Below are 47,515 nucleotides of genomic sequence, written 5' to 3'. Positions count from 1 at the left end.
CGGTCTCGGTGACCGTGACGGCCGCCCGGTTCGGCGTGCGCACGCATCGTGGCCGAGCCGTGACACAGAGCCCGCCGCGCCCTCTCAGCCCTGGAGCGCCCCCTCCACCGGCCAGGCCCGCAGCGTCTCGTCGAGCCTGTCGTACGCCTCGTCGAACCACTCGTCCGTGAGCAGGACGGTCACCGTCACCGTCGTCAGGGACATCGTGTGGTCCGCGACCGTTACGTGGGCGCGCTCGCCGTCCGGGTCCAGTTCCACCGAGAGTTCGGGGGTGCGGCGGCCCTCGCGCCAGGTGGTGTCGTCGCCGCCGTCGAGGGTGTCGAGGGTCGCGCGCCACTCGGTGAGGTCCTCCGGGGACACCGACGTGGCGAGCGTGCCCCGTACGAAAGCGGTGTCGACGAGGATCTCGCCGACCAGCTCGTCGGCCCCCGAGCGCCCCGGCGCGGGGCGCTTCCCGGTGATCCGGACGATCACGCTGTTGTCCTCGCCCTCCAGGCGGATCAGGTCGATCGGCTCCTCGGACGCCATGGCCCCTCCAGTTCCCCGTGTGCCGCACCGCCCGGTCGAACAGCCCCCGCGCACCGTCACGTTCCTCACGCCCCCGTGCGCGCGGCCCGCCCCGGCGGCACCGCTTGCGATCGTGTCCCCCGGACCCTAGTCGAGACCACTGACAGTGCCGAGGCCCCCAGCGCCCCCACCACCCCGGGCACCCCGCCACACCCCCCGGCCGCGTGAGCCCGGTCACACAACCTTCACACCGCTGAACATCACCCCCGCCGCTCCCGTACCTTCCGGTACCACCAAGTGGCTCGGCCCACGGCCGGGTTACGGCTCGGGAGGCACTTTGCGCATCAGGCACATGGGGCGTGTGAACGGCACCGCCCTGATCATCGCGGCCCTCGTCGTCACCGTCGGCGCGCTCGCCTTCCCGGTGTGGTCCTACGCCGACCGCTCCGGCACCGGCGAGGCGAACCTCAACGCCGGGAGTGTGGCCACGCGTTGGGGGCCCCTCTCGGCAACCGACCGGGACTTCCTCGTACGGGTGCGGCTCGCGGGACTGTGGGAGATACCCGCGGGGCAGCAGGCCGTGGAGCGCGCGCCGAGCAAGGCCATCAAGGACGCGGGCGACCACCTCATCGTCGGCCACGCCGACCTCGACGAGCGGGTGCGCGGCGTCGCCTCCCAGCTCGGCGTCGAGCTGCCGAACCAGCCGAACGCCCAACAGCAGGGCTGGCTGCGGGAGTTGACGGAGGCCGACGGCGAGACGTACCAGCGCAAGTTCGCGAATCTGCTCCGCGTCGCGCACGGCAAGGTCTTCGCCCTCGTCGCCCAGGTGCGCGACACCACCCGCAACACGCTCGTGCGGCAACTGGCGACCGACGCCAACCAGACCGTCCTCGACCACATCACCATGCTCGAGAACACCGGCTTCGTCGACTACGACTCCATCGCCAACGGCGCCGCCGGGAACTCCACCGCCAGCCCGACAGGCCCCCCGCCGCCCGGCGGCGACGCGCCCCCGCAGCCCGACCCCGCGGGCCCCACGGGCGACGTCTCGGGCACGTCACGGCCCTCCCCGGCCCCGCCCGGTACCGTCAACACGGACCGGCCCGAACCTCAAATGTAGCTCTGAACCCGCTGATCAGGGGGTTCGTCCCGGTCTTGCGCGGTCATGACTCCCGGTACGTCGAAACGCACGGTGGAAGCGGACGGGAGGGCCGGCGACAAGGGCGTCACACACGGCCGGAACGGCACCAACAGCGATCAGGGGGACGGGAACATGACCGCACGGGGGACTGAAACACGTACAAGGCCGCAGGGCACCGCCGCGGCACAGCTCGGCACGACTGCGGAGCGGCTCGGCGCGACCGCCGCACAGCTCGGCACGGGGATCGGATGGCGGCCGGAGATCGCGGACGCCGTGGAGCGCATGCCCGGCATCGACTGGGTCGAGGCCGTCGCGGAGAACGTGTGCCCGGGGCACCTCCCGGACTCGCTGGTACGGCTGCGCGAACGCGGCGTGACGGTCGTGCCGCACGGCGTCTCGCTGGGGCTCGGCGGCGCCGAGCGCCCGGACCAGGCCCGCCTCACCGCGCTTGCCGAGCGGGCCGAGGCGCTCGGCTCGCCGCTGGTCACCGAGCACATCGCGTTCGTACGGGCCGGGGGCGCGCTCACCGCGTCGCAGCACCTCGAAGCGGGGCACCTGCTGCCCGTGCCGCGCACCCGCGACGCCCTGGCCGTACTGTGCGAGAACGTCCGCATCGCCCAGGACGCGCTGCCGGTGCCGCTGGCCGTCGAGAACATCGCCGCCCTCATCTCCTGGCCCGGCGAGGAGATGACGGAGGGGCAGTTCCTGTACGAGCTGGTGGAGCGGACCGGCGTACGGCTGCTCATCGACGTCGCCAACCTGCACACCAACCACGTCAACCGCGGCGAGGACCCGGCCCGCGCCCTGGACGAGCTGCCCGTCGAGGCGATCGCGTACGTCCACGTGGCGGGCGGCTTCGAGCGGGACGGCGTCTGGCACGACAGCCACGCCCACCCGGTGCCCCGGCCCGTCCTCGACATCCTCGCCGGCCTCGCCGCGCGCACCCGCCCGCCGGGCGTGCTCCTGGAGCGGGACGAGAACTTCCCCGAAGAGGGCGAGCTGGAACGGGAGTTGGACGCGATCAGGGAGACGGTGGCGTCGGCCTCACCGAAGGCTTTCACCACCTCCCAGGCCTCCACGGCACCCCCGAAGACGGCCGCCGCCCCTGATGCCCCCGAGACCCGCCAGCGCGTGGCCCTCTCGCAGGCCGCACTCCTCTCCGCCCTCGTCGCCGGAACCCCCGCACCCGAGGGCTTCGACGGGGCGCGGCTGCGGGTGCAGAGCCGGGCGCTGACCGCCAAGCGGGCGGACGTCGTGGCGAAGGTCGCCCCGGAGCTGCCGACGATCCTCGGCGACGGCTACCGCCTCGCGTTCTTCGCGTACGCACGCACCCGCCCCATGACGGGCGGCTACCGCAGGGACGCCCTGGACTTCGCCGAACACCTGCTGCTCGCCGGGCGGCCCGAGGACCCCGAGGCGCGCGGCACGCTCACGGCCTGGTGGCTGGAGCGCTCGGGCCCGGCACCGCTCGAAGGCCGACCCTTCACGCGCTGGCTGCGCACGCGCACGGCACGCCTCGCGCTGCGCCGGGCACGGCGGCGGACACCCGGCCACCCCGGGCCGGGCCTGCCCGCGCACCCCGCCCACCACGACCACGGCGTCGTGGACGCCGACCCCGCACCGGCGACGTAACGCGACCCTCCGGTTCCGTAGATACGCCGACGCACTCTGTCGTACTCCGCCCGATAAGCCCGCCGTCCCGTCCGTGCCGCGCACTAGCGTGCGGTGGCGCGACAGGAGGCGTGATGCGATCCCGAATCATCAGCGGCAGCGGCCTCGTCCTGGTGGGGCTCCTCGCCACGCTCGCCGCGCTGATCTATCCGGTCTGGTCGTACGAGGACCGGTCCGGCACCCAGCTCGACGCGCTGACCTCGCAGAGCGTGTCGACCCGGTTCGGGCCGCTGTCCGCGCTCGACCGGGACTTCATCACCAAGGTGCGCCTCGCCGGCCTGTGGGAGCTGCCCGCGGGCCAGCAGGCCGGGGAGCGCGGCACCACGCGGGCCGTGCACACGGCGGGCAAGCACCTGGTGGAGGGGCACACCTTCCTGGACGCGCGGGTGCGCGAGGTCGCCGCCGCGCTGCGCCTGGAGCTGCCGAGCCAGCCGAGCGCCCAGCAGCGCCGCTGGCTGGACGAGCTGAGCGCGGCGCGCGGCGCGGCGTACGACGAGAGGTTCGCGAACATCCTGCGGCGCGCCCACGGCAAGGTCTTCTCGCTGGTCGCCGAGGTCCGCGCCACCACCCGCAACTCGCTGGTGCGCGCCCTCGCCGACGACGCGAACACCACGGTCCTCGACCACATCCAGGTCCTGGAGGCCACGGGCCTGGTCGACTTCGACGGTCTGGCACGCGACGCCGCCTCCGCCGATCCGCGCCCGCCGACCCGCTCCCCCGCCCCGCCGGGCCCGCAGGACTCCCCGCCGACCGCTCCCCCGGCGTCCGCAACCGCCACCCCCTCGTTCACGTTCCCCCTGCCGCCGCCCGTCTCACGGCCGAACCCGCGTCCGTCCACATCGTGAAATCCCTGTGGCGCGGTCACACCGCCTTCACATAGAAATCCGGCATGTTCTGGGTACCGCTGCTGCTCCTCGCCTGTGCTCTCGCCGCGCTGTCCTGCGGACGGCTGTGTCTGGCCGCGATGCAGGCCGCCGCCGTCGAGGCGAGGGAGCGCAAGCAGAAGACGGCGCGGCAACTCACGCTCTACGAGGCGGCGTTCCTGTCCGGTGGTCCCGGGCGGGTCGCGGACGTGGCGCTGCTCTCGATGGCGCGGGGGCGGCGGCTGCTGCTCGCGCACACGGGGTGGGCGACCGTGGTGGACCCGGTGGCCGGGGACGACATGGAGCGAACGGTGCTCGGTGCGATCGGGCCCGCGGGGCAGTCGCGGATAGCGCCGGTGCGCCGGGCCGCGGCGGCCGCGGACTCCGTGCGGGCGCTGGCGGACCGGCTTGTCGCGGCGGGCCTCGCCGTGCCGGACGGGGCCTGGTCGGGGATCGCGGGCGCGGCCCGGCAGGTGCGGGCGGCGGCGGTCGCCGTGGCGGCGCTCGGGGTGTGCGCGACGTTGCTCCCGGGGCAGGGCGGTGAAGGGGAGACGCCGGTCGCGGTGTGGTTCGCGCTGCCGTTCTTCCTCACCCTGAGCTGCCTCGCCATCGCCCGGTTCGAGGTGCCCGCGACGCGCTGGGCCTCCCCGGCGGGGCAGCGGCTGCTCGGCGCGCTGCCCTCGCGCGACGACCTGACCTCGGTGGCGGTACGCGGCCTGCGCGCCCTGGACGACCCGGCCCTGCGCGCCGCGCTCTCGCACCGGGACCCGAACGTCGACGGCTACCGGGAGTCGCGCGGCGGCAGCGACTGAGCGCCGCCGCAACCCGCGAGCGCCATGGGGGTCATTGATCCGACACCGGCGGCCCGGTCCTTTACTTTGCCGATCTTCGAACTGAACATCCCTTTCACTGCGATTTGTGTGATTTACGCACTTCGCTTGAACCGCTTGGCCTGAGCCGTGCGCATGCGAAAGGGACCCAGAACAGCGATGAGAGCCAGAGCCTCAGCAGCAGCAGCCCGGTACAGGACCGTCGGAACCGTCGGATCCCTCGTCCTGACCTCCCTGACCGCCCTGGCCGTCGCGCCCGCGGGCGCCGCCGCCCCCACCGCGCCCACCGCCCCCACCCCTGAGGCCCTCGGCACCGCACTCGCCGCCCAGCGCGCCCAGACCGCCGGCATCCGCTTCGCCCCCTGCCCCGAGGCGGAGAACCTGCCGCCGTCCGTGAGGTGCGGCACGGTCACGGTCCCCCTCGACTACGCGCGGCCCGACGGCAAGCAGATCCAGCTCACCGTCAGCCGCGTCGAGGCCACGCGCGAGGTGGACGGCAAGAAGGTCGCGCGGCAGGGCGCGCTTGTCTTCAACCCTGGCGGGCCCGGCGCGTCCGGGATGTACTTCCCGATGGTCGGCCCGATGCCGGAGTGGCGGCGCGTCGCGGCGGCGTACGACCTCGTCGGCTACGCCCCGCGCGGGGTGGGCCGCTCCGCGCCGCTCACCTGCCAGGACCCCAAGCAGTTCACCAAGGCGCCCACCAACTCCCCGAGCAGGCCCGACGCCGCGTACAAGGCGGAACGCATCGCGCGGGCGCAGGCCTACGCGCGCGGCTGCGCCCGGCACGCGGGCCCTGACCTGCGCCACTACACCACCCTCAACAACGCCCGTGACCTGGACGTGCTGCGCGCCGCCCTCGGCGAGCGGAAGCTGACGTTCATGGGCGCCTCGTACGGCACGTACTTCGGCGCCGTGTACGCGACGCTGTTCCCCTCCCACGTACGCCGCATGGTCTTCGACTCGGCGGTCAATCCGGCGCCGAAGCAGGTCTGGTACGCCAACAACCTCGACCAGTCCTTCGCGTTCGAGCGGCGCTGGGCGGACTTCCGCGCCTGGGTCGCCAAGCACGACAGGACGTACGGCCTGGGCGCGACGCCCGAGGAGGTCGCGCGGTCGTACGAGACGGTCCGCGCGGAGCTCACGCACAAGCCCGCGGGCGGCAAGGTCGGCACGGCGCAGCTGCAGTCGGCGTTCCTGAAGGCGGCGTACTACGACGACTACTGGCCGATGCGGGCCACAGCCCTGTCGCAGTATCTGAAGGGCAACCCGAAGCCGCTGGTCGAGCAGGCCGCGCCGCAGCCGATGGCGGCCGCCGAGGAGGAGAACGGCAACGCCGTCTACACCGCGGTCCAGTGCAACGACGCCGCCTGGCCCACGGACTTCCGTACCTGGGACCGCGACAACTCCCGGCTCGCGCGCGTCGCGCCGTTCGAGACCTGGGACAACGCCTGGATGAACCTTCCCTGCGCGTACTGGCCCGCGCCGCGGCAGCGCCCCGTAGACGTGCGCGCCGTGCGCACCGCCAAGGGCGCGCTGCCGCCGACCTTGATCCTGGCCGCCGAGAGGGACGCGGCGACGCCGTACAAGGGCGCCCTGGAGCTGCAGGGCAGGCTCGCCGGATCAGTCCTGGTGACGGAGGAGGCCGCGGGCACCCACGGCATCGGCGGCGGGTCCAACGCGTGCGTCAACGGCCACCTGGACGCGTATCTCCTGGAGGGCAGGCTCCCGGTACGACGCGCGGCGTGCGCGCCGCACCGGGAGCCGGAACCGCTGTCGGGGGCGCGGGCGGCGGATCTGCCCAAGGCGCTCTAGCAGCGCCCCGAAGGGGCGCGGGACTGTGTCCATATGCGGCTCTGCCGCGTGGGCGCGACCAGCCACAACGGACCCGCAGATTCCGGACTCAGAGCATGCCGAGCCTCTCCAGCGGAAAAGGCGACTGCGCCAGAGGACGCACCGCGAGCCGGGTGAGCGGCAGCGCGTTGTCGTCGCCCGCGGTGCGATTCGCGTGCAGGACGCCGCAGTGGGTGCAGCGGTGGACGAGGACCCACTCGCCGTCTCCTCGTACGGAGATGGCGAGGGGTTCCATCCTGGCTCCGCAGTCCGCCGCCCGGTCGCCGGGGGTGTCGTCGAGGTGACGGCTCCAGAGGCAGTTGGGGCAGTGGTTGCGGTGGTCGGTGCCGGGGGCGGTCATCGAGACGTCGAGGCCGCAGTGCAGGCAGCGGAAGGACTGGGCGCGTGCTTCAGTGCGCGCCCGCCGAGAGGTGTTGCGTGACATGGGAGAGGTGACTCCTGAGCGATGCGGAATGGGGTGAATTCGAGAGATTCCGCAGGGCCCTGGGCATACAACACCGGCTTTCTGTCCACGCACGAGAGGCCGGGCCCCAGTCGGCCCGACCTCTCGATGAAACCCGCACCGCGCGGGCGTGGCAACCGAATTACCGGCTACGCGAGACCCGCCACCAGGTCCGCCACGGACTTGCGGCGCCCGGTGTAGAACGGCACCTCTTCGCGGACGTGCATGCGGGCCTCGGAGGCGCGCAGGTGCCGCATCAGGTCGACGATGCGGTACAGCTCGTCGGCCTCGAAGGCGAGCAGCCACTCGTAGTCGCCGAGCGAGAACGAGGCGACCGTGTTGGCCCGCACGTCCGGGTAGCCACGGGCCATCATGCCGTGGTCCTTGAGCATGCGGCGGCGGTCCTCGTCGGGCAGCAGGTACCAGTCGTAGGAGCGCACGAAGGGGTAGACGCTCACGTAGTCGCGGGGCGTCTCGTCGGCGAGGAACGCCGGGATGTGCGACTTGTTGAACTCGGCGGGGCGGTGCAGCGCCATGTTCGACCAGACCGGCTCCAGGGCGCGGCCGAGCTTCGTGCGGCGGAAGAGGTTGTACGCCTCCTGCAGCTCGTCGGCGGTCTCCGCGTGCCACCAGATCATGACGTCGGCGTCGGCGCGCAGGCCGGAGACGTCGTACGTGCCGCGGACGGTGATGTCACGGGCCGCGAGCTTGTCGAACAGCTCCTGGACCTCGTCCGCGTACCCGAGGCGGCTCTCGGGCAGGACGTCGCGCAGCTTGAAGACGGACCACAGCGTGTAGCGGATGACCTCGTTGAGGTCCTTGGCCTTCTTGCCGGCGTTCGGGATCTTGGCGGGGGCGTCGTCACTCATGCGGCTATTCTCCCGCGCCGCCGTGCAGACTCTGCACCGGGTTGGCGGTGAGCTCGCGCACGGCGGAAAGGTCCCCGGTGAGCTGGTCCACGGCCGCGTTCGCGCTGGCGACGCAGGCGGGGATGCCCACTCCGTCGTACGCCGCCCCGCAGACCGCGAGGCCCGGCACCCGCCCCACCTGCTCACGGATACGGGCCACGCGCGCGTGGTGGCCGACGGGGTACTGGGGCAGGCCGCCGTCCCAGCGGGTGACGGCCGAGGCGACGGGCGCGGCTTCCAGGCCGGTGGCCGCGCGCAGGTCCCGCCGCGAGATGTCGACGAGCTCGCCGTCCGGACGGCCCAGGTCCTTCTCGTCGCCGTACCGACCGACGGACGTACGCAGCACGAAGAGGTCCGGGTCCTGCTCCGCGATCCACCCCCACTTCTGGCTCGCGAACGTGGAGGCCTTGATGGTGCGCCCGTCCACCGGCGGCACGAGGAAGCCGCTGCCGTCGGGCAGCGCGCCCACGTCGGCCCGGCGGTAGGCGAGGGTGATCAGCGCCATGGAGGCGTACTCGACGGCGCGCAGCTCGGCCGCGGCGCCGGGGGCGTCGTGCTCCAGGAGGCGGGCGGCGTGCGGGGCGGGCACGGCGAGGACGACGGCGTCGGCCTCCAGGTCCCAGTCCTCGACGTACACCTCCCAGCCGTCCTCGACCCGGCGCAGCCCGTGGGCCGCGCAGCCCAGCAGGATCTCGCCGCCCCGCGCCCGCACCGACTCCGCGACGGCGAGCGGCAGTTGGCCGATGCCGCCGTCGATGCCCATGAAGACCGGTCCGGTCTGCCGGCTCGCGGCGGCCCGCGCCTGGATGTCGCGGACGCCCTCGGTGAGGGAGGTGTGGGTGCGGGCGGCCTCGTAGAGCTGCGGGACGGCGGAGCGCATCGAGATGCGGTACGCGTCACCGGCGTACACCCCGCCGAGCAGGGGCTCCACCAGGCGGTCGACGACCTCGCGGCCGACCCGCCGGGCGACGTACTCCCCGACCGCGATGTCGTCGCCGACCTCGGTGGGCGGCAGTTCGCGGTCCTCCTCGATGCGGCGCAGGCCCTCGTCGGAGAGCACCCCGGCGACGGCGGACGCGTCGCCGGGCACGCCCATGACGTGGCCCTTGGGCATGGGCCGCAGCGCCCCGCGGGTCCAGATCGCGGCGCTCGCCGTCGCCGGTGGCTGAAGCCGGTCGCCGAGGCCGACCTCGCGGGCCAGGGCGACCGCCTCCGGCCTGCGGGCCAGCATCGACTCGGCGCCGAGGTCGACGCGCACCCCGGCGATCTCACCGGCGTGCAGCTTCCCGCCGAGCCGGTGGGACGCCTCCAGGACGGTGACCCGCGCTCCGGCCCCGAGCAATCGGTGCGCGGCGGCCAGTCCCGCGATGCCCCCGCCGATGACGACGACGTGCCCGAGGCCGCCGGTGTCCGTACCCGTACGTGTGTCCGCTGCGCGCATATCCCCACTGTCTCAGACCCCCACCAAAGCCCCGCACGGCGTCCGGACGAGTCCTCCCCGTGACCGTGCCGGGACCGCATCGGGACCACCGGGACCGAACACTCCGGCCGGGTCCGGCGTCGTAGGAGCACACTCACCACGACACTCGGGGGTACGCCGATGCACGCGTCAAGGACGTCGGAGCCAGGGGGTACGGGCGCACGCCGCGGGCGGACGCGGCGGCGCGCACCGCTCGCCGTGCTCGCCGCCCTGCTGCTCACCGCGGCGCTCGCGCTCGCCGGGTGCAGCGCGGGCGGCGACGACGACGCCGGTGGGGACAGCGGGAAGGCCGCGGCGGCCGGACCCGAGGCCGGGCGCGACAGCGCCGAACTCTCCGACGGCGACAGGCGGGCCGACCGGCCCGAGGGCGGCGCCAAGGCCGACAGCAAGGCCCGCGACAACGCCAAGTCCCGTAATCCGGAGGGCCCTTCGCGCACCACGGACTCCCACGTCATCCGCACCGCGTCGCTCACGGTGCGCGTCAAGGACGTGCCGAAGGCCCTGGATCAGGCGCGCACGACCGCCGAGGGCGCGGGCGGCCTGGTCGGCAGCGAGTCCACCGACCGCGACCGGCGCGGCCACGACCGTTCCCGCGTCGCGCTGCGCGTCCCGCAGGACCGCTACGGGCAGGTGCTTTCCGACCTGGCGGGCACGGGCAGGCTCATCAGCCGCAACGCCAAGGCCGAGGACGTCACCGAGCAGGTCGTGGACGTGGAGAGCCGCATCAAGACGCAGCGGGCGAGCGTGGCGCGGGTGCGGGCGCTGATGGACAAGGCCACGAAGATCAGCGACATCGTGTCCCTGGAGGGCGAGTTGAGCAGCCGTCAGGCGGACCTGGAGTCGCTGCTCGCGCAGCAGTCCTCGCTCAGGGACCGTACGGCGATGGCCACCATCACGCTGACGCTCACGGAGTCGCCGCAGGGCGAGCGCGGGGACGACGGTGACGACGACCCGACGTTGGCGGGCGCGCTGTCCGGCGGGTGGGACGCGTTCGTGACGACGCTGCGGTGGGTGGCGGTCGCGCTCGCGGCGGTCCTGCCGTTCGCGGCGATCGCGGCGCTGCTGGTCCTTGGATGGCTGCGGGTGGTACGGCCGCGGATGGCGCGGCGGACGGGGGCCGTGTCCGCGGTCGGAGCGGCGGGGGCGGCGCCCGTGAGCGGTACGGCCGCCGTCGCTCCGCGCGCGCAGAAGGGGCCGGGCGACCCGAAGTCGCCGGACGGCTCATGAGCAGGGGCGGTGGCAGGTCCGGGTCCCGGTGCCGTGCTGGGGGCGGCACCGGGGCTCCTAGGTCCTGACAGGACCGAACTGCCCCCGCCCCGTAGCGTGTCCGCATGAGTGAACGACTGGTGGTCATCGGAGGGGACGCGGCCGGCATGTCGGCCGCGTCGCAGGCGCGCAGGCTGAGGAAGCCCGGGGAACTGGAGATCGTCGCCTTCGAGCGCGGCAGCTTCACCTCCTTCTCGGCGTGCGGCATCCCGTACTGGGTGGGCGGCGACGTCGAGGAACGGGACGACCTGATCGCGCGGACGCCCGAGGCGCACCGGGAGCGCGCCATCGATGTGCGGATGCGAACCGAAGTCGTCGAGATCGACCCGCGGGAGCGGCGGGTGCGCTCGCGGGACCTCGCCTCGGGCGCGGAGGAGTGGACCGCGTACGACAAGCTCGTGATCGCCACCGGTGCCCGGCCGCTGCGCCCGGACCTGCCGGGCATCGACGCTCCGGGCGTACACGGCGTACAGACCCTGGACGACGGCCAGGCACTGCTCGACACGCTCGCCGAGATGGAGACGGCGGGGAAGGCGGAGGGCCGCCGGGCCGTCGTGATCGGCGCGGGCTACATCGGCGTCGAGATGGCGGAGGCGCTTGTCCACCGCGGTTACGAGGTCACGGTCGTCAACCGCGGCAAGGAGCCGATGTCCACGCTCGACCCGGACATGGGCCGCCTGGTCCACGAGGCGATGACCGGCATGGGCATCGCGATGGTGAACGACGCCGAGGTCACCAAGATCCTCACCGGGGACGACGGGCGGGCCCGCGCCGTGGCCACCGAGGACCGCGAGTTCCCGGCGGACGTGGTGGTGCTCGGGATCGGCGTACGTCCCGAGACGGCCCTCGCCCGTGCCGCGGGCCTTCCGCTCGGGGAGCACGGCGGGCTGCTCACCGACCTCGCGATGCGGGTGCGCGGGCCGGTCGCGGACGGGGCGATCTGGGCGGGCGGCGACTGCGTGGAGGTCCTCGACCTGGTCTCGGGCCGCGAACGGCACATCGCGCTCGGCACCCACGCCAACAAGCACGGGCAGGTCATCGGCTCGAACGTGGGCGGCGGTTACGCGACGTTCCCGGGCGTGGTCGGCACCGCCGTGAGCAAGGTCTGCGACCTGGAGATCGCGCGCACGGGCCTGCGCGAGAAGGACGCGCGGGCGGCGGGCCTGCAGTACGTGACGGTGACCATCGAGTCCACGAGCCGCGCCGGGTACTACCCCGGGGCGGCCCTGATGACGGTGAAGATGCTCGCCGAACGCCGCACGGGCCGGCTGCTCGGCACCCAGATCGTGGGCCGCGAGGGCGCGGCCAAGCGGGTCGACGTGGCGGCCGTCGCGCTGACGGCACGTATGACGGTCGAGCAGATGACGGCACTCGACCTCGGCTACGCGCCGCCGTTCTCGCCCGTGTGGGACCCGGTCCTGGTGGCGGCGCGCAAGGCGGTGACGGCGGTGCGGGCGGGCGGGGCCTGAGGCGGGGTGGGCGGAGCCTGAGGCTTGGGGGGCCTGAGGTTTGAGGTGGGCGGGGCCCGAGGTTCCGCCCACCCGAGCTCTTGACCGACCCACCCCGTGGCGGGCTCTGCCCCCTTGCGCGCGGCGGGTCGGAGCACGACGCGGACCAGGGCCGGGCGCGGCGGCCGACCGGGCCTGATCCCCACCCCGGCCGACCCCACCGGAACGTCCCCTCCACGCAGGTCAGAACGCGCTTTCCGGCATTCCGGTCGGGCGTACGGCAAGCCCTGGGGCGTGGCTGATTCCTTCCATTGGTCCGGTCCACTGACGAAAGGGGAACGCGCCGGGCGCACGCCCCACCGGTGCAAGCACCACGCACTACGGCGGCGAGGCAACCGGAACCCCCGTGAGCGGGCACGCCACAGCCTCCGCCGCGCACCCGGAGGCGCCGACGCTCCCCCCATCGCCCCCACACGCCCCTCACACACCTCCCCACGGTTGCCCGCTCTTTTCCGCCACTTTTCACAGAATCGGCACAGGCCCCACGGGAGGACCGCACTATGTGACGCGTCAGAGCGGCGCGGACACAGACTGCGACAAGTGGCCGGGCCGTTGGGGGGCGGGTGCGGCGGTGGCGACACCGCCGCGACCCGACCGCGGAGGGGACCACAACCAGAATGAATCGCACCGCGAGAGCGGCGGCACTCGGCGCCGGCGCTCTGCTCATCGCGCTCAGCCTGCCCGGCCGACCAGCCACGGCGGCCGCTGCGGCTGCGGAACCCCGCATCGACCTACGCGTCCTCGTGGTGACCGACGGCGGCCCCGCCACCGCCGCGCTCGCCGCCGAACTCGACGCCCAGGGAACGCCGTTCACCACCGTCGACCTTCGGGCGAGCGGCCGCCCGACCATCACCTCGGCCTTCCTCGCGGACACCGTCTCGGGCCGGCCGCGAGCCAAGTTCCAGGCCGTCGTCCTGCCCCACGACAACCCGTTCGGCGCGGGCTCGCCCGAGATGGCCGCCCTCGCCGCGTACGAACGTACGTACGCCATCCCGCAGGTGGACGCGTACACCTACGCCCGCCCCCAAGCGGGCCTGCAGACACCGGACTTCAGCGGCTCCCTCGACGGCGTCCGCGCCCAGGTCACGGGTGCCGGGAAGGCCGGGCCGTTCGCCTATCTCGACGACGCCGTGCCCTTCGAGGACAACTCGCCCACCGTGGGCGAGAGTTACGGCTACCTCGCCAAGCCCGCGCCGGGCGCCGACTTCACTCCGTACGTGGACGCGCCGGTGCCCGGCGGGCAGGAGCGCGGCTCCCTGGTGGGCGAGTACCGGCACGACGGGCGGCGCGAGCTGGTCGTGACGTTCGTCTACAACGAGCACCAGCAGCAGTTCAAGCTGCTCGCCCGCGGCGTCGTCGACTGGATGACGCAGGGCGTGCGCCTCGGGGCCTCGCGCAACCACTTCGCGGTGCACGTGGACGACGTGTTCGGCTCCGACGACCGCTGGGACACCGAGCTCGACTGCACGCCGGGCCACGTGGACTGCGCGCCCGGCGAGGGCACCCAGGACGGGATCCGGATGACCACGGCGGACGCGCAGTACGCCAAGGAGTGGTCCAGGAACCGCGGCGTCACGCTCGACATGGTCTACAACGGCGGCGGCAGCGAGCTGTTCCGCGAGGAGAACGGCGGCACCGACCCGCTGGCCGACAAGCTCATCGCCGACAAGGCCGCTTACCGCTGGGTCAACCACACCTACAACCACACGTTCCTCGGCTGCGTCCAGGACGTGTCCGCGGTGCCGTGGAAGTGCGTCGAGAACACCGACGGCAGCACGCGGTACGTGCCGCGCGCCGAGCTCTCCCGGCAGTTCTCCGACAACCGGCAGTGGGGCCAGCGGGCCGGACTGCCCCTGAACAACGGCGAGTTGGTGACCGGCGAGCACTCCGGTCTGCGGGTCCTGCCGCAGCAGCCCGACGACAACCCGAACCTGAGCGGCGCGCTGCAGGACAACGGCGTGCGCTGGCTCGGCTCGGACAACTCCCGCGAGCCCGCGCAGCGGCAGGCCGGTCCCGCGCTCACCACACCGCGCTACCCCATGAACATCTTCTACAACGTGGGGCGCACCGGCGAGCAGATCGACGAGTACAACTGGATCTACACCCGCAAGGCCGACGGCGGCAGCGGCATCTGCGAGACGTCCCCCGTGATGGCGTGCCTCGACCGGCCCCTTGACCCCGACACCGGGTACACCGACCACATCGTGCCCGTGGAGTCGCAGATCGCCCTCGGGCACGCGCTCTCCGGGAACCCGCGGCCGCACTTCCTCCACCAGTCCAACCTTGCGGAGGACCGCATCGCGTACCCGGTTCTCGACCGTGTACTCGACGCGTACGACGGGTTGTTCGCGTCGTCCGCGCCGCTGGTGAATCTGCGGATGGCCGACATCGGCGCGGAGCTGCGCTCGCGTGCGGTGTGGGACGCGGCCGTCGACTCCGGGCGGGTCACCGCCCACCGGATCGGCGACAAGGTGACCGTGCAGGCGCCCTCGGGTGTCGCCGCGACCGCGACGATGCCCTCCGGGACGCGGCAGGAACTCCTCATCGGCAGCGGGGCGTTCGGGTCCGCGTACGCGGGCAGAGTGTCCGGCTGGGTGTCGCCCGGGACGCTTCAGGATCGGGTGACGTTGGATCTGCCCGCCGCGCCTGCCTCGGGCCGGTCGGGGCGGACTCCTGTGGCGGAGCCATCGGGCAAGAAGTTGCCTGTGCCTGCGGGCGCGAAGCGGTATGTACCGCCGGGGCCGTTGCGGTAGCCGCAGGTTTCGTCGGGGGTATCGGCGGGGGTTTCGTCGGGGGGCGGCGCCGCCGCTTCGCGGGCCCCTTGTCCACATGACCCCGGGCCGACCGCCCGGGCCGGACTCCCACCCGTCGGGGGGCGGGTGGGGGCGGTCCGGCCAGGGCTGACAGTCCGTCAGCCGACAAGGGGCGGGCTCAACTGCCGCCCCCGACCTCCGCACCGCCGACCCACCCCACGTCGACGCGTGTGTCACCGACCCGTCCCCACCCCGCCCGCGGGCACGCGTGTGCCTCCGCCGCCGGTCCGCTCGTCCACGTACTTCGTACTTCGCTCGGGAGAGCCACCCATGCCCAACCCACCCGCATCCGTGCCCTTACCGGGGGCGCCACCCGGCGCGTCCGGCTCGTCCCTCGATGCAAGGGTCACCCTGCTCACCGAAGGCACCTACCCCCACAGCCACGGCGGCGTCAGCGTCTGGTGCGACCAGCTCGTGCGCGGGATGCCCGACCTCCGCTTCGACGTCATCGCGGTCACCGGCACCGGGCGCGAACCCCTCGCCTGGGATCTGCCGCCGCACGTGACCGAGCCGGTCTGCCTGCCCATGTGGGGCCCCGACCCGGCCGGACGCGCCCCACGCGGCCGCCGACTGCGCCAACTCCTGTCCGTGTACGAGGAGTTCCTCACCACCCTGCTCGACCCGGCCGCGGAGAGCGGCTTCGGCCCTGCCCTGTACGAACTCGCCCGGCACGCCCGCGACGGCGCGCTCTCGCCCGCCCTGCGCACCGACCGGGCCGTACGCGTACTCGCCTCCGTCTGGAACGCCCCGCACCTGCCCGTCGCCGGGGCCCGCCCCACCCTGCACGACGCGGTCACCGCGACCACGCTCCTCGAACACGCCCTGCGGCCCCTCGCCTGCCGTCCGCCCGAGTACGGCGTGGCCCACGCCGTCAGCGGCGGCATCGCGGCACTCCCCGGTCTGGTGGCACGTCAACTCCACGGCGTACCCCTGCTGTTGACCGAACACGGCGTGTATCTGCGCGAGCGCTACCTCGGGTACCGCACGGGCCCCTACCGCCGGCCGGTGAAGGCCGTGCTGCTCGGCTTCTTCCGGCTGCTCGCCGAGGAGTCGTACCGCCGCGCCGCCCTCATCACCCCCGGCAACCGCTACAACCGGCTCTGGGAGGAGCGCGGCGGCGCCGACCCGGCGCTGATACGCACCGTCTACAACGGCGTCGACCCCGAGGCCTTCCCGCCCGCGGGCCCCGAACCCGGGAATCCCACGCTGAGTTGGGCGGGGCGCGTCGACCCGATCAAGGACCTGGAGACGCTGATACGTTGCTTCGCCCTCGTCAAGGAACGGGTGCCAAAGGCGCGGCTGAGGCTGTTCGGCGGGACGCCGCGCGGGGGCGAGGCCTACCGGGAGCGGTGCGAGGCCCTGGCCGCCTCGCTCGGCCACGGCGACAGCGTGGTCTTCGAGGGCCGCGTCGAGCACATCAAGGACGCCTACGCGGCGGGCAACGTCGTGATGCTGTCCAGCATCAGCGAGGGCTTCCCGTTCACGCTGATCGAGGCGATGTCGTGCGGGCGCGCCACCGTCTCCACGGACGTCGGCGGCGTACGCGAGGCCGTGGGGCCGACCGGGCTCGTGGTGCCGCCGCGCTCCCCGGAGGCCATGGCGGCGGCGGCCGTCGAACTCCTGGAGGACCCGGTCCGCCGAGCGGCGATGGGCGAGGCCGCCCGGCTCCGGGTGATCGACCAGTTCACCCTGCGCCAGACGGTGGACGCCTTCCGGGACATCTATACGGAGCTGGCGACGGGCCGCGCCCCGGCGACGGCAGCCACGGCCGCGGAGGATTCGGCGCCCGCGACGGCGGCTACGACCGCGCCTGCCCAAGTCCGCCTCCACGAACGCTTCGTGGTCCGCACCACGGTCCACTCCGCCGTCCGCTACACCGCCAAGGCCGCCCCGTCCCAAGTCCCCCGGCCCGCCCACCGCTTCCCGGACCCGACGCCCGCTCCGGCGGAGAGCGAGGCAGCCGGATGAGCGGCCCGACCCCGCTGCCGCCCCGCGCCTCCGGCGAGGACACGCTCAGCATCCGGCTCGCCGGGCGTCGGCCCGGCGGGACCGCCCCGCACCCCAGGCGCCGCCCCTCCTGGGCGCAGCCCGACCCCATGGAGGACGAGCCCCGACGCGGCGGCCCCCGCCGACTCGCCGCCGCCTGCCCGCGCACCCGAGGTGGCCCGCGTGCCCAAAGCGGTTCACGCACCCAAAGCGGTCCGCCCGCCCACGGCGAGCCCCCGCGCCGCCGCGCGACTCTCCGCCCGGCACGGCCCGACGACCCCGTCGACCAGCTCGCGGCGGAGCTGGCCGACGACATCGGCGCGGCCGTCCACCCGTACGAAGTCGCGGCGGTCCTGGAGTCGCAGGGCATGACCGGGGACCGGATCCAGGAGACGTACGGGCACCCGGACTTGTTCTCGCTGGCCGACGCGCTGTACGAGCGGGTGCCGCGCAGTCATCCGGAGCCGGGCGCACCGCCCGACCCGTGGCGGCCGGACCATCTGCGGTGCGCGCTGCGGGGGTTGCTGTTCGCGCTGCCCGGCGCGGCCTACCCCCTCGCCGCGGGCGGCCTGCTGGGCGGGCCGGGCCTGCACGCCCTGATCGCGGCGGCGCTCGTGTCGTGGGCCTGGTCGCAGGCGCTCAGTCACCGGGCGTACCTGCGGCTCGCCGCGGGCCCCCGCGAGGCCGCGCGCACGCTGCTGCGCGGGGCGCCGCCCGGCGTGGTGTGCGCGACGGCGGCGGGCCTCGCGGTGGCGGGGCCCGGTCCCGCCTCCGTGTTCGCCGTCGGGCAGTCCTGCTATCTGGCCGCCGCCGGCGTGCTGCTCGTGCTCGGCCGTGAGAAGCTCCTCGCGGTGGCGCTGCTGCCGGTCGTGGCGGGCGCGGCGGCCCTGCCGTGGTGGCAGCCGCCCACCGCGCTGCGGCTCGGACTGCCGGTCCTCACCGTGGCGCTGGCGGTGGTCGCGGCCTGGCACGTGCTGCGTCCCGCGCTGCGCGCCGACCCGGCACCGGGACCCGTGCCGCGGCTCGCGCACTCGCTGCCGTACGGCCTGTTCGGCCTCGCGGCCGGCACGCTCGCGACGCTCGCGGGACGCCAGGACCCTTACGCCGTCATCGTGTTGACACTCAGCATGGGCCCCGCCGAGTGGCTCCTGTTCCGCTACCGAGGGCTCGCCGTCGCGGCCCTTCGCTCCTCCACCACGCCGGGCGGATTCCGGCTGCGCTCCACCCGCGCGCTGGCGGTGTGCGTGTCCGCCTACCTCGCGCCGATCGCCGCGAGCACCCCGCTGATCGACACCCCACCGGCCCAACTCCTCTCCCTCGGCACGGTGTTGTGGACGGCCCTGCTCCTTCAGGCCTTCGGTGTGGCCTGGCCGTCGGCCGCGCTCTGTCTCGGCGCGGCGGCCACGGCCACCGCGTTGCCGTACGTCTCGTCGCTCCCGGCGGCGACGGCCCAGCTCGTCGGCTGTACGGCCGCCGCGCCGGTCCTGCTCGCCGCCGCCGTACGCCACTTGGGCAGGCCGACCGCCCACGCCTGAGCGGCACCGCGCCACCCCGACTCTTCTCAACAGCCAGGAGAATCACATGACTTCCGCACCGATCGCCGCCGTCACGGGAGCCGAGGGCTTCATCGGCTCGCACCTCACCGAGGCACTGGTGGCCGCGGGACACCGCGTGCGCGCGATGGTCCAGTACAACTCCTTCTCCTCCTACGGCTGGCTGGAGACACTGCCCGCCGACGTCCTCGACCACGTCGAGGTGGTGCTCGGCGACGTGCGCGACAACGGCTCGGTGCGCTCCCTGGTCGCGGACGCGGAGACCGTCTACCACCTGGCCGCCCTCATCGCGATCCCGTACTCGTACCAGGCGCCGCACAGCTACGTGGACACCAACGTCACCGGCACCCTCAACGTCCTGGAAGCCGTACGGCACTTGGAGGTCCCGCGCCTGGTGCACACCTCCACCAGCGAGACGTACGGCACCGCGCAGACCGTGCCGATCACCGAGGACCACCCCATCAACACCCAGTCCCCGTACGCCGCTTCGAAGGCGGGCGGGGACCGGCTCGCCGACTCCTACCACGCGAGCTTCGGCACACCCGTGGTCACACTGCGGCCGTTCAACACCTTCGGCCCGCGCCAGTCCATGCGGGCCGTCATCCCGACCGTGATCGGCCAGGTCGCCGCCGGGTACCACACCATCACGCTCGGCGACCTGCGGCCCACCCGGGACTTCACCTTCGTCAAGGACACCGCGCAGGCGTTCCTCGCGGTCGGCACGGCGCCCGCGGCGACCGTGGAGGGCCGCACCTTCAACGCCGGTACGGGCGGCGAGATCTCCGTCGGCGACCTGGTGCGGCTCATCGGCAAGGTCATGGACACCGACCTCGACGTGACGGAGGACGAGCAGCGCGTCCGGCCCGCCGCCTCCGAGGTGATGCGCCTGGTCGCGGACGCCTCCCGGCTGCGCGCCGCCACCGGCTGGGCCCCCGCGCACGACCTGGAGCAAGGCCTCGCCCACACCGTCGAGTTCTTCCGCGACCCGGCCAACCTGGCCCGCTACAAGACCGGCGTCTACAACATCTGACGGTACGTCACCACACCGGCGCGCACCCGCTCGCGCACGTACTCGCGCACCACTCACCCACACCCAGGGGAGCACCCCATGCACGCAGTCATACTCGCCGGAGGCAAGGGCGTCCGGCTCCTCCCGTACACCACCTCGCTGCCCAAGCCGCTGGTGCCGATCGGCGGCCAGCACGCGATCCTGGAGATCGTGCTCCGCCAGCTCTCGGCGGCGGGCTTCACCAGCGTCACCCTCGCGATCGGCCACCTCGGCCACATCATCCGCGCCTACGTCGGCAACGGCTCCCGCTGGGGCCTGCGCGTCGGCTACGCCACGGAGGACAGCCCGCTGGGCACCATGGGCCCGCTCCTGACGATGATGGACCGCCTGCCCGAGCACTTCCTCGTCATGAACGGCGACGTCCTCACCGACCTCGACTACGCGGACGTGCTGCGCACGCATCGGGAGTCCGAGGCGCCGCTGACCATCGCGACGTACGCGCGCGAGGTCCGCATCGACTTCGGCGTGCTGACCACGGAGGCAAGCCACGTGGTCGCCTTCACCGAGAAGCCGAGCATCGACTACCGCGTCTCGATGGGGGTGTACGGCGTCTCGCGCGACACCCTCGCCCCGTACACACCGGGCCTGCCGCTCGGCTTCGACGAGCTGGTCCTCGACCTGCTGAAGTCCGAAACCCCGCCGCGTTCCTACGAGTTCGGCGGCTACTGGCTCGACATCGGCCGCCCGGACGACTACGACCGCGCGAACGCCGAGTTCACCACCCACCGCTCCCTGCTGCTCAAGGGAGCGTGACGGACCCGTGCGGATCCTCGTCCTGGGCTCCACCGGATACCTGGGCGGGCACATCGCCGAGCGGCTGCGCGCCCTGCCGGGCGCGCGGCTGCTCACCGGCGGCCGTGCCCCCGACGCCGACGTGCGCTGCGACCTCGCCACGGACGTGCCCGGCACCCTCGCGGAACTGTTCGCGCGGGCCGCGCCGGACGCGGTCGTCAACTGCGCGGGCGCGGTGGGCGGCGGCGCCGTGACTCTCGCGGAGGTCAACGCCCGCGGCCCCGCCGCCCTCTGCGAGGCGCTGCGGGCCGCCGCGCCCGGCGCCCGTCTGGTCCACCTCGGCTCGGCCGCCGAGTACGGGCCGTGCGCGCGCGGCGCGCGCACGGCGGAGGACGCCCCCGCCCGGCCCCTCGCCCCGTACGGCGCCACGAAACTGGCAGGCACTCTCGCCATCACAACATCGGGCCTCGACGCCGTCGTCCTACGGGTGACCAACCCAGTCGGCCCCGGAGCACCCACAGCAGGCCTCCCCGGCCGCCTCACCGCCGAACTGCGGCGCGCCGCCGAGCAGTCGCCGCACGACACGATCCGCGTGGGCGACCTGTCCTCCTACCGCGACTTCGTCGACGTACGCGACGTGGCCGAGGCAGTGACCCTCGCCATCACCACCCCCCACCCCCTGCCCCCCATCCTCAACATCGGCAGCGGCCAATCGGTCCCGGCACGCGACCTGGCCCACGGCCTCGTCCGCGCGGCGGCCTTCCGCGGCCGCATCGAGGAAACCCTCACCGGCTCCGGCCGCTCGGCGGCGGTCCCGTGGCAGTGCGCCGACATCACGGCGGCAGCAAGGGAGTTGGGCTGGCAACCGGCGTTCACCCTGACCGAGTCACTGGCGGCGCTGTGGACGGCGGACGGGGCGGCAGGGAAGGGGGCGCCGGGCTTACGGGCGAAGGCGACGCCGAGGGCGGCTCCGGCGACGTACGCCAAGTCGGGCACCGCATCGGGCGCGGGGCAGGGCTCCAGACTCGGCACCCAGTCAGGCTCCGCACCGGAACCCCGACCGGGCACGGCCCCCCGCACCGGGCCAGGCACAGCACCCGGCACCACACCAGGCGCACGCCGGGGCGTCGCGCACCCCGCGACCCCGGGGCCGGACGCCGAGCCGGGCAACACTTCGAGCGCGGGGCAGGATTCCGGGCTCGGCACCCAGTCGGGCTCCGCACCGGAACCCCGACCGGGCACGGAATCCGACACCGCACCGGACGCGCACCCGGGCGTCGCGGAGCCCCTCCCCGGGGTCCCCGCGCCGGGCCGCACCGCCGGGCAGACGTCGCGGCCCGCCCCGGCCCCCGCCCCCGCGCCCGGCGGGCCCCGCTCATGAGGTCCCTGCTCGTGCCGCTGTATGTGCACCCGGCCATGGACCCCGCGGCCTGGGACGCGCTCGTGGCGGTCGCGCCCGATCTGTACGGCGTCGTCCTGAACGCCGCCGACGGGCCGGGCGCGGCGCCCGATCCGGCGTTCGCCGAGGCCGCGCACGCGCTGCGGACGGCGGGGGTCCGGGTGCTCGGGTACGTCGACACGGCGTACGGGCAGCGCTCGCGGCAGGCGGTCGACGCCGATCTGGACCGGCACTTCGACTGGTACCAGGTCGACGGGTGCTTCTTCGACCGGATCTCCCCCGGCCGCCGCGACCTGCGCCACTGCCGGCGCCTGGTCCGCTCGGCGCGGGAGCGCGGCGCGGACCCGGTCGTCCTCAACCCGGGCGTGCACCCGGCGCCGGGCTACGCGCGCGCCGCCGACCTCCTGGTCACGTTCGAGGGGCACTGGACGACGTACCTGCGCTCGTTCACCGCCCCGCCGTGGACGGCCCGGCACTCCCCCGAGCACTTCTGCCACCTGGTGTACGGGGTGCCGCCCGCCCTCGCCCCGCTCGCCGTGCGTACGGCGGTGCGGCGGGGCGCGGGGGTGCACTGCGCGGTGCCGGGCGCGGGCCCCAACCCATGGACGACGCCGCCGAGGCCGCCGCAGCCGCCCCGCTCCCCGGGCCTGGAGGGAACCCGGTGACGTCCCGCCGGCTCAGGAAGCGGTACGCGTGTGGACGTACTCCACGAGCCGGGTGAGCGCGTCCGGGTCGGTGCTGGGCAGCACGCCGTGGCCGAGGTTGAAGACATGGCCGTCAAGGCCTCGCGCCGCGGCGAGCACCTCGTCGGCCTTCGCCTCGACGGCCTCGCGCGTGGCGAAGAGGACCGCGGGGTCGATGTTGCCCTGGAGCGCCTTGCCGGGCCCGACGCGCCGGGCTGCCTCGTCGAGCGGCACGCGCCAGTCCACGCCGACCACGTCGGCACCCGCCTCGCCGAGCAGCCCGAGCAGCTCACCGGTGCCGACACCGAAGTGGATGCGCGGCACGCCGTACCCCGCCACGGCCTCGAAGACCTTGGTGGACGCGGGCATCACGGAGCGCCGGTAGTCGGCGGGGGCCAGCGCGCCGACCCAGGAGTCGAAGAGCTGCACGGCGCTCGCGCCCGCCTCGATCTGCACCTTCAGGAAGGCGCCGGTGATCTCCGCGAGCCGGTCGAGCAGGTCGGCCCACAGCTGCGGGTCGCCGTACATCATGGCCTTGGTGTGCTCGTGGTTGCGGCTCGGACCGCCCTCGACGAGGTAGCTCGCGAGAGTGAAAGGCGCACCGGCGAATCCGATGAGGGGCGTCTCGCCCAGCTCACGCGTGAGCATCCCGATGGCCTCGGTGACGTAACTGACGTCCTCGGGCGTGAGGTCGCGCAGCCGCGCGAGGTCCGCGCGGGACCGGATCGGCTGCTCCACGACGGGCCCGACGCCCGGCTTGATGTCGAGGTCGATGCCGATGGCCTTGAGCGGTACGACGATGTCGCTGAAGTAGATCGCGGCGTCCACGCCGTGCCGGCGCACCGGCTGCAGCGTGATCTCCGTGACGAGCTCCGGCATCATGCAGGACTCCAGCATGGCCGTGCCCGCACGCACCTTGCGGTACTCGGGCAGTGAGCGCCCGGCCTGCCGCATGAACCAGACCGGCGTATGCGGCACGGGCTCCCGCCGACACGCCTTCAGAAATGCGGAGTCGTACGTAGCTGCGTTCTGCCGGCCCGTGGCCTCGTCATTGACACTCACCCCCAAAGTTTCGCACGGGCGAGACAGGGGCCGGTGCCGGGGGATCAAGCCCGTCCGGCGTTTGAGGACGAGCGCGCAGCGCGATCAAGGTGCACCCCGCCCGCGGGACCGAAAAGACAGGCGCCCAGCGGTCAAGCGGAGAGCGAACGCGCGCCCCGAGAGGGGCGCCTCCCTGCACAGCGGCGCCATTCCCCTTAATCTTCCCCGCATGGCTGCGGCTCAGGGACAACGGTCGGACGGCGCTGGCGAGATGGACGGCGCACAGGGGGTGGTGGCGGACGCCGGTCCGCCGCCGTTTCGCGCTGCGGTCGAGGCGCTGCGCGGGGTACGGCTGCGGCCGCATATCGAGGTGGAACCGACACCGCCGCCCAAGCGCCTCGCTCCGTACGCGTACGCGCTGGAGGCGGCGGTGGTCGACGGCGACGAGGACCTGGCGGACGGCCGCCTCGTGCTCCTTCACGACCCGGCCGGGCACGACGCCTGGAAGGGCACCTTCCGTCTGGTGACGCTGGTGCGGGCGGAGCTGGAGCCGGAGATGGCGGCGGACCCGCTCCTTCCGGAGGTGTGCTGGTCCTGGCTGACCGGGGCCTTGCAGGCCCGGGGCCTCGCGTGCGGCGAGCCGAGCGGAACGGTCACGCGCGCGGGCTCGCACTACTTCGGCGGGCTCGCGGAGCGCCCGCCCGCCTCGCAGATCGAGATCCGCGCGTCCTGGACGCCGCGCGAGTCGGTCGGCGGCGTGCCGGACACGGGGGCGCATCTGGCGGCCTGGTGCGATCTGCTGTGCCAGATCGCGGGGCTGCCGCCGGCCGCGGCGGCGGACGGCTCGGTGGTGTCGCTGCCGCAGCGCCGGGGCCCGCGCTCCACGTGACGGCGGGGCGCGACGGTGACCCCCGGCGTTGACGTCGCCGGGGGCGCGGCGCGGTTCACGGGGGCAACACGCCTGGTGAGAACGGTTGATCGTCGGATGATCGATCGCATGTCCGAATCGCCCGAATTGTTACTCACCAAATCGTGATCATCCCCTAAAGGCGGGTGCTGTTGGTGCCGAAGAGGTCTGTGACCTTGAAACGCACGGTTCGTCCCCGCTTCATCTCCGAGCCGGCTCCGTCCCGCCACCCCAGGAGGCCTGGTGTCCGTTCTCCTCGAGCAGCCCGCAAGCCTGGTCGCCTACCGCCCGAACAAGCCGACCGCCATGGTCGTCGTGGCCGACCCCCGCGTCCGCTCCACCGTGACCCGCCACCTGTGGGCCCTCGGTGTACGTGACGTCATCGAGGCCTCGTCCATCGCTGAGGCTCGTCCCCGCATCGGCAACCCCCGCGACATCTGCGTCGCCGACGTCCACCTTCCCGACGGCTCCGGCCTGACCCTCCTGTCCGAGACCCGCGCCGCGGGCTGGCCCAACGGCCTCGCGCTCTCCGCCGCCGACGACATCGGCGCCGTGCGCAACGCCCTCGCGGGCGGCGTCAAGGGCTACGTCGTCACCGGCACCCGTACCAACGTGGGACTCCCCACCCGACCCGGAGCCGCCCCCATCGGCTCCGCCGCAGCCCGTATGCACCGGCGTCCGCCGGGCACCCCCAGCCACCCCGGTGGCTACCGCGAGCTCTCGGGGCGCGAGGTGGAGGTGCTCCGCCTGGTCGCCGAGGGCCAGTCCAACAAGGCCATCGGCGTCTCGATGGGCCTGTCCGCGCTTACTGTCAAGAGCCATCTCGCACGCATCGCCCGCAAGCTCGGCACCGGCGACCGGGCGGGAATGGTAGCGGTGGCCCTGCGCACGGGAATCATCCACTGACCGATTTACACCCCCCGGCCGCCCGTCGACGTAACGTTCCGTCGACGGGCGCCGTGCGTTCACAGATACCCTTGACAGGTGACCGACGCCCAAGAGACCGCAGCAGACAGCTCACTGCGAACCACCGGAGGCGCTCCTCCGGACGAAGGCGTCACAGGCGTCTCCGTCGAAGGGACACCCACCCCTCTCCTAGAACCGCGTGACGGCATTCCGCCCGTCGTGGCCGACCAGGAAGCGCTTGCCCAGGTCATCGCGGCATTTGCCGCCGGTACGGGACCGGTGGCCGTGGACGCCGAGCGCGCCTCCGGGTACCGATACGGCCAGCGCGCCTATCTCGTCCAGCTCCGCCGCGAGGGCGCGGGCACCGCGCTCGTCGACCCCGTCGCCTGCCCCGACCTGTCCGGGCTCGGCGAGGCGCTCGCCGGCACCGAGTGGGTGCTGCACGCGGCGACCCAGGATCTGCCGTGCCTGCGGGAAATAGGCATGGTTCCGTCCGCCATCTTCGACACGGAGCTGGCCGGGCGGCTCGCCGGATTCCCCCGGGTCGGCCTCGGCGCGATGGTCGAGAGCGTCCTCGGCTACGTCCTGGAGAAGGGCCACTCCGCAGTCGACTGGTCCACCCGTCCGCTCCCCGAGCCCTGGCTGCGCTATGCCGCCCTCGACGTCGAGCTCCTCGTCGACCTGCGCGACGCGCTGGAGAAGGAGCTGGACCGGCAGGGGAAGCTGGAGTGGGCCCGCGAGGAGTTCGACGCGATCGCCTCGGCGCCGCCCGCGCCGCCCCGCAAGGATCCCTGGCGGCGTACGTCGGGCATGCACAAGGTGCGGCGCCGGCGGCAGCTGGCTGTCGTACGGGAGCTATGGACGACCCGGGACCGGATCGCGCAGCGGCGTGACATCTCGCCCGGCAAGGTGCTCAGTGACGGGGCCATCGTGGAGGCGGCGCTCGCCGTGCCCGCGAATGTGCACGCCCTCACCGCGCTGCCCGGGTTCGGGCACCGGATGGGGCGGCGTCAGCTCGAGCAGTGGCAGGGCGCGGTCGAGCGCGCGAAGGCGCTGCCGGACGTGGAGCTGCCGCAGCCCGGCCAGGCCGTGGCCGGGCCGCCGCCGCCCCGCTCCTGGGCGGACCGCGACCCCGCCGCCGCGGCCCGCCTCTCCGCCGCGCGCGCCGCGGTCTCGGCCCTCGCCGAGGGCCTCAACATGCCCCAGGAAAACCTCATCACCCCCGACACCGTCCGCAGAGTCTGCTGGGAGCCCCCGTCGGACCTCACCCCCGACGCCGTAGCCGCCGCCCTCACCACCCACGGCGCCCGCCCCTGGCAGATCACCCAGGTGACCCCGGCCCTCACCCGGGCCCTGGCGACACCGGCCCCGTAGGCGCGGGGTGCGCGCCGCTTGGCTCGTGGGGGTGCGGGCCACGCGGCGCCGCGGGGCGTGCACCCCCAGTCCCGCAGTGTGCGCGCCGCATGTGATGTGTGCCTCCCCGTACCCACCCTTGGCCAGGTAGTTACTGATAAGTAGCATGGGGCGAGGAAGCGCGCCGCAGAGCGCACCGCACCCTGGAGGAGAGCCATCGTGCCTCGTACCGTCAGGGACGTCGTCTTCGTCGACGGCGTCCGCACCCCGTTCGGCAAGGCGGGACCGAAGGGCATCTACCACGAGACCCGCGCCGACGACATGATCGTCAAGGCGATCCGGGAGCTCCTGCGCCGCAACCCGGCTCTCGACCCGGCCAAGATCGACGAGGTCGCGGTCGCCGCGACCACGCAGATCGGCGACCAGGGGCTCACCATCGGCCGCACCGCGGGCATCCTCGCCGGACTGCCGCAGTCCGTGCCGGGCTACTCCGTCGACCGCATGTGCGCGGGCGCGCTCACCGCCGTCACCACCACCGCGGGCTCCATCGCCTTCGGCGCGTACGACGCCGTGATCGCCGGTGGCGTCGAGCACATGGGCCGCCACCCCATGGGTGAGGGCGTCGACCCCAACCCCCGCTTCGTGAGCGAGAAGCTGGTCGACGAGTCCGCCCTGTTCATGGGCATGACGGCGGAGAACCTGCACGACCGCTACCCGAGCATCACCAAGCAGCGCGCCGACGAGTACGCGGTGCGCTCGCAGGAGAAGGCCGCCAAGGCGTACGCCAACGGCAAGATCCAGCAGGACCTGGTGCCGATCTCGGTGCGCAACACCAACTCCGATGTGGGCGAGACCGGTTGGGGTCTGGCCACCCAGGACGAGCCCATGCGTCCGGGCACGACGCTGGAGAACCTCTCCGGGCTCAAGACGCCGTTCCGTACGCACGGCCGCGTCACCGCGGGCAACGCCGCCGGTCTCAACGACGGCGCCACTGCCTCGATCATCGCTTCCGAGGACTTCGCCCGGGAGAACGGCCTCCCGGTCAAGATGCGGCTCGTGTCGTACTCCTTCGCGGGAGTTGAGCCCGAGGTCATGGGCTACGGCCCGATCCCGGCGACCGAGAAGGCCCTCGCCCAGGCGGGGCTCTCCATCTCCGACATCGGTCTCTTCGAGATCAATGAGGCCTTCGCCGTGCAGGTGCTCGCCTTCCTGGAGCACTACGGCATCGCCGACGACGACACCCGCGTCAACCAGTACGGCGGCGCCATCGCCTTCGGCCACCCCCTCGCCTCGTCCGGCGTACGCCTGATGACGCAGCTGGCGCGGCAGTTCGAGGAGCAGCCGGAGGTCCGCTACGGCCTGACCACCATGTGCGTCGGCTTCGGCATGGGCGCCACGGTCATCTGGGAGAACCCGCACCACAAGGACGCCGGAGGCGACAAGTGAGCACCACCACCACTGAGCTGTTGAAGGGTGCGGCCGAGCTGTTCCCGGACGAGGTCGTGACGCAGGCTCACGTACGCCACCTCGATCTGCCCGCGGGCGCCGGGCGGTTCGCCCTGATCACCCTCGACAACGGCTTCGACCACACCAAGCCGACCACCTTCGGCCCGGGTTCGCTCGCGAACCTGAACGCCGCGATCGACCAGGTCGAGAAGGAGGCGGCCGAGGGCACGATCGTCGGTGTCGGCATCACCGGCAAGCCGTTCATCTTCGCCGTCGGCGCCGACCTCAAGGGCGTCGAGATACTGAAGCGGCACGAGGACGCGCTGGCCATCGGCAAGGGCGGCCACGACGTCTTCAAGCGCCTCTCGGGCCTCGCGGTGCCGACGTTCGCGTACTACAACGGCGCGGCGATGGGCGGTGGCGTCGAGGTCGGTCTGCACTGCTCGTACCGCACCGTCTCCCAGGCGCTGCCCGCGTTCTCGCTGCCCGAGGTCTTCCTGGGCCTCGTCCCGGGCTGGGGCGGCTGCGCGCTCCTTCCGAACCTGATCGGCGCGGACCGAGCGGTTTCGGTCATCATCGAGAACTCGCTGAACCAGAACAAGCAGCTCAAGGGCAAGCAGGTCTTCGAACTCGGCATCGCGGACGCGCTGTTCGAGGGCGCGGACTTCCTGGAGCAGTCGCTGGTGTGGACGGCCTCCGTCCTCAACGGCACCGTCAAGGTCGAGCGCCCCGAGATCGACCGCGGTGAGGGCTGGGACGCGGCGGTCGCCCGCGGCCGCGCCATCGCCGACTCCAAGGTGCACGGCGCCGCCCCGGCCGCGTACCGCGCCCTGGAGATCGTCGCAGCCGCGAAGGACGGCGACGTACAGAAGGGCTTCGACGCCGAGGACAAGGCGCTCGCCGACCTCATCATGGGCGGCGAACTGCGCAGCGGCATCTACGCGTTCAACCTGGTGCAGAAGCGCGGCAAGCGCCCCGCGGGCGCGCCGGACAAGAATCTGGCCCGCCCGGTCACCAAGGTCGGCGTCGTGGGCGCCGGTCTGATGGCCTCGCAGCTCGCGCTGCTCTTCCTGCGCCGCCTGGAGGTGCCGGTCGTCCTGACCGACATCGACCAGGAGCGCGTGGACAAGGGTGTGTCGTACGTCCACGGGGAGATCGACAAGCTCCTGCTGAAGGGGCGCGTCAACCAGGACAAGGCCAACCGCCTCAAGGCCCTGGTCACCGGTGTCCTGGACAAGGCCGAGGGCTTCTCCGACGCCGACTTCATCATCGAGGCCGTCTTCGAGGAGATCGGCGTCAAGCAGCAGGTGTTCGCGGAGGTGGAGGCGGTCGCTCCGGCGCACGCGATCCTCGCGACCAACACCTCCTCGCTGTCGGTGTCGGAGATGGCGTCCAAGCTGAAGCACCCCGAGCGGGTCGTCGGCTTCCACTTCTTCAACCCGGTCGCGATCCTGCCGCTCCTGGAGATCGTGCGCGGCGAGCAGACCGACGACACCTCGCTGGCCACGGCCTTCGGTGTCGCCAAGAAGCTGAAGAAGACCGCGGTCCTGGTGAAGGACGCCCCGGCGTTCGTCGTGAACCGCATCCTCACCCGCTTCATGGGCGAGATCCAGAACGTCATCGACGAGGGCACCCCGGTGGCCGTGGCCGAGAAGGCCGTCGAGCCGCTCGGTCTGCCGATGTCGCCCCTCGTCCTGCTCGAGCTGGTCGGTCCGGCCATCGGCCTGCACGTCTCGGAGACCCTCAACCGGTCCTTCCCCGACCGCTTCACGGTGTCGCCGAACCTGAAGGCCGTCGTCGAGGCCGGCAAGCGCGGCTTCTACGTGTACGACAGCGGCAAGCCGGAGCTGGACCCGGAGGTCGCCGCGCTGCTGAAGCAGGGCGACTCCGTCCTCACCGAGGAGCAGGTGCGCGCCCGCGTGCTCGACGCCGTCGCCCAGGAGATCGGGCTCATGCTCGACGAGGGTGTCGTCGCCGAGGCGCAGGACATCGACCTGTGCCTGATCACCGGCGCGGGCTGGCCCTTCCACCTGGGCGGCATCACGCCGTACCTGGACCGTGAGGGTGTCAGCGAGCGCGTCAACGGCAAGAAGTTCCTGGCGCAGGGGCTCGCGAGCGTGCCCGCGTAGTCGGCTGACGCTCAGGTGCCCGGTACGCCCGCGTGGCGTGCCGGGCACCGGCATGTGGCGCCCTCTACACGGAGGGTGCCTGCTCCCAGGCCTTGAGGGCGAGGCCCGGTTCGTCCTTGCGGTGGGCCAGGCGCAGGGTGCCCGTGCCGGGCACGAAGGTCGCCGCGACCACGCGGCCGGTCCCGTCCTCGGCGAGGGCGACCCGCGCGTCCACCGGCAGGGCGGGGCCCGACTCGGTCCACCAGGCGCCGGCCGACTCCAGCTCGGTGGGGTACGCGGCGAAGGCGACGCGGCCGCTTTCGGCGCGCTGGGCGAGCAAGGTGCAGTCGTGGCCGTCGAGTTCACAGCGCATGGCGGACACGGGGCCGGACCCCGCGGCCGTCAGGACGGCCACCGGCTCGTCGTCCGCACTCCCCCGCCAGGCGCACAACTCCCCGCCCTCGTCCGTGAAGAAGAGGGTCGTGTGCTCTGCTGAAGTGGCGAGGGCGCTCAGGGTGCCGGGGCGGGCCTTGACCGCGAGGGGTTCCTCGTCCAGGACGGGGACGGCGCCGGGTGAGGCCTGGGTCCACCGCAGGATGCCGTCCGGGGTCGTCGCGTACGCCGTGACCAGGCCGGACTCGGCCGTCGTCACGGCGAGAGGGCCGCGCACGCCGGCGCCCTTCAGGTCGCGCCAGGGCCCCCAGCCGCCCTTCTCCTTCTGGCCGCGCATGCTCACGCCGCCGCCCCTGTTGGGTACGAAGACGTGGGCGCGCCCCTGGGCGTCGACGGTGACGGCCGGGGGGCCGGTGCGGTCGCCCTTCTTGTTGGGGTGGCCGAGCGGGTTCCAGTCGAGGGCGGTGAGGTGCGGCTGGAAGTGCGTGGAGTGTACGAGGCCGGACTCGCCGGGGACGGTGGGGCGCCAGGACACCAGGTGGGCGTAGGTGTCGGTGCCCTGGGCGACGGCGAGGGCGGGGTGGACGCGCTGGTCGCCCCCGACGGCGCGGGGCGCGGTCCAGGGGCCGCCCGGGCGCTGCTGGGTGCGGCACACCACGGCGTCGCTCTCGCAGGCGTAGACGGCGAGCCTGCCGTCGCGTGCGCGTATGAGCCAGTCGCCGTTCACGGTCGGGGCGGTGGTGGAGGCTGGGGGCATGCCGGTTCCGGGGCTTCCGGGGGTGGGACGTCGGTCCTGGCAACTCTAATGGGCGAGGTGGGGGTGGGTGCACCCGGGCGTGCGAGGCTTGGCCGTATGGAGACAGTGACCCTCGTCGTGGACGCCGCCAACGTCGTGGGCTCCGTGCCGGACGGCTGGTGGCGCGACCGCCGCGGGGCCGCGGAGCGGCTGCGGGACCGTCTGGTGCCGGTGGCCGCGACCGGGCTTGCCGATGTGCCCGGCCCCCTCACCGTCGTACTCGTCGTCGAGGGCCAGGCCCGCGGCATCGACTCCGTCCCCGGCGTACGGGTCGACTCCGCCCCGGGGAGCGGCGACGACCGCATCGTGGAGGTGGTCACCGAGACCCCGGGCCCCTGCGTGGTGGCCACCGCGGACCGCGAGCTCCGCCACCGGGTGTCGGCCCTGGGCGCGGAAGTGGTGGGCCCCCGGGCGGTACGGGGCTAGCCCGCCGCGGAGCGGCGGGACAGGAGCACGTCCCACCAGGCCGCAGGCGAAAACGAACCGCAGGCCCTACAGGCGCTTCGCGCTCCGCAGTGCCGACGCGTAGTACCCGTTCCCGTCCAGGCGGGACGTACCGCCCTTGTCGCCGATCGTCGGTCCGTTGACCTCCTCGCGGCTGGAGATGAAGATCTTGTGGCCCTCGGCGTCGTGGCCGAGGAAGATCCCCACGTGGTCGAGCCGCTGCTTGGTGCGGGCGTCGAGCTTGAAGAAGACGAGGTCGCCGGGCTGGACGACGTCGATGGTCTTCGGGCGGTCGGCGGCGGCGACGCCCTTCAGGGGGATGACGGCGGTGCCCACCTTGCCCCGGGCCATCCCGTTGGCGGTCCGCGGCAGCCCGTCCCCGGCGAGGTCGGAAGCCATCAGCGGATAGCGGGCGCGGTACCCGAAGATGGTGCGGATGAACCCGGAGCAGTCCATCGCGCGGGCCCGCTTCGCCTCGGGCTGGATCGTCGTACCGTCCCGGAAGGTGTAGGGAATGCCGAGGTAGTCGAAGAAGTCGGACTGCTCCTCGCGCAGGTCGTTGCCCTCGCTGCCGTTGGGGTTCAGCGGCCCGAAGCTGGCGTCACCGGCGTAGGAGATGCCCTCGTCGTCCTTCTTGACCGGCGCCCCCTCCACGTACTGGAACGCCATCGCGAAGATGTCGTCCTCCTCGCTGCCGGCGAACTCCTTGAACCAGTCCTTGAACCACTTCTCCTTCTCCGCGCCCTTGCGCCAGATCTCCGGCATCAGCCGCACCCAGTTGTCGGTGACGACCTTGGACTTGGTGTTGGTGGGCTCGGCGAAGGTACGGCTCGGCCCGGAGAGGGTCGCGGTGCGCGCGCCGTCGGTGAACGAGGCGAGGACCTTGCCGTCCTCGGTGCGCAGGACGGAGCGGTCGGGATTGCGCAGCCGCTCCCACTTCTGCTTCCCGTCGGCCTGCCCGGTCCCGTTGGTCAGGTCGGGGGTGTCGGTGACGGCCTGCACCTTGGGCGCCTTGTCCTGCTCGTCCTTGCGCAGCTCGACGGTCAGGTAGGCGCTGCCCGCGAGCAGGGCGAGGACGGTGACGGCGTGGACTGCGGGGCGCTTCTTCTTGGGCGGCATGAGTGGCTCCGGTAGGTCAGGCGGAGGGCATGAAGCCGAGGAGGATCCCGGCCGTGAGGACGACATAGGCCATGAGGGTCACCGAGCCCGTGGCGAGCAGGGTGGGGCCCTTGGGCTGACGGACCAGCTGGTAGGCGATCAGGCCCGGCACGATGAAGCCGAGGGTCTGGTTGCTGTACATCAGCGGGAACTCGAGCGAGAGCACGATCATCACGGTGGCCTGGAGCACCACACCGGTCAGCACGACCGCGGCGAACAGGCGCTTGCCGTAGAGGATGACGAAGCGCTGCATCAGCAGGACGCAGACGTACGTCAGGACGGTGACGCCGACCACCATGGCGGCGCGCTGGAGGTCCTCGACGAGGGTCAGCGCGAGCCAGCCCGGCGTGATCATGCCGCCGGGCGACAGGTTCGTCGTCAGATAGCAGACGAGCGAGAACAGCAGCCCGAGCGCGATGCCGACCGCGGCGATCTCGGGGGTGAGGACGGACGGGATCAACGCTGCTCTCCTGGGCTGTGCCACTGCTGGGTTTCATCCGCGGCGGGCGGGGCGGGCGGGACGCGCGGCTCGAACAGGCCGCGGGGGGCGGGAGGTTGGGGCTGGGGCTGGGGCTGCTGGTGCTGTTGGTACTGCTGCTGGGCGTACGCGTCGTACGGAGCCTGCGTCCCGTAGGCCGACGCCTGCTGTGCCGCGTACGGGTCCTGAGCGGCGTACGGATCCTGCGCGGCGTACGGATCCTGCGCGGCGTACGAACCCTGGCCCTGGTACGACCCCTGCGCCGCGTACGGATCGTGCGCGGCATGCCCGTCGTACGACGGATAGTGCTGCACCGGCACCTGCGGCGGCGGGACCACCCGGAGCGATCCCGTCTGCGTGTACCGCGTCTCGTACGCCTCCGGGTAGTGCTGGTACGGGTCGATGTGCGGCTCGTACAGCTGGTGGCTGCCGGTGGTCTCGTTGGCGGACTCGCCGGCCGGGGCGGCGGGGGTCGCCGGGTCCTCGCTCTCGTCGGCGGGGAGCTCGGCGAGATGCTCAAGGAGCACCTCGCCCTGGCCGTGGATGTTGCCGATGGCGACGAGCGAGGAGTCGGCGCCGAGCTGCCCGAGCAGCTGGCCCATGAACTCCTCCGGGTCGCGCCGGTCGCCGCCGAGGTCGACGGCGCGCGAGCGCCAGTCCGCGGGGATCGCGTCGATGGCGGACTTGGCGGGGTGGCCGATGACGAAGACCTTGTCCGGCTGCAGGTCCGGGATGATCTCGCCCATCTGGCCGTTGCGCTCGACGCGGTCGGGGCGGCAGTTGATGACGACGTTCAGCGGCCGGTGGATGGCGCCGAGGTCGAGGAGCTGGTTGATGTTCATCAGCGTCGACTCGGGGTCGTTGGCCGCGAAGACGTTGGCGAAGCGGAGCTTCTTGCCCTCCTCGGTGACGTACCGCTCGACGGAGAGGACACCGGGGTCCGGCGGCGCGTCGTACATGCCCTGGAGAGCGACCTCGCGGCCGACGCCGAGGAGTTCGGCGACCTTCAGCGCGATCGACACGTTCTCCTTGAAGGTGAACCAGCTGAAGCCGCGCAGCTCGTCGTCGGACACCGTCTCGGGGTCGGCGTAGATCAGCTCGCAGTTCCGCGCGTCGGCCTCCTCCTTGAGGATCGCGAAGCGGTCCTTCTCGGCGGTGACGCAGATGCCGTTCTCCGGCATGGAGCGCGAAAGGGAGCGCGCCACGTCGTCCAGGGTCGGGCCCATCTCGGCGAGGTGGTCCTCGCGGACGTTGCAGAGCACGCCGATGGTGGAGCGGATCAGCTTGGACTGGTTGATCTCCTGGAGCGCCGGCATGACCGCCATGCACTCGATGACCAGGGCGTCCGGGTTGTACGCCGCCGCGCGCCGGACGATGCCGATCTGCTCCACGACGTTGGCGATGCCGAACTTGCGGTAGACCGGCTCCTCGGTGGCGTCCGGGTGGATGAACCGGGCGGCCGTGCCGGTGGTCTTGGCGACCGTGGTCAGGTCGCCGCCGCGCAGCGCGCCCGCGCACAGGCGGGTGATGGAGCTCTTGCCGCGGATGCCGTTGACCAGCACCCGCGACGGTATGTGTTCCAGGTTGGTGAAGTGCCGCCGCTGCTCGATCACACCCGCGACGAGCAGGACGGCGCAGCACACCACCAGGACGGTGAAGAGGAAGAGCACGGCGGTTCAGTTCCTTCCGGCGAGACCGGCCGTGGCGCCGTCCCGCTTGCGCTGCGCGCTGGACGGCAGCTGCTGCCTGATCAGTTCGAGGCTGCGGGTGACGGCGCCGACCTCGTCGTGGTGGACGGGGTACAGGACGGTCTTGCGGTCGCCGTCGGCCAGCGCCTCCGCCTGTTCGGCGAGCTTGCGCAGCGGCCGCACCACGATGATGTGCAGCCAGCCGAGGCAGCCCGCGGCCGCGGTGACGCCGAGCATGCCCGCGAGGACCGTGCGGTTCTGCAGGGTGTACTCGGGGATGGCGAGGGCCGATGCGGGCTGCCAGCTCACCACGGACCAGCCGAGCTTCTCGGCCGCGCCGCCACCGGCGAACGGGGCCGCGGCGGCGATCTGGATGCCGTCGCCGGTGCGGTAGAGCACGCCGCTGGGGCGCGGCTTGCCGCCGACCTTCTGGCCGGTGCCCTCGACGAGCCCGTCGAGGCGGTCGCTGGGCAGCCCCTGGAACTCGCGGTAGCCGGTGTTGCCGCCGATGATCTTGCGGTCCTTGTCGACGACGCGTACCTCGCCGAGGCCGGGGCGCTTGAGCATCGAGTTGAGGAACTCGATGCGGAACTCGCCCACCACGGCCGCGCCCTGGCGTCCGGGCACCTCGGCGGTGCCGATGATCACCGGCTCCTTGCCGTCCTCGTCGACCACGCGGACCGGCTGGTCGGACGGCTTGTCGCCGGCGCCGCGCGGATCGCCGCCGGCCTCGGCGAGGACGTCGCCGGTCTTGTCGATGACGTACAGCGAGCGGTAGCGCGAGTGCTGGTTCAGAGTGCTGTCGAGGACCTTGTCCATCTCGTCGCCCTCGGTCTTGGCGCCGATCAGCGAGGCCACCGAGGTGAGGTCGGCGTGGCCTTCGTTGAGGGCGCGGCGGACCCGGTCGGAGAGGGTGTCGGTGCGCTCACGCTGGTCGTTGACCATCTGCTGCGGCACCTGGACGCTGTCGCCCGCGCGGTTGAGGAGCAGCAACAGCGGCCCCGCCCAGACGAGCAGCAGCACGCCGGCGACCGCGACCAGGGTCCGGACGCCGAGCTTGCGGCGCCCGGTGGGCTTGGCCTTCGCCGCGGGTTCGCCGGTCAGCTGGCGGCGCAGCCGCTCCAGGGCGGCGCCGATGCGGGCGGCCTCGCCGAACTTGGGCACGGACACCGGCCGGTTGAGGTCGCCGCGGGTGAGCCTGCGGCTCTCCAGGAACAGCCGGATCAGCGGGCGCTGCACGGTGTGCAGGAGGAAGAACACGGTCAGGCCGCCGATGAGGAGCAGCGCGCCCGCGGCGAGCAGGCCGAAGGCGGAGCTGGTGCTGCGCTTGGGGTCCTCGGCGACCGGGACCATGGCGACGACGCTGAGGCCGAGCCGGGTGGCCACCGTGGACTCGCCGGCCTCGGGGGCGGCGAGCGAGGCGTAGCCCGCGACGGAGCGCTCACCGAGGTGGCGCTCGCCGATCAGGTGGCCGCTGACGCCGAGATAGCCGCCGGAGCCGGGCTCCTTGGAGAGCAGCGGGTGGCTGCGGGACTTCTTCGCCGCGGTCTCGGCGAAGCCCTTGAGCCGCTCGTTGGAGGCCTTGACCTCCGCGCGCTCCTCGTCGGTGCTGACCTGCTCCGGCTCGGGGATGCCGTCGGTGCTCAGCACCTTGCCGTCGTCGCCGACGACGGCGATGGAGCGGAAGTTGCCGAGGCTGATGCCGGGGAAGCGCAGGCTGCTCGATGCGACAAGGAGCTGCTGCGGCTGGCCCTTCCAGGCGAGGACGGAGAACGCGAGGAGCCGGGTCTCGCCGTTCTCCAGGCGCACCATGCGCGGGTCGAGCCCGTGGTCGTCGCTCAGCTTGGAGCGGTCGATGGCGGCCAGCGGGACGTTCTCACCGCGGGCGGCCATGAGCTTGCCCGAGCGGATCTCGACGACGGCGGTGCCCATCCACTTCTGGTAGACGCTGCCGATCTTGTCGAGTACGGCGTCGGCGGGCACCGGGTCGGACGCGTTGAACAGGTCCGCGGTCCGGGTGAGGTCGGTGACGCTCTCGTCGATGGACGCGCGCAGCGCGATGGCGCCGTCCTCGGCGAAGTGCTGCTGGGACGACTTGACTGCCTTGGGGACGGCTTCCTGGCCGACGCGGCCAAGAGTGAGGGCGGTGACGCCCGCCAGGGCAAGGAGCAGGACCGACAGCACGGCGATCGGGGGCCGGATGCCTCCGATGAGTGACATGTCGGTCCTTCGGCGGACCTTGTGCCGCCGCTTCGTGGTCGAAGCGGCCAAGGGGGTGCTCCTCTCCTGGAGTGACACGGGTGGTGGCACTGGGGTGATGCGGGTGGACGTGCGGGCAGGGGTGACGCACCCCCGGCACGAGCGGGCGCACGGGTGCGATCTGGAATGTCATGACCCATGACGGGCCCGGAAGGATGTACGAAAGCAGTGAGATGTGAGCTACGTCAAAGATCGATTCACGGCCCGTCACAAGGGCCATTCACGTGCTACCTGGAGTTCACCGAGAGTTCTCAGTCCGGCAGCTTCTCCAGGGATTCGAGGCCGTCCTTGCCGCCGCCGCGGTTGAGCAGGGTGCCCTCGGTGCGCTCGAAGGCGAGGCGGTAGCGGGCGCGCTGCTGGTCGGTGAGCTTGTCGCCGTCGCGCAGCGCGGCGGCCACGTCGAGCAGCCGGTTGTTCTTGACCGCGTCCTTGGGCAGGGCGGCGCCGTCCTCGTCCGGGTCCGGCGGGATCTCCGTGAACGTGGGCACGTACTTGGCGTCGACGTCCCACTTGCCGCCGCGCTTGTGGAACTCGAACCAGCCGATGACGCCCTCCTCGGTCAGTCCGCTGGGCTTGTCGTGCCGGGCGATCTGATTGCCGAGTCCGTACGCGATCCAGGTGCCGTCGACCTTCTCCATCGGCTGCACGACGTGGGCGTGGTGGCCGACCACGAGGTCGATGCCGGTCTCCTTGGCGATCCTGCGGCCGAGTTCGACCTGCTGGGCGGCGGCGTTGGGCTGGTGCTCCTTGCCCCAGTGGATGCTCAGGATCACGACCTCGGCGCCCGCGGCGCGGGCCTTCTTCTCGGCGGCGGCGATCCGGTCGAAGTCGGTCAGGTTGGCGAGCCAGGGCTTGTCCTTGGGGACCTGGCGGCCGTTGAAGCCGAGGGCGAAGGCGATTTGGCCGACCTTGACGCCCTTGACGTTGGTGATGAGCGGTTTGTCCGCCTCCGCCTTGTTCCGTGCCGTTCCGGTGTGCCGCAGTCCCGCCTTGTCGAGGGCGTCGAGGGTGCGGGTGACACCGGCGGGGCCGTGGTCGAGGCTGTGGTTGGAGACGCTGGAGCACTGGTCGTAGCCGACGCCCTTGACCGCGGTGGTGATCTGCGGCGGCACGATGAAGTCCGGGAAGCCCTGGAAAGGACCGGTCGGCGTGCCGACCACCGGCTCGAAGTGGCAGATCCCGAGGTCGGCCTTGCTGATCACCGGCTTGATGCCGGCCATCATCGGGCCGAAGTCGATCCCCTTCTCGCCCTTGCCGGTCGCCTTGGCGTCCTTGCGTGCCTGCTCGGTGAGTTCGGGGTGGATGAGGATGTCGCCGGCGGCGGCGACGGTGAAGGCGGGGCCGCCGTCGTCGGCGGCCTCGCCGTCGTCGCCGAACGGGCCGCAGGCGGTGGCGCTTGCGAGCAGGGCGATCGAGGCTGCGCAGACGGCTATGAGCCTGCGAGAAGGGCGTGTGGTCACGGGGCTATCTTTATACAACCATGACTCACCCTCCAATTCGGTCGATAACAATCGCAAAGCGGCGCAGGAGGCTCGCGGTGCTCGCCGCGGTCACGGCGGGCGTGCTGAGCCTCACCCAGTGCACCTCGTCGTCGCACGACGACCGCCCGAGGTCCGCGGCGGACGACGACGGCTCCCGCACCGGCCTGGAGGACGTGGTCACCGGATACACCGCGGGCTTCTCCGAGGACAGCGGCTACCGCCGCCCCTCGCGCACCGAGCGGCACGCCGTCGCCGAAGGCGTGGGCCTGCTCCTGGACCGCCACCGCGCGCGGGCCGAACGCCGACTGGCCGACGTCGACTTCCAGGTGCGCACGGTCACCGACTCCGGCACCGGACGGCGCTACGCCGAGGTGTCCGACCGCTCCGAGGACGCGGCGGCACCCCGCGGCTGGGGCCGTGTGTACGTGGACCTCGACTCCCCGATCCGCTGGTCCGTGCAGGTGCCGCACCCGGTCGCCGACCGCAACACCGAGCGGCTCGGGGCCGCCTTGCTCAGCCGCTCGTCCGGCGGCGTCATGGTCCTTGCGGGGGCACATCGCAAAGCTGGGCGCGGCGACGAGGCGGACGTGGCGCACCACCGGAGGAGCGTGTTCCACGCCATCTGCGACGAGTTGGCGAAGCGTGGCGTGCCCGGCATCCAGGTGCACGGGATGGCGGACGACTCCGCGCCCCGGCACGACGTGGTCGCCTCCACGGTCAAGGGCCGCGAGGCGGTGCGGGAGGGCCGCGACCTCGCGGACGCGCTGCGCCGGCGTGGCTACGACGTGTGCCGCGCCTGGGCCCGCTCCTGCCCCCTCGAAGGCCGCAAGAACGTCCAGGGCCGCAACGCCTGGGCCCAGGAAACGGAGTTCCTGCACGTCGAGTTCAGCCCCAGGATCCGCGACCACCGCAAGCACTTGAAGGCGGCGGTGGCGGCGATGACCACGGTCACGCGGGACTGGCGCCGCATGTAGGCCCTGCCCGTCCGAGCACGGCCCGCACGCCGACCGGCCCCGCAGTTCACGCCGAAGCGGAACATACGGGGCCGGATTGCCGGGCGATGTCGCCGCCCGCTCGGGCGGCGCGACTACTCGCTTTCGCGACCCGGCGGGCGGAGTACCTGGCCCACCGTCGTCTCCTCGTGCCGTCCCAGACGGCTGTGCGAGCGGCTGTAGAGGAAGTAGACGACGACGCCGAGGATCATCCAGCCGGCGAAGCGGACCCAGGTCTCGGCGGGCAGGTTGAGCATCAGCCACAGCGAGGCGCCGACGGACAGGATCGGCAGGACGGGCACCCACGGGGTGCGGAAGGAGCGGTGCAGGTCGGGCCTGGTCCTGCGGAGGATGATCACGCCAAGCGCGACGATCACGAAGGCGAACAGGGTGCCGATGTTCACCAGCTCGGCGAGTTCGCTCAGCGGGGTGAAGCCGGCCACGACCGCGATGATCACGCCGAGCAGGATGGTCGGCCGGTGCGGGGTCTTGAAGCGCGGGTGGACGCGGGAGAAGAAGCGCGGAAGCAGTCCGTCGCGGCTCATCGCGAAGAACACCCGGGTCTGGCCGAGCAGCAGGATCATGCAGACCGTGGTCAGGCCGACGGCGGCGCCGAAGCTGATGAAGCCCGCGTACCAGGGGTGTCCTGTGGCCTTGAAGGCGTCGGCGAGCGGGGCGTCCACGGAGAGTTCGCTGTAGTGCTGCATGCCGGTGACGACGATCGACACGGCCACGTAGAGCGTGGTGCAGATGAGCAGCGAGCCGAGGATGCCGCGCGGCATGGCCCGCTGCGGGTCCTTGGTCTCCTCCGCGGCGGTGGCCACGACGTCGAAGCCGATGAAGGCGAAGAAGACGACGGAGGCGGCGGTGAAGATGCCCATCACGCCGAAGTTGCTCGGCGCCCAGCCGAACATGAGCTGGATCAGCGGGGAGTGCAGTCCGCTGCCCGCCTCCACCTCCTGGGCCTTGGGGATGAACGGGTCGTAGTTGTCGCCCTTGATGAAGAAGGCGCCCGCGATGATCACGACGAGGACGACGATCACCTTGATGGCGACGACGAGGGAGGTGATGCGCGCGGAGAGCTTCATGCCGAGGACGAGGATGACGGTGAGCACCAGGACCAGGGCGGCCGCGAGGATGTCGAAGCCGAAGCCGTCAGCCGCGTCTCTGCTGCCGAGCGCCTCGGGCAGATGCCAGCCCGCGTTGTCGAGCAGCGACGCGATGTACCCCGACCAGCCGACGGCGACCACCGCCGTGCCGAGCGCGAATTCCAGGACGAGGTCCCAGCCGATGATCCAGGCGGGCAGCTCGCCGAGCGAGGCGTACGAGAACGTGTACGCCGATCCCGCCACCGGGAGCGTGGAGGCGAACTCCGCGTAGCAGAGGGCGGCGAGGGCGCAGACGACGCCCGCCACCACGAAGGCCAGGGCGACTGCGGGCCCGGCGTTGTTCTTGGCGACCGTGCCGGTGAGGACGAAGATGCCGGTGCCGATGATGACACCGACGCCGAAGACGGTCAGGTCCAGAGCGGACAAGGATTTCTTGAGCGCGTGCTCTGGCTCCTCGGTGTCGAGGATGGACTGCTCGACCTTCTTCGTCCGGAAGAGGGTGCTGCTCACGGCGTACCTCCCACGCTTGTCGTCCTCGACATGATCGAGAGGGGGCGCCATGGTTATGCCCCGACGCGGGTGGATTCACGCAAATGGGCAGGTTTCACCACTCTTCACGGTGGTGAAACCGGCCCATCCGGACACATCGGTCGTGTACTTCAGCCTCGTACGTCAGTCGCGTACGTCGTTCGCGTACGTCAGTCGCGCGCGGGCTCCACGGAGTCCACGGACGTCGCGTTGCGCTCGAAGCGGCCGTCGAGCTTGGCGACCAGGCCGGTGACCTGGCGCGCGATGTCCGGGGCCGTCAGGCCGATCTCCGCCATGACCTCCTTGCGCGAGGCGTGGTCGAGGAAGCGCGGCGGGATGCCGAAGTCGCGCAGCGGCACGTCCACGCCCGCGTCCCGCAGGGCCTGCGCGACGGCCGAACCGACGCCGCCCGCGCGGGAGTTGTCCTCGACGGTCACGACCACGCGGTGCTGCTCGGCGAGCGGGGCCATCGCCTCGTCGACCGGCTTGACCCAGCGGGGGTCGACGACGGTGGTGGAGATGCCCTGCTTGTCGAGCAGGCCGGCGATCTCCAGGCACATCGGGGCGAGCGCGCCGACGGAGACGAGCAGCACGTCGGGTCGGCCCGTGTCCGGCTTGCGCAGCACGTCCATGCCGCCGACCTTGCCGACGGCCTTCACCGCGGGGCCGACGGCGCCCTTGGAGTAGCGCACGACGGTCGGCGCGTCGTCGACCTCGACGGCCTCGCGGAGCTGGAGGCGGACCTGGTCGGCGTCGCGGGGCGCGGCGATGCGCAGGGTGGGCACGCACTGGAGGATCGACATGTCCCACATGCCGTTGTGCGAGGCGCCGTCGGTGCCGGTGACGCCCGCGCGGTCCAGGACGAAGGTGACGCCGCACTTGTGCAGGGCCACGTCCATCAGGAGCTGGTCGAAGGCGCGGTTGAGGAAGGTCGCGTACACGGCGAAGACGGGGTGGACGCCGCCGGTGGCGAGGCCCGCGGCGCTCACGGCGGCGTGCTGCTCGGCGATGCCGACGTCGTAGACCCGGTCGGGGAACTCCTCGGCGAACTTCTTCAGGCCGACGGGCTGGAGCATCGCGGCGGTGATCGCGACGATGTCCTCGCGCTCGCGGCCGAGCTTGACCATCTCCTCGCCGAAGACGGAGGTCCAGTCCATGCCGCCGGCGGTGATGGGCAGGCCGGTGTCGGGGTGGATGGGGCCGATGCCGTGGAAGTGGTCGGCCTCGTCCTCCTCGGCGGGCTGGTAGCCGCGGCCCTTCTCGGTGAGGCAGTGCACGATGACCGGGCCGCGGAAGCGCTTGGCGCGCTGCAGGGCGGACTCCAGGGCCTCCATGTCGTGGCCGTCGATCGGGCCGACGTACTTCAGGCCGAGGTCCTCGAACATGCCCTGCGGGGCGATGAAGTCCTTCAGGCCCTTCTTGGCGCCGTGCAGCGTCTCGTACAGCGGCTTGCCGACGACCGGTGTGCGCTCCAGGAGGTCCTTGCCGCGGGCCAGGAAGCGCTCGTAGCCGTCCGTGGTGCGCAGGGTCGCCAGGTGGTTGGCGAGGCCGCCGATCGTGGGGGCGTACGACCGCTCGTTGTCGTTGACCACGATGACCAGGGGGCGGTCCTTGGCGGCCGCGATGTTGTTCAGGGCCTCCCAGGCCATGCCGCCGGTGAGGGCTCCGTCACCGATGACGGCGACGACGTGGTCGTCCTTGCCGCGGACCTCGTTGGCCTTGGCCAGGCCGTCCGCCCAGCCGAGGACCGTGGAGGCGTGGCTGTTCTCGATCACGTCGTGGTCGGACTCGGCGCGCGCGGGGTAGCCCGAGAGGCCGCCCTTGGCGCGCAGCTTGGAGAAGTCCTGGCGGCCGGTGAGCAGCTTGTGCACGTAGGCCTGGTGGCCGGTGTCCCAGAGGACCTTGTCCTTCGGGGACTCGAAGACGCGGTGCAGCGCGATGGTCAGCTCCACGACGCCGAGGTTGGGGCCGAGGTGGCCGCCGGTCTTGGAGACTGCGTCGACGAGGAAGCCGCGGATCTCGTCCGCCAGCTCGTTGAGCTGTTCAGGGCCGAGCAGGTCCAGATCGCGCGGTCCCGTGATGCGGGTCAGCAGCGGCACCCGTGCCTCCTTGCAGTAGAGCGTGTAGCGCTGTTCGAGCATTGCCGGGCCAGTCGAGTCTAATGTTCCGCCGCTGACGACGGAGTCCGGGCCAGGAGTATTACGTCACGCGATCGGCTGTAAATCTACTGGTACGACCGGGCGGGGCCGGGGAAATCGCGCCCCGCGTGGGAACGTATGTTCCTATTCGATTCCCGCGCGCGGACATGGGCGTGCCCGGTACCGGAATGACCGGTACCGGGCACGGGGCCGCGAAATCAGGCGCGGCCTGCGGACTTCTGGGTCCGGCGGGAGACGGAGTCGATCACGACGGCGGCGAGCAGCACCGCGCCGGTGATCATGTACTGGATCTCACTGGGCATGCCCTGCAGGTTCAGGCCCTGCTGGATCGACTGGATCACGAGCATGCCGAGCATGGCGGACCAGATCTTGCCGCGGCCGCCGAAGAGGCTGGTGCCGCCGATGACGGCCGCCGCGATCACGATCATCAGGGTGTTGCCGCTGCCGAGGCTCTTGGTCGCGCCGCCGGAGAGGCTCGCGATGAAGAGCCCGCCGAAGGCGGCGAGCATGCCGGAGATCGCGAACACGGTGATCCGGATGCGGTCCACGTTGATGCCCGCGCGGCGCGCGGCCTCCGCGTTGCCGCCGACCGCGAAGACCTGGCGGCCGAAGGTGGTGCGGCGGGCCACGAAGTCGGCGATGACGAGCACGGCCAGGAACAGGACCAGGGCCAGCGGCAGGCCGCGGGCGCCCTCGGGCTCGTTCAGGAAGTACGCCACGACGAACGCGAGGACCGTGAGCAGGCCGGTGCGCAGCAGGATCTCGCTGAGCGGCCGCGAGGGCAGCCCCGCGGCCTTGCGGCGCTTGGCGTCCAGGAGCTGGGAGCCGGCGTAGGCGAGCACGGCGATCAGGGCGAGGCCGTAGGCGGCGGCCTTGTCGGCGTAGAAGTGGGTGGTGAGGTCCTCCACGACGGAGCCGGTGGGCGTGTTGATGCTGCCCTCCTTGCCCATCAGCCAGATCTGCAGACCGCTCCAGCCGAGGAAGCCCGCCAGGGTGACCACGAAGGCCGGTACGCCGATCTTGGCGAAGAAGAATCCGTGCAAGGCGCCGATCACCAGGCCGGAGCCGATCGCCACGAACACCGAGAGCCAGTCGCCCCACCCGTGGGTGACGCTCAGGACCGCCCAGATGGCGGCGCCCGTACCGGCGACGGAGCCGACGGACAGGTCGATCTCGCCGAGCAGCAGCACGAAGACGATGCCGACGGACATGATGCCGACGCCGGAGGTGAACACCGCGATGTTGGCGAGGCTGGAAGCGGACAGGAACTTGTCGTTCTGCAGCTGGAAGACAAGCGCGATGACGATCAGACCGACGACGACGGGCAGCGAGCCGAGCTCACCGCCGCGCACCTTGCGGAGGAACTCCGTCCAGTAGCCGGCGAAGCCCTGCTCGCGCACGAGCAGACGCGGGTCGACGGCCGCGGACGGGGTCGCGGACGGCTCGGCGTCCACGGTCCCCCCGGTGGCCGCACGGACCTTCTGCGTGTCGGGGGTCTTGGCGAGGTCGCTCACTTCGCGTCCTCCTTCGGTGCCGTGGCCGTGCGCGCCCTGCGGCGGGTCACGGCGTTGTCCGTGGCGCCCGTGATGGCGGCGATGACTTCTTCGGGGGTGGTGTCGGCGACCGTGAAGACGCCGTTGTTGCGGCCGAGGCGCAGGACCGCGACCCGGTCGGCGACGGCCTGCACGTCGGCCATGTTGTGGCTGATGAGGATGACGCCGTGGCCGCGCTCGCGCAGCCGCTCGACGAGGTCGAGGACCTGCGCGGTCTGCTCGACGCCGAGGGCGGCGGTGGGCTCGTCGAGGATGACGACCTTGGGGTCGCCGACCAGCGCGCGGGCGATGGCGACGACCTGCCGCTGGCCGCCGGAGAGGGCGGCGACGGGGATGCGGACGCTGGGGATGCGGATGGACAGGGTGTCCAGGAGCTCCCGGGCGCGCTTCTCCATCTTGATCTCGTCCAGGACGGAGGCGCTCTTCAGCTCGCTACCGAGGAACAGGTTGGCGACGACGTCGAGGTTGTCGCAGAGCGCGAGGTCCTGGTAGACGGTGGCCACGCCGAGGTTCTGGGCGTCGTGCGGGCGGCCGATGCGGACCGTCCGGCCCTCCCACTCGATGGCGCCCTCGTCGATGGGGTGGACCCCGGAAATGGTCTTGACGAGGGTGGACTTTCCGGCGCCGTTGTCGCCGACGAGGGCGACCACCTCACCGGTGCGGATCTCGAGGTCTACGTCCGTGAGCGCCTGGACGGCGCCGAACCGCTTGGAGACCCCGCGCAACGCCAGCACGGGCGTAGCGGACACGTGAATCATCTCCTTCGCCGCCTGATCGGCGGGGATGGTGCTGCCACAGGAAGTGACCAGGCAGCGCAAGGAACAAGGTGCCCGGTGCCCGCCCTCCGACTGCGGGGCGGAATGTAGCGGGCGGGCACCGGACCGCTGGGGAAGGTGTCTCGCGACTATCGGGCCGCGTCAACACCCTTGACCTGACCGGGAGTTACTTGATCCCGGCCTCGTCGCAGGCCTTCTTGAACTGCTTGGTGCAGATCTCGCCGGCCTTGTAGACCTTGTCCTTGACGATGGTGTCGGCCACCTCGTCCTTGGTGATCGCCTGCGCGTCGTAGAGCTTGGCGGGGATGTCCTTGAAGTCGCCGCTCAGCGAGTTGACCTTGCGGTCGGTGAGGTCGTCGATCTTCTTGCCCTTGAGCAGGCGCACCGCGATCTCGGCGGTGGTCTCGGCCTCCGGCTTGATCTGCTTGTAGATCGTGAAGGCCTGGTCGCCGCTCAACAGGCGCTGCACACCGGCGAGTTCGGCGTCCTGGCCGCCCACCGGCACGTCGATGCCGCGCTGCTTGAGGGCGGTGATGATGCCGCCGGCCATGCCGTCGTTGGCGCTGTAGACGCCGTCGATGCCGTCCTTGCCGAGCTTGTCGATGGCGGTGGCCATCTTGCGGTTGGCCTCGTCCGGGGACCAGTCCGGGATGTCCTGCTCGTACGCGATCTTCTTCACGTTCTTGTCGAGCACCGAGTGGGCGCCCTTCTTGAAGAACGGGGCGTTCGGGTCGGTCGGCGAGCCGTTGATCATGACGACGTTGGCGTTCTTGGCGTCCGAGCCGAGCGCCTTGACCAGGGCGCCGCCCTGGAGCCGGCCGATCTTCTCGTTGTCGTAGCTCACGTAGGCGGACAGCGGGCCCTCGGCGAGGCGGTCGTACGCCACGACCTTGACGCCCTGCTTGTCGGCGCGCTCGACCCAGCCCTTGGTGGACTTGTAGTCCACGGAGTCCAGGATGATCACCTTGACGCCCTGGGTGATGAGGGCGTCGAACTGCTTCTTCTGGGTCTCGATGTCCTGCGCGGCGTTGTTGTACTTGACCTCGCAGTCGCCGCACAGCGACTTGATCTTCGCCTCCATGATGGGGCGGTCGAAGGTCTCGTAACGCGTGGTCTTGTTCTCCGGCAGCAGCAGACCGATGGTCTTGCCGTCGCCGCCACTGCCCTTGTCGTCGCCGTCACCGGCCTCGCCGCATGCGGCCAAGGCCAGCGCGAGGGAAACGGTGACGGTGCCTATG

The 47,515-nt window shown here is 72.2% G+C and carries 36 protein-coding genes and 1 pseudogene (1 of these 37 running past the window's edge); 21 read left to right on the top strand and 16 right to left on the bottom strand.

All coding sequences use genetic code 11. The features are described 5' to 3' along the window. Nucleotides 1–84 precede the first annotated feature (84 nt). Nucleotides 85–528, bottom strand: a complete 444-nt coding sequence (locus IEY91_RS07330) for a DUF5959 family protein (protein WP_164319371.1) — start codon at nt 526–528, stop codon at nt 85–87. Nucleotides 529–859: 331 nt separating this feature from the next. Here IEY91_RS07330 and IEY91_RS07325 point away from each other — a divergent pair, with 331 nt between their 5' ends. The 5 genes from IEY91_RS07325 to IEY91_RS07305 all read left to right on the top strand — a co-directional run bounded on the left by IEY91_RS07325 (nt 860) and on the right by IEY91_RS07305 (nt 6,824). After that, nucleotides 860–1,627 (top strand): DUF4142 domain-containing protein, encoded by a 768-nt coding sequence (locus IEY91_RS07325; RefSeq protein WP_189173289.1) that lies wholly within the window; start codon nt 860–862, stop codon nt 1,625–1,627. Nucleotides 1,628–1,780: 153 nt separating this feature from the next. Beyond that, a complete protein-coding gene (locus tag IEY91_RS07320; RefSeq protein WP_268240854.1) occupies nt 1,781–3,280 on the top strand; it encodes an MbnB/TglH/ChrH family RiPP precursor modification enzyme in 1,500 nt (499 codons plus the stop codon). A gap of 113 nt (nt 3,281–3,393) precedes the next feature. Next, nucleotides 3,394–4,164, top strand: a complete 771-nt coding sequence (locus IEY91_RS07315; RefSeq protein WP_189173288.1) for a DUF4142 domain-containing protein — start codon at nt 3,394–3,396, stop codon at nt 4,162–4,164. 44 nt (nt 4,165–4,208) lie between these two features. Further along, nucleotides 4,209–4,994 (top strand): TIGR04222 domain-containing membrane protein, encoded by a 786-nt coding sequence (locus tag IEY91_RS07310; RefSeq protein WP_189173287.1) that lies wholly within the window; start codon nt 4,209–4,211, stop codon nt 4,992–4,994. A 177-nt stretch (nt 4,995–5,171) separates the two neighbouring features. Then, the gene (locus IEY91_RS07305; protein WP_189173286.1) at nt 5,172–6,824 is read left to right on the top strand and encodes an alpha/beta hydrolase; all 1,653 of its coding nucleotides are present in this window, start codon (nt 5,172–5,174) and stop codon (nt 6,822–6,824) included. Between the two features lie 88 nt (nt 6,825–6,912). Here IEY91_RS07305 and IEY91_RS07300 read toward each other — a convergent pair whose 3' ends face one another. From IEY91_RS07300 to hemG, 3 genes are all read right to left on the bottom strand, one after another. After that, nucleotides 6,913–7,287 carry an RNHCP domain-containing protein gene (locus IEY91_RS07300; protein ID WP_164319381.1) on the bottom strand — a complete coding sequence of 125 codons (375 nt, stop codon included), beginning with the start codon at nt 7,285–7,287 and terminating at the stop codon, nt 6,913–6,915. Nucleotides 7,288–7,454: 167 nt separating this feature from the next. Continuing rightward, nucleotides 7,455–8,174 (bottom strand): hydrogen peroxide-dependent heme synthase, encoded by a 720-nt coding sequence (gene hemQ / locus IEY91_RS07295; RefSeq protein ID WP_030360272.1) that lies wholly within the window; start codon nt 8,172–8,174, stop codon nt 7,455–7,457. A 4-nt stretch (nt 8,175–8,178) separates the two neighbouring features. Next, nucleotides 8,179–9,654, bottom strand: coding sequence for a protoporphyrinogen oxidase (gene hemG / locus IEY91_RS07290; RefSeq protein ID WP_189173285.1), 1,476 nt, complete (start codon nt 9,652–9,654; stop codon nt 8,179–8,181). 159 nt (nt 9,655–9,813) lie between these two features. On the opposite strand from hemG, the gene IEY91_RS07285 reads away from it, so the two are divergent. From IEY91_RS07285 to IEY91_RS07245, 9 genes and pseudogenes are all read left to right on the top strand, one after another. Continuing rightward, on the top strand, nt 9,814–10,920 hold the full coding sequence (locus IEY91_RS07285; protein ID WP_189173284.1) for a DUF4349 domain-containing protein: 1,107 nt from the start codon (nt 9,814–9,816) through the stop codon (nt 10,918–10,920). 104 nt (nt 10,921–11,024) lie between these two features. After that, nucleotides 11,025–12,428, top strand: coding sequence for an FAD-dependent oxidoreductase (locus IEY91_RS07280; RefSeq protein ID WP_189173283.1), 1,404 nt, complete (start codon nt 11,025–11,027; stop codon nt 12,426–12,428). Nucleotides 12,429–13,084: 656 nt separating this feature from the next. After that, the gene (locus IEY91_RS07275) at nt 13,085–15,220 is read left to right on the top strand and encodes a hypothetical protein (protein ID WP_189173282.1); all 2,136 of its coding nucleotides are present in this window, start codon (nt 13,085–13,087) and stop codon (nt 15,218–15,220) included. 330 nt (nt 15,221–15,550) lie between these two features. Next, complete coding sequence (gene pelF / locus IEY91_RS07270; protein ID WP_229696764.1) at nt 15,551–17,248, top strand: GT4 family glycosyltransferase PelF; 1,698 nt, start codon at nt 15,551–15,553, stop codon at nt 17,246–17,248. After that, complete coding sequence (locus IEY91_RS07265; protein ID WP_189173281.1) at nt 17,245–18,801, top strand: hypothetical protein; 1,557 nt, start codon at nt 17,245–17,247, stop codon at nt 18,799–18,801. The genes pelF and IEY91_RS07265 overlap by 4 nt, the downstream gene beginning before the upstream one ends. 46 nt (nt 18,802–18,847) lie before the next feature. Continuing rightward, nucleotides 18,848–19,849: an SDR family NAD(P)-dependent oxidoreductase gene (locus IEY91_RS07260; RefSeq protein ID WP_189173280.1), complete on the top strand. Its 1,002-nt coding sequence runs from the start codon at nt 18,848–18,850 to the stop codon at nt 19,847–19,849. A gap of 78 nt (nt 19,850–19,927) precedes the next feature. After that, the gene (locus IEY91_RS07255; protein ID WP_164319406.1) at nt 19,928–20,641 is read left to right on the top strand and encodes a nucleotidyltransferase family protein; all 714 of its coding nucleotides are present in this window, start codon (nt 19,928–19,930) and stop codon (nt 20,639–20,641) included. A 7-nt stretch (nt 20,642–20,648) separates the two neighbouring features. Next, a pseudogene (locus tag IEY91_RS07250) lies at nt 20,649–21,542 on the top strand (NAD-dependent epimerase/dehydratase family protein); the annotation flags it as partial. A 455-nt stretch (nt 21,543–21,997) separates the two neighbouring features. Continuing rightward, the gene (locus tag IEY91_RS07245; protein ID WP_189173279.1) at nt 21,998–22,684 is read left to right on the top strand and encodes a spherulation-specific family 4 protein; all 687 of its coding nucleotides are present in this window, start codon (nt 21,998–22,000) and stop codon (nt 22,682–22,684) included. Nucleotides 22,685–22,696: 12 nt separating this feature from the next. Here the strand turns inward: IEY91_RS07245 and hemE are convergent, their stop codons facing one another. Then, nucleotides 22,697–23,764, bottom strand: a complete 1,068-nt coding sequence (gene hemE, locus IEY91_RS07240) for a uroporphyrinogen decarboxylase (protein ID WP_189173278.1) — start codon at nt 23,762–23,764, stop codon at nt 22,697–22,699. A gap of 208 nt (nt 23,765–23,972) precedes the next feature. Between hemE and IEY91_RS07235 the strand changes: the two genes are divergently transcribed. The 5 genes from IEY91_RS07235 (at nt 23,973) to IEY91_RS07215 (ending at nt 30,484) form a co-directional block, all read left to right on the top strand. After that, complete coding sequence (locus tag IEY91_RS07235) at nt 23,973–24,632, top strand: DUF3000 domain-containing protein (protein ID WP_189173277.1); 660 nt, start codon at nt 23,973–23,975, stop codon at nt 24,630–24,632. Nucleotides 24,633–24,893: 261 nt separating this feature from the next. Continuing rightward, entirely contained in the window at nt 24,894–25,556 is a 663-nt protein-coding gene (locus IEY91_RS07230) for a response regulator transcription factor (protein WP_016643199.1), read from the top strand. A 78-nt stretch (nt 25,557–25,634) separates the two neighbouring features. Beyond that, nucleotides 25,635–26,930 carry a ribonuclease D gene (locus IEY91_RS07225; protein ID WP_164319416.1) on the top strand — a complete coding sequence of 432 codons (1,296 nt, stop codon included), beginning with the start codon at nt 25,635–25,637 and terminating at the stop codon, nt 26,928–26,930. A 198-nt stretch (nt 26,931–27,128) separates the two neighbouring features. Continuing rightward, nucleotides 27,129–28,355, top strand: a complete 1,227-nt coding sequence (locus IEY91_RS07220; protein ID WP_164319418.1) for a thiolase family protein — start codon at nt 27,129–27,131, stop codon at nt 28,353–28,355. After that, nucleotides 28,352–30,484, top strand: coding sequence for a 3-hydroxyacyl-CoA dehydrogenase NAD-binding domain-containing protein (locus IEY91_RS07215; RefSeq protein ID WP_189173276.1), 2,133 nt, complete (start codon nt 28,352–28,354; stop codon nt 30,482–30,484). The genes IEY91_RS07220 and IEY91_RS07215 overlap by 4 nt, the downstream gene beginning before the upstream one ends. Nucleotides 30,485–30,548: 64 nt before the next feature. On the opposite strand, the gene IEY91_RS07210 is transcribed toward IEY91_RS07215, so the two are convergent. Continuing rightward, entirely contained in the window at nt 30,549–31,583 is a 1,035-nt protein-coding gene (locus IEY91_RS07210; protein WP_189173475.1) for a PLL family lectin, read from the bottom strand. A 126-nt stretch (nt 31,584–31,709) separates the two neighbouring features. Between IEY91_RS07210 and IEY91_RS07205 the strand changes: the two genes are divergently transcribed. Continuing rightward, nucleotides 31,710–32,078 carry a PIN domain-containing protein gene (locus tag IEY91_RS07205; RefSeq protein WP_164319422.1) on the top strand — a complete coding sequence of 123 codons (369 nt, stop codon included), beginning with the start codon at nt 31,710–31,712 and terminating at the stop codon, nt 32,076–32,078. 66 nt (nt 32,079–32,144) lie between these two features. Here IEY91_RS07205 and IEY91_RS07200 read toward each other — a convergent pair whose 3' ends face one another. The 5 genes from IEY91_RS07200 to IEY91_RS07180 form a co-directional block, all read right to left on the bottom strand. Further along, complete coding sequence (locus IEY91_RS07200; protein ID WP_164319424.1) at nt 32,145–33,215, bottom strand: C40 family peptidase; 1,071 nt, start codon at nt 33,213–33,215, stop codon at nt 32,145–32,147. 16 nt (nt 33,216–33,231) lie between these two features. Continuing rightward, complete coding sequence (locus IEY91_RS07195; RefSeq protein ID WP_164319426.1) at nt 33,232–33,714, bottom strand: poly-gamma-glutamate biosynthesis protein PgsC/CapC; 483 nt, start codon at nt 33,712–33,714, stop codon at nt 33,232–33,234. Next, a complete protein-coding gene (gene pgsB, locus IEY91_RS07190; protein WP_189173275.1) occupies nt 33,711–35,402 on the bottom strand; it encodes a poly-gamma-glutamate synthase PgsB in 1,692 nt (563 codons plus the stop codon). The genes IEY91_RS07195 and pgsB overlap by 4 nt, the downstream gene beginning before the upstream one ends. Nucleotides 35,403–35,408: 6 nt before the next feature. After that, nucleotides 35,409–37,640: a HAMP domain-containing protein gene (locus IEY91_RS07185; protein WP_189173274.1), complete on the bottom strand. Its 2,232-nt coding sequence runs from the start codon at nt 37,638–37,640 to the stop codon at nt 35,409–35,411. Nucleotides 37,641–37,930: 290 nt separating this feature from the next. Continuing rightward, nucleotides 37,931–39,139: a CapA family protein gene (locus IEY91_RS07180; RefSeq protein ID WP_164319432.1), complete on the bottom strand. Its 1,209-nt coding sequence runs from the start codon at nt 39,137–39,139 to the stop codon at nt 37,931–37,933. Between the two features lie 77 nt (nt 39,140–39,216). Between IEY91_RS07180 and IEY91_RS07175 the strand changes: the two genes are divergently transcribed. After that, entirely contained in the window at nt 39,217–40,134 is a 918-nt protein-coding gene (locus IEY91_RS07175) for a hypothetical protein (protein ID WP_189173273.1), read from the top strand. A 113-nt stretch (nt 40,135–40,247) separates the two neighbouring features. Here IEY91_RS07175 and IEY91_RS07170 read toward each other — a convergent pair whose 3' ends face one another. The 5 genes from IEY91_RS07170 to IEY91_RS07150 form a co-directional block, all read right to left on the bottom strand. Then, nucleotides 40,248–41,771 carry an amino acid permease gene (locus tag IEY91_RS07170; protein WP_164319436.1) on the bottom strand — a complete coding sequence of 508 codons (1,524 nt, stop codon included), beginning with the start codon at nt 41,769–41,771 and terminating at the stop codon, nt 40,248–40,250. 188 nt (nt 41,772–41,959) lie between these two features. Next, nucleotides 41,960–43,888, bottom strand: coding sequence for a 1-deoxy-D-xylulose-5-phosphate synthase (dxs, locus tag IEY91_RS07165; RefSeq protein ID WP_164328111.1), 1,929 nt, complete (start codon nt 43,886–43,888; stop codon nt 41,960–41,962). Between the two features lie 257 nt (nt 43,889–44,145). Next, entirely contained in the window at nt 44,146–45,462 is a 1,317-nt protein-coding gene (locus IEY91_RS07160) for a sugar ABC transporter permease (protein ID WP_164319438.1), read from the bottom strand. Further along, nucleotides 45,459–46,259, bottom strand: coding sequence for an ATP-binding cassette domain-containing protein (locus IEY91_RS07155; RefSeq protein ID WP_164319440.1), 801 nt, complete (start codon nt 46,257–46,259; stop codon nt 45,459–45,461). The genes IEY91_RS07160 and IEY91_RS07155 overlap by 4 nt, the downstream gene beginning before the upstream one ends. A 184-nt stretch (nt 46,260–46,443) precedes the next feature. Further along, nucleotides 46,444–47,515 carry the 3' portion of a substrate-binding domain-containing protein gene (locus IEY91_RS07150; protein WP_164319442.1) on the bottom strand. 26 nt of this gene lie beyond the right edge of the window, so 1,072 of the gene's 1,098 nt are visible here — the last part of the coding sequence; its start codon lies beyond the right edge, outside the window; the stop codon is at nt 46,444–46,446.

The organism is Streptomyces lasiicapitis (genome assembly GCF_014646335.1).
GTDB classification, from domain to species: Bacteria; Actinomycetota; Actinomycetes; order Streptomycetales; family Streptomycetaceae; genus Streptomyces; species Streptomyces lasiicapitis.
This window is presented reverse-complemented; position numbering and strand designations above follow the sequence as displayed.

Coding starts and splice junctions, on each gene's coding strand:
- IEY91_RS07330 (WP_164319371.1), bottom strand. CDS start 528: ATGGCGTCCGAGGAGCCGATCGACCTGATCCGCCTGGAGGGCGAGGAC.
- IEY91_RS07325 (WP_189173289.1), top strand. CDS start 860: ATGGGGCGTGTGAACGGCACCGCCCTGATCATCGCGGCCCTCGTCGTC.
- IEY91_RS07320 (WP_268240854.1), top strand. CDS start 1,781: ATGACCGCACGGGGGACTGAAACACGTACAAGGCCGCAGGGCACCGCC.
- IEY91_RS07315 (WP_189173288.1), top strand. CDS start 3,394: ATGCGATCCCGAATCATCAGCGGCAGCGGCCTCGTCCTGGTGGGGCTC.
- IEY91_RS07310 (WP_189173287.1), top strand. CDS start 4,209: ATGTTCTGGGTACCGCTGCTGCTCCTCGCCTGTGCTCTCGCCGCGCTG.
- IEY91_RS07305 (WP_189173286.1), top strand. CDS start 5,172: ATGAGAGCCAGAGCCTCAGCAGCAGCAGCCCGGTACAGGACCGTCGGA.
- IEY91_RS07300 (WP_164319381.1), bottom strand. CDS start 7,287: ATGTCACGCAACACCTCTCGGCGGGCGCGCACTGAAGCACGCGCCCAG.
- hemQ (WP_030360272.1), bottom strand. CDS start 8,174: ATGAGTGACGACGCCCCCGCCAAGATCCCGAACGCCGGCAAGAAGGCC.
- hemG (WP_189173285.1), bottom strand. CDS start 9,654: ATGCGCGCAGCGGACACACGTACGGGTACGGACACCGGCGGCCTCGGG.
- IEY91_RS07285 (WP_189173284.1), top strand. CDS start 9,814: ATGCACGCGTCAAGGACGTCGGAGCCAGGGGGTACGGGCGCACGCCGC.
- IEY91_RS07280 (WP_189173283.1), top strand. CDS start 11,025: ATGAGTGAACGACTGGTGGTCATCGGAGGGGACGCGGCCGGCATGTCG.
- IEY91_RS07275 (WP_189173282.1), top strand. CDS start 13,085: ATGAATCGCACCGCGAGAGCGGCGGCACTCGGCGCCGGCGCTCTGCTC.
- pelF (WP_229696764.1), top strand. CDS start 15,551: ATGCCCAACCCACCCGCATCCGTGCCCTTACCGGGGGCGCCACCCGGC.
- IEY91_RS07265 (WP_189173281.1), top strand. CDS start 17,245: ATGAGCGGCCCGACCCCGCTGCCGCCCCGCGCCTCCGGCGAGGACACG.
- IEY91_RS07260 (WP_189173280.1), top strand. CDS start 18,848: ATGACTTCCGCACCGATCGCCGCCGTCACGGGAGCCGAGGGCTTCATC.
- IEY91_RS07255 (WP_164319406.1), top strand. CDS start 19,928: ATGCACGCAGTCATACTCGCCGGAGGCAAGGGCGTCCGGCTCCTCCCG.
- IEY91_RS07245 (WP_189173279.1), top strand. CDS start 21,998: ATGAGGTCCCTGCTCGTGCCGCTGTATGTGCACCCGGCCATGGACCCC.
- IEY91_RS07235 (WP_189173277.1), top strand. CDS start 23,973: ATGGCTGCGGCTCAGGGACAACGGTCGGACGGCGCTGGCGAGATGGAC.
- IEY91_RS07205 (WP_164319422.1), top strand. CDS start 31,710: ATGGAGACAGTGACCCTCGTCGTGGACGCCGCCAACGTCGTGGGCTCC.
- IEY91_RS07200 (WP_164319424.1), bottom strand. CDS start 33,215: ATGCCGCCCAAGAAGAAGCGCCCCGCAGTCCACGCCGTCACCGTCCTC.
- IEY91_RS07185 (WP_189173274.1), bottom strand. CDS start 37,640: ATGTCACTCATCGGAGGCATCCGGCCCCCGATCGCCGTGCTGTCGGTC.
- IEY91_RS07155 (WP_164319440.1), bottom strand. CDS start 46,259: ATGATTCACGTGTCCGCTACGCCCGTGCTGGCGTTGCGCGGGGTCTCC.